57 protein-coding genes (1 of these 57 running past the window's edge) are annotated in these 55,019 nt (G+C 69.6%); 33 read left to right on the forward strand and 24 right to left on the reverse strand.

Annotation, left to right across the window (positions count from 1 at the left end; genetic code table 11):
* The 3 genes from lepB to BRX43_RS10790 form a co-directional block, all read left to right on the forward strand.
* Positions 1-412, forward strand: a 412-nt coding sequence (gene lepB, locus BRX43_RS10780) for a signal peptidase I (protein WP_125994874.1), incomplete at its 5' end; no start/stop codon positions are given.
* 2 nt (positions 413-414) lie between these two features.
* Positions 415-1,077, forward strand: coding sequence for a ribonuclease III (rnc, locus tag BRX43_RS10785; protein ID WP_206433187.1), 663 nt, complete (start codon positions 415-417; stop codon positions 1,075-1,077).
* Between the two features lie 88 nt (positions 1,078-1,165).
* Complete coding sequence (locus tag BRX43_RS10790) at positions 1,166-1,651, forward strand: hypothetical protein (RefSeq protein ID WP_125994875.1); 486 nt, start codon at positions 1,166-1,168, stop codon at positions 1,649-1,651.
* Here BRX43_RS10790 and BRX43_RS10795 read toward each other — a convergent pair.
* Entirely contained in the window at positions 1,627-2,031 is a 405-nt protein-coding gene (locus BRX43_RS10795; RefSeq protein ID WP_125994876.1) for a DUF6165 family protein, read from the reverse strand. The two genes, BRX43_RS10790 and BRX43_RS10795, sit on opposite strands and share 25 nt — an antisense overlap.
* Positions 2,019-2,906 carry a glycosyltransferase family 9 protein gene (locus BRX43_RS10800; protein ID WP_241214908.1) on the reverse strand — a complete coding sequence of 296 codons (888 nt, stop codon included), beginning with the start codon at positions 2,904-2,906 and terminating at the stop codon, positions 2,019-2,021. The genes BRX43_RS10795 and BRX43_RS10800 overlap by 13 nt, the downstream gene beginning before the upstream one ends.
* A 142-nt stretch (positions 2,907-3,048) precedes the next feature.
* Between BRX43_RS10800 and BRX43_RS10805 the strand changes: the two genes are divergently transcribed.
* From BRX43_RS10805 to BRX43_RS10830, 6 genes are all read left to right on the forward strand, one after another.
* Complete coding sequence (locus BRX43_RS10805) at positions 3,049-3,870, forward strand: TIGR04290 family methyltransferase (RefSeq protein ID WP_125994877.1); 822 nt, start codon at positions 3,049-3,051, stop codon at positions 3,868-3,870.
* The gene (locus BRX43_RS10810) at positions 3,867-4,925 is read left to right on the forward strand and encodes a polysaccharide pyruvyl transferase family protein (protein ID WP_125994878.1); all 1,059 of its coding nucleotides are present in this window, start codon (positions 3,867-3,869) and stop codon (positions 4,923-4,925) included. The genes BRX43_RS10805 and BRX43_RS10810 overlap by 4 nt, the downstream gene beginning before the upstream one ends.
* A complete protein-coding gene (locus BRX43_RS10815; protein ID WP_241214909.1) occupies positions 4,918-6,291 on the forward strand; it encodes a Coenzyme F420 hydrogenase/dehydrogenase, beta subunit C-terminal domain in 1,374 nt (457 codons plus the stop codon). The genes BRX43_RS10810 and BRX43_RS10815 overlap by 8 nt, the downstream gene beginning before the upstream one ends.
* Before the next feature lie 98 nt (positions 6,292-6,389).
* Positions 6,390-9,530: a helicase-related protein gene (locus tag BRX43_RS10820; RefSeq protein ID WP_125994879.1), complete on the forward strand. Its 3,141-nt coding sequence runs from the start codon at positions 6,390-6,392 to the stop codon at positions 9,528-9,530.
* Positions 9,527-10,192, forward strand: coding sequence for an HAD family hydrolase (locus BRX43_RS10825; protein ID WP_125994880.1), 666 nt, complete (start codon positions 9,527-9,529; stop codon positions 10,190-10,192). Before BRX43_RS10820 ends, BRX43_RS10825 begins: the two co-directional genes overlap by 4 nt.
* A gap of 59 nt (positions 10,193-10,251) precedes the next feature.
* Entirely contained in the window at positions 10,252-10,812 is a 561-nt protein-coding gene (locus BRX43_RS10830; protein ID WP_125994881.1) for an alpha/beta hydrolase, read from the forward strand.
* 18 nt (positions 10,813-10,830) lie between these two features.
* Here the strand turns inward: BRX43_RS10830 and BRX43_RS10835 are convergent, their stop codons facing one another.
* From BRX43_RS10835 to BRX43_RS10865, 7 genes are all read right to left on the reverse strand, one after another.
* A complete protein-coding gene (locus BRX43_RS10835; RefSeq protein WP_125994882.1) occupies positions 10,831-11,610 on the reverse strand; it encodes a metallophosphoesterase in 780 nt (259 codons plus the stop codon).
* 31 nt (positions 11,611-11,641) lie between these two features.
* Positions 11,642-12,736 (reverse strand): catalase family protein, encoded by a 1,095-nt coding sequence (locus tag BRX43_RS10840; protein ID WP_125994883.1) that lies wholly within the window; start codon positions 12,734-12,736, stop codon positions 11,642-11,644.
* A gap of 69 nt (positions 12,737-12,805) precedes the next feature.
* On the reverse strand, positions 12,806-14,239 hold the full coding sequence (locus BRX43_RS10845) for a hypothetical protein (RefSeq protein WP_125994884.1): 1,434 nt from the start codon (positions 14,237-14,239) through the stop codon (positions 12,806-12,808).
* Complete coding sequence (lpdA, locus tag BRX43_RS10850; protein WP_125994885.1) at positions 14,217-15,629, reverse strand: dihydrolipoyl dehydrogenase; 1,413 nt, start codon at positions 15,627-15,629, stop codon at positions 14,217-14,219. Before lpdA ends, BRX43_RS10845 begins: the two co-directional genes overlap by 23 nt.
* Before the next feature lie 130 nt (positions 15,630-15,759).
* Positions 15,760-16,152, reverse strand: a complete 393-nt coding sequence (locus tag BRX43_RS10855; protein ID WP_125994886.1) for an acyl-CoA thioesterase — start codon at positions 16,150-16,152, stop codon at positions 15,760-15,762.
* The gene (locus BRX43_RS10860; protein ID WP_241214910.1) at positions 16,149-16,373 is read right to left on the reverse strand and encodes a hypothetical protein; all 225 of its coding nucleotides are present in this window, start codon (positions 16,371-16,373) and stop codon (positions 16,149-16,151) included. Before BRX43_RS10860 ends, BRX43_RS10855 begins: the two co-directional genes overlap by 4 nt.
* A gap of 23 nt (positions 16,374-16,396) precedes the next feature.
* The gene (locus BRX43_RS10865; protein ID WP_125994888.1) at positions 16,397-17,755 is read right to left on the reverse strand and encodes a pyruvate dehydrogenase complex dihydrolipoamide acetyltransferase; all 1,359 of its coding nucleotides are present in this window, start codon (positions 17,753-17,755) and stop codon (positions 16,397-16,399) included.
* 111 nt (positions 17,756-17,866) lie between these two features.
* Between BRX43_RS10865 and BRX43_RS10870 the strand changes: the two genes are divergently transcribed.
* A complete protein-coding gene (locus BRX43_RS10870) occupies positions 17,867-18,322 on the forward strand; it encodes a universal stress protein (protein ID WP_125994889.1) in 456 nt (151 codons plus the stop codon).
* 68 nt (positions 18,323-18,390) lie between these two features.
* On the forward strand, positions 18,391-19,653 hold the full coding sequence (locus BRX43_RS10875) for a M28 family metallopeptidase (RefSeq protein ID WP_125994890.1): 1,263 nt from the start codon (positions 18,391-18,393) through the stop codon (positions 19,651-19,653).
* On the opposite strand, the gene BRX43_RS10880 is transcribed toward BRX43_RS10875, so the two are convergent.
* From BRX43_RS10880 to BRX43_RS10895, 4 genes are all read right to left on the reverse strand, one after another.
* Positions 19,634-20,002 (reverse strand): hypothetical protein, encoded by a 369-nt coding sequence (locus BRX43_RS10880; RefSeq protein WP_206433186.1) that lies wholly within the window; start codon positions 20,000-20,002, stop codon positions 19,634-19,636. The genes BRX43_RS10875 and BRX43_RS10880 overlap by 20 nt on opposite strands.
* Before the next feature lie 122 nt (positions 20,003-20,124).
* Complete coding sequence (locus BRX43_RS10885) at positions 20,125-20,604, reverse strand: GAF domain-containing protein (RefSeq protein ID WP_125994892.1); 480 nt, start codon at positions 20,602-20,604, stop codon at positions 20,125-20,127.
* Between the two features lie 39 nt (positions 20,605-20,643).
* Positions 20,644-21,066 carry an alternative ribosome rescue aminoacyl-tRNA hydrolase ArfB gene (arfB, locus tag BRX43_RS10890; protein ID WP_125994893.1) on the reverse strand — a complete coding sequence of 141 codons (423 nt, stop codon included), beginning with the start codon at positions 21,064-21,066 and terminating at the stop codon, positions 20,644-20,646.
* Between the two features lie 7 nt (positions 21,067-21,073).
* Positions 21,074-21,748: an RNA pseudouridine synthase gene (locus tag BRX43_RS10895; RefSeq protein ID WP_125994894.1), complete on the reverse strand. Its 675-nt coding sequence runs from the start codon at positions 21,746-21,748 to the stop codon at positions 21,074-21,076.
* Between the two features lie 50 nt (positions 21,749-21,798).
* Between BRX43_RS10895 and BRX43_RS10900 the strand changes: the two genes are divergently transcribed.
* Genes BRX43_RS10900 through BRX43_RS10915 form a run of 4 tightly spaced genes read left to right on the forward strand, consistent with a single transcriptional unit; the run spans position 21,799 to position 25,622 of the window.
* Entirely contained in the window at positions 21,799-22,521 is a 723-nt protein-coding gene (locus BRX43_RS10900; RefSeq protein WP_125994895.1) for a M15 family metallopeptidase, read from the forward strand.
* Between the two features lie 48 nt (positions 22,522-22,569).
* Positions 22,570-23,970 (forward strand): threonine synthase, encoded by a 1,401-nt coding sequence (thrC, locus tag BRX43_RS10905; RefSeq protein ID WP_125994896.1) that lies wholly within the window; start codon positions 22,570-22,572, stop codon positions 23,968-23,970.
* The gene (locus BRX43_RS10910; protein ID WP_125994897.1) at positions 23,967-24,836 is read left to right on the forward strand and encodes a class I SAM-dependent methyltransferase; all 870 of its coding nucleotides are present in this window, start codon (positions 23,967-23,969) and stop codon (positions 24,834-24,836) included. The genes thrC and BRX43_RS10910 overlap by 4 nt, the downstream gene beginning before the upstream one ends.
* 48 nt (positions 24,837-24,884) lie before the next feature.
* Entirely contained in the window at positions 24,885-25,622 is a 738-nt protein-coding gene (locus BRX43_RS10915) for a hypothetical protein (RefSeq protein WP_125994898.1), read from the forward strand.
* Between the two features lie 77 nt (positions 25,623-25,699).
* Here the strand turns inward: BRX43_RS10915 and BRX43_RS10920 are convergent, their stop codons facing one another.
* Positions 25,700-27,355: a class I adenylate-forming enzyme family protein gene (locus BRX43_RS10920; protein WP_164523581.1), complete on the reverse strand. Its 1,656-nt coding sequence runs from the start codon at positions 27,353-27,355 to the stop codon at positions 25,700-25,702.
* A gap of 89 nt (positions 27,356-27,444) precedes the next feature.
* Here BRX43_RS10920 and lgt point away from each other — a divergent pair, with 89 nt between their 5' ends.
* The 7 genes from lgt (at position 27,445) to BRX43_RS10955 (ending at position 33,961) form a co-directional block, all read left to right on the forward strand.
* The gene (gene lgt, locus BRX43_RS10925; RefSeq protein ID WP_125994900.1) at positions 27,445-28,323 is read left to right on the forward strand and encodes a prolipoprotein diacylglyceryl transferase; all 879 of its coding nucleotides are present in this window, start codon (positions 27,445-27,447) and stop codon (positions 28,321-28,323) included.
* A gap of 4 nt (positions 28,324-28,327) precedes the next feature.
* Positions 28,328-29,386, forward strand: a complete 1,059-nt coding sequence (locus tag BRX43_RS10930) for an SAM-dependent methyltransferase (RefSeq protein WP_125994901.1) — start codon at positions 28,328-28,330, stop codon at positions 29,384-29,386.
* Positions 29,383-29,895, forward strand: a complete 513-nt coding sequence (locus BRX43_RS10935) for a GNAT family N-acetyltransferase (RefSeq protein WP_125994902.1) — start codon at positions 29,383-29,385, stop codon at positions 29,893-29,895. The genes BRX43_RS10930 and BRX43_RS10935 overlap by 4 nt, the downstream gene beginning before the upstream one ends.
* Positions 29,892-30,662 carry a peptidoglycan editing factor PgeF gene (gene pgeF / locus BRX43_RS10940; protein WP_241214911.1) on the forward strand — a complete coding sequence of 257 codons (771 nt, stop codon included), beginning with the start codon at positions 29,892-29,894 and terminating at the stop codon, positions 30,660-30,662. The genes BRX43_RS10935 and pgeF overlap by 4 nt, the downstream gene beginning before the upstream one ends.
* 152 nt (positions 30,663-30,814) lie before the next feature.
* Positions 30,815-32,128: a cystathionine gamma-synthase family protein gene (locus tag BRX43_RS10945; RefSeq protein WP_125994904.1), complete on the forward strand. Its 1,314-nt coding sequence runs from the start codon at positions 30,815-30,817 to the stop codon at positions 32,126-32,128.
* Positions 32,129-32,432: 304 nt separating this feature from the next.
* Positions 32,433-33,446, forward strand: a complete 1,014-nt coding sequence (locus tag BRX43_RS10950; protein ID WP_125994905.1) for an adenosine deaminase — start codon at positions 32,433-32,435, stop codon at positions 33,444-33,446.
* Positions 33,446-33,961, forward strand: coding sequence for a phosphoribosyltransferase family protein (locus BRX43_RS10955; RefSeq protein ID WP_125994906.1), 516 nt, complete (start codon positions 33,446-33,448; stop codon positions 33,959-33,961). The genes BRX43_RS10950 and BRX43_RS10955 overlap by 1 nt, the downstream gene beginning before the upstream one ends.
* 15 nt (positions 33,962-33,976) lie before the next feature.
* Here the strand turns inward: BRX43_RS10955 and BRX43_RS10960 are convergent, their stop codons facing one another.
* On the reverse strand, positions 33,977-34,402 hold the full coding sequence (locus BRX43_RS10960) for a CBS domain-containing protein (RefSeq protein ID WP_125994907.1): 426 nt from the start codon (positions 34,400-34,402) through the stop codon (positions 33,977-33,979).
* Positions 34,403-34,475: 73 nt separating this feature from the next.
* Here BRX43_RS10960 and BRX43_RS10965 point away from each other — a divergent pair, with 73 nt between their 5' ends.
* Positions 34,476-34,754 carry a hypothetical protein gene (locus tag BRX43_RS10965; RefSeq protein ID WP_125994908.1) on the forward strand — a complete coding sequence of 93 codons (279 nt, stop codon included), beginning with the start codon at positions 34,476-34,478 and terminating at the stop codon, positions 34,752-34,754.
* Between the two features lie 313 nt (positions 34,755-35,067).
* On the opposite strand, the gene BRX43_RS10970 is transcribed toward BRX43_RS10965, so the two are convergent.
* From BRX43_RS10970 to hisS, 4 genes are all read right to left on the reverse strand, one after another.
* On the reverse strand, positions 35,068-36,012 hold the full coding sequence (locus tag BRX43_RS10970; protein WP_125994909.1) for a DUF4167 domain-containing protein: 945 nt from the start codon (positions 36,010-36,012) through the stop codon (positions 35,068-35,070).
* Between the two features lie 248 nt (positions 36,013-36,260).
* The gene (gene prmC / locus BRX43_RS10975) at positions 36,261-37,070 is read right to left on the reverse strand and encodes a peptide chain release factor N(5)-glutamine methyltransferase (protein WP_125994910.1); all 810 of its coding nucleotides are present in this window, start codon (positions 37,068-37,070) and stop codon (positions 36,261-36,263) included.
* Positions 37,063-38,142, reverse strand: a complete 1,080-nt coding sequence (gene prfA / locus BRX43_RS10980; RefSeq protein ID WP_125994911.1) for a peptide chain release factor 1 — start codon at positions 38,140-38,142, stop codon at positions 37,063-37,065. Before prfA ends, prmC begins: the two co-directional genes overlap by 8 nt.
* Before the next feature lie 34 nt (positions 38,143-38,176).
* The gene (gene hisS / locus BRX43_RS10985) at positions 38,177-39,418 is read right to left on the reverse strand and encodes a histidine--tRNA ligase (protein ID WP_125994912.1); all 1,242 of its coding nucleotides are present in this window, start codon (positions 39,416-39,418) and stop codon (positions 38,177-38,179) included.
* A gap of 52 nt (positions 39,419-39,470) precedes the next feature.
* Here hisS and BRX43_RS10990 point away from each other — a divergent pair, with 52 nt between their 5' ends.
* From BRX43_RS10990 to ppa, 3 genes are all read left to right on the forward strand, one after another.
* Positions 39,471-40,121 (forward strand): DUF1345 domain-containing protein, encoded by a 651-nt coding sequence (locus BRX43_RS10990; RefSeq protein ID WP_125994913.1) that lies wholly within the window; start codon positions 39,471-39,473, stop codon positions 40,119-40,121.
* Positions 40,122-40,210: 89 nt separating this feature from the next.
* Positions 40,211-42,121: a M61 family metallopeptidase gene (locus BRX43_RS10995; RefSeq protein ID WP_125994914.1), complete on the forward strand. Its 1,911-nt coding sequence runs from the start codon at positions 40,211-40,213 to the stop codon at positions 42,119-42,121.
* Between the two features lie 32 nt (positions 42,122-42,153).
* Entirely contained in the window at positions 42,154-42,732 is a 579-nt protein-coding gene (gene ppa / locus BRX43_RS11000) for an inorganic diphosphatase (RefSeq protein WP_125994915.1), read from the forward strand.
* Positions 42,733-42,783: 51 nt separating this feature from the next.
* On the opposite strand, the gene BRX43_RS11005 is transcribed toward ppa, so the two are convergent.
* The 5 genes from BRX43_RS11005 to BRX43_RS11025 form a co-directional block, all read right to left on the reverse strand.
* A complete protein-coding gene (locus tag BRX43_RS11005) occupies positions 42,784-43,266 on the reverse strand; it encodes a GNAT family N-acetyltransferase (protein WP_125994916.1) in 483 nt (160 codons plus the stop codon).
* On the reverse strand, positions 43,263-44,159 hold the full coding sequence (locus BRX43_RS11010; protein WP_125994917.1) for a DMT family transporter: 897 nt from the start codon (positions 44,157-44,159) through the stop codon (positions 43,263-43,265). The genes BRX43_RS11005 and BRX43_RS11010 overlap by 4 nt, the downstream gene beginning before the upstream one ends.
* A 300-nt stretch (positions 44,160-44,459) precedes the next feature.
* Positions 44,460-47,150, reverse strand: coding sequence for a pyruvate, phosphate dikinase (gene ppdK / locus BRX43_RS11015; RefSeq protein ID WP_125994918.1), 2,691 nt, complete (start codon positions 47,148-47,150; stop codon positions 44,460-44,462).
* Positions 47,151-47,269: 119 nt separating this feature from the next.
* On the reverse strand, positions 47,270-49,486 hold the full coding sequence (glyS, locus tag BRX43_RS11020; RefSeq protein WP_125994919.1) for a glycine--tRNA ligase subunit beta: 2,217 nt from the start codon (positions 49,484-49,486) through the stop codon (positions 47,270-47,272).
* Positions 49,487-49,526: 40 nt separating this feature from the next.
* Positions 49,527-50,366 carry a glycine--tRNA ligase subunit alpha gene (locus BRX43_RS11025; RefSeq protein WP_125994985.1) on the reverse strand — a complete coding sequence of 280 codons (840 nt, stop codon included), beginning with the start codon at positions 50,364-50,366 and terminating at the stop codon, positions 49,527-49,529.
* A 94-nt stretch (positions 50,367-50,460) separates the two neighbouring features.
* Between BRX43_RS11025 and BRX43_RS11030 the strand changes: the two genes are divergently transcribed.
* The 7 genes from BRX43_RS11030 to ychF all read left to right on the forward strand — a co-directional run.
* Complete coding sequence (locus tag BRX43_RS11030) at positions 50,461-51,366, forward strand: TraB/GumN family protein (RefSeq protein ID WP_125994920.1); 906 nt, start codon at positions 50,461-50,463, stop codon at positions 51,364-51,366.
* A 124-nt stretch (positions 51,367-51,490) separates the two neighbouring features.
* The gene (locus BRX43_RS11035; RefSeq protein WP_125994921.1) at positions 51,491-52,117 is read left to right on the forward strand and encodes a 50S ribosomal protein L25/general stress protein Ctc; all 627 of its coding nucleotides are present in this window, start codon (positions 51,491-51,493) and stop codon (positions 52,115-52,117) included.
* Between the two features lie 97 nt (positions 52,118-52,214).
* On the forward strand, positions 52,215-52,781 hold the full coding sequence (gene pth, locus BRX43_RS11040; RefSeq protein ID WP_125994922.1) for an aminoacyl-tRNA hydrolase: 567 nt from the start codon (positions 52,215-52,217) through the stop codon (positions 52,779-52,781).
* Between the two features lie 202 nt (positions 52,782-52,983).
* Positions 52,984-53,175, forward strand: a complete 192-nt coding sequence (locus BRX43_RS11045; protein WP_125994923.1) for a hypothetical protein — start codon at positions 52,984-52,986, stop codon at positions 53,173-53,175.
* 264 nt (positions 53,176-53,439) lie between these two features.
* A complete protein-coding gene (locus tag BRX43_RS11050) occupies positions 53,440-53,844 on the forward strand; it encodes a hypothetical protein (RefSeq protein ID WP_125994924.1) in 405 nt (134 codons plus the stop codon).
* A gap of 58 nt (positions 53,845-53,902) precedes the next feature.
* The gene (locus tag BRX43_RS11055; RefSeq protein ID WP_125994925.1) at positions 53,903-54,505 is read left to right on the forward strand and encodes a TIGR02466 family protein; all 603 of its coding nucleotides are present in this window, start codon (positions 53,903-53,905) and stop codon (positions 54,503-54,505) included.
* Positions 54,506-54,596: 91 nt separating this feature from the next.
* Positions 54,597-55,019, forward strand: partial view of a redox-regulated ATPase YchF gene (gene ychF, locus BRX43_RS11060; RefSeq protein WP_125994926.1) — the 5' end (the start) only. 678 nt of this gene lie beyond the right edge of the window; 423 of the gene's 1,101 nt are visible here — the first part of the coding sequence; the start codon lies at positions 54,597-54,599; its stop codon lies beyond the right edge, outside the window.

Genomic DNA, 55,019 nt, shown 5'->3' on the forward strand with positions numbered 1-55,019 from the left:
CGTCGCCGACTTCACGGTGACGCTGACCCCCAATTTCGACACGCGTCACTGCGATCCGCAATTCCAGGACACGCTGCCCGACGGCACGGCGATCTGCCGCTATCGTCGCTATCGCGAGACGCTGCCCGACGGGAAAAGCTATTTCGTGCTCGACCAGCGCGACATTCCGGAGGCGGACGACACCGGCGTCTATATCGTGCCGGCCGGCAACGTCTTCCTGATGGGCGACAATCGCGACGACAGCGCCGACAGCCGGTTCGCGCCGCCGGTCGGCATGGGCTATATTCCCGTCGAGCGGATCGAGGGCAAGGCGATGGTCACCTTCTTCTCGACCGACGGATCGGCCGAATGGATCAAGCCCTGGACCTGGGTCACGGCGACGCGCTGGAACCGGATCGGCGAGGGTTTCTGACCATGTCGAACGACTGGCTGGCGACGCTGTTCGGCGCCGCCCCCGCAGACCCCGCCCCGTTCGAACGCGCGCTGACCCATGGCAGCAGCCAGTCGGGCGCCAATTACGAGCGGCTGGAATTCCTGGGCGACCGGGTGCTGGGCCTGGTCATGGCGGAATGGCTGTCGGAACTGTTCCCCCGCGAAGCCGAGGGGCAATTGTCCAAGCGCTTCAATGCGCTGGTCACCGGCGCTGTCTGTGCGGCGGTGGCGCGCGAGCTGGGCGTGCCGGCGCATCTGCGGCTCGGCAAGCAGGCGCGCGACGATGGCGCGAGCGACAGCGACAATGTGCTGGGCGATGTGATGGAAGCGCTGATCGGCGCCTATTACCAGGCCGCCGGGCTGGACGCGGCCCGCGCCTTCATCCGCCGCGCCTGGGGCGACCGGGCACGGCGCGAGGCCAAGGTGCCGCAGCATCCCAAGTCCGCGCTCCAGGAATGGGCCGCGGCCAACAACCGCAAGCCGCCCGAATATCGCATCGTGGAACGCTCCGGCCCCGGCCATGCCCCGCGCTTCACCGTAGCGGTCGCAATCGGCGCGCTGCCCGAAGCGCAGGCGAGCGGCAGCAGCAAGCAGGAGGCCGAGACCGCTGCCGCCCGCGCGCTGCTTCAGGCGCTGGGCGGCTGATCCAACCGGATCGGCAGGCGTTGCGCTGGAATTTGGCCGCAAACGGTTCCTTAACCGATCGGCAAGGCTGATCCCGGTTGATGGCGGCATGAGAAAAGATGCCGCGCTCCGCATCCTGTGCGACTATCAGGCCCGTATCCGCGCCCAGATCGCGAGCGACCGTGCCCTGCTCGACGCGGAGGGCGAGGCCGCCCGGCCGGTGCTGGCGCAGCGCCGCTGGATATTGGCGCGGCTGCTGCGCGAATATCAGCTGTTCAAGCATGTCGAGCTGTTCGACCCCGCCCTGGCCCGCGACGACCGGCTGGGCGTCGTCGCGCGGCTCAAGACTCGCTGTACCGCAATCGGTGACCGTTTCGCGTCCTATCTCGCCTGCTGGACCAGCCCCGCGATCGATGGCCATTGGACCGACTATGCCGCCGCCACGCACCGGATGTTCGACGCGCTGGACCGGCATGTCGAGCAGGAACGCCGCGCCATCGAGGCGATGCTGGCCGGGGTGGAACGGATCGAGCGGCCTCGCGCCCGACCGCCCTGCCCGGCCCGCGCACCTCAGGCGCGGCCGGCGGTCCAGTAGCTTTTCTCCTCGACCAGCTCCGATTCCAGGGCCTGGTTGATCCGCCGCTTGATCGCCGCGCGCTCGTCATTCTTGTGATAGACGGCGCGGGCTAGCGCCACGAAGGCCGATCCGAACCGCGCCCGCGCCTCCTCGGCCCGGATATCGTCCTCGATCTCCCACAATTCGGCGTTCACGCGGCGCAGATCGGCCACCAGCGCCGCCACCTCCGTCTCGCGCAGCGCCGCCGCGCCGACCGAACGCAGCGTCTCATATTCGCGCAGCACATTGGCGCGCGCGCCCTCGGCGGCGATGCGCTCGCGCTTGATGTCGAGGATCGTCAGCTTGTCGAGCAACTCGCCCCAGGACATGGGGACGGACGGAACGGCTAGGCTGGCCATGCGACAAGGCTCCTGCGGGATGGAGAGGCGGCGAGATCGGCGCGGACGGTGGCGAGGACGGACGACCAGTCCCCGCGCGCCGCCTGAGGATAGAGGCGCATCGTCGGATACCAGGGCGTATCGCGTCGTGCCGGGTCCCAGCGCCAGTCTGGCTCGGCCTTGACCAGCAGCCAGGTCGGTCGGCCCAGCGCCCCCGCCAGATGCGCGATCATCGTGTCGACGGTGACGACCAGGTCGACGCCCGCGACCAGCGCGGCGGTCGCGCCCATGTCGAACGGGCAGCCTTGGGGATTGAGGCAGGGCAGATCGGTCGCCCCGGGCGTCAGCATCACGCAGGGCCGTTCGGCGCAAAGCGGCTCCAGCAGCGCGGGCGGGATCGATCGCTCGGCGTCCCAGTCGCCCGCCTGTGCACAAAGCCCGATGGTGCCGGCGGGCAGATCGGCGGCGGGCCAGTGCAGATAGGGCATGGCCACCGCATCCGGCGCGAGGCGCAGCGCCAGCGGCAGCTCGGTGATCTCGATATCGCAATCGCTTGGGCGATGCGGCCTGGCGACGTCGAACGGCACCACAGTCATGCCGGCCATCTGCGCCAGCAGCGGCACGAGCCGGGCCTGCGCCTCCACCGTCACCGATCGCGCGCGCGCCGCCAGCGCCGGCAGATAGCGCGCGAATTGGAGCGTATCCCCCAGCCCGTGATAACAACGCACCAGCACGTCGCGACCGTCGAAGGGCCGGCCATCCCAGGCCCAGCGCAGATGATAGGGCAGCGCCGGATCGTCACGCGTGGCGGGATCGCGCGCGGCGATGGCGGCCATCTGCATAGCCCAGGCCGCCGCATGGCGTCCCGCGCGCATCGCCTCCGTCCATCGCCGCATCGCGTCCGCCACGATAGCGTAATGACGCCGCGCGCCGCCGGTTCCGCAGCTACATAGCTAATATATATCAACGACTTACGCCGGAACGCTCCCAGACCGGAATCGTTGGCGGGAGAAGCCGAGATGAGTGGCGGGAGACGGAATGCGACGGGGGGATTGGAGCGACGATTCGGGCCTGTCGCTGCGCGCGGCGATCGATGCGCTTGCCCCCTGGTTCCACAATATCGACCTGAATGGCGTCCCGACCGCGCCCGATCATTTCCTGGGCAATTACCCCAGCGACAATTTCGCCCGCTTCGCCGATGCGATCCCGGCGGACCTGACCGGAAAGTCGGTGCTCGACATCGGCTGCAACGCCGGCTTCTACGCGATCGAGATGAAGCGGCGCGGCGCGGCGCGCGTGGTCGGCATCGACAGCGACGAACGCTATCTGGCACAGGCGCGGCTGGCCGCCGGCGCGCTGGGGTTCGGCGATATCGAGTTCCGCCGGCTCGACGTCTATCAGGTCGGGGCCCTGGGCGAGCGGTTCGACCTCGTGATCTTCATGGGCGTGCTCTATCACCTCCGCCATCCCCTGCTCGCGCTCGACCTGATCCGCGAACATGTCGCGGGCGACCTGATGCTGTTCCAGACGATGCAGCAGGGATCGGACGCGATCGCCGAGGTGCCGGAGAACCACCCCTTCTTCCTGCCCGGCACCTTCCGCAAGCCCGACTATTTCAACGATCCCGGCTATCCGAAGATGCATTTCATCGAGCGCCGCTATGCCGATGACTGGACCAACTGGTGGGCGCCCAACCGGGCGGGCAGCGCCGCGATGCTGCGCGCGGCGGGCTTCGCGATCCTGGCCAATCCGGATTCCGAGGTGTTCCTGTGCCGCGCCGCGCCCGTCCCCTATGCCGATCTCGGCCCCGCCGCCGTCTATCCGGCGAAGAGACGCACGCCCGGAGAGCCGGGGGCGTGAGCGGCACGGTCGGTGTCCTCACCTTCCACGCCAGCATCAACTACGGCTCCTATTGGCAGGCGCGCTGTCTGGTCGAGGGGCTGGCGGCACGCGGGCACAGCGTCACGCTGCTCGACCATCGCAGCGACGCCGTCCGCTCGGCCGAGTGGCGCAGCGCCTTCCAGCCCGAATTGCCGCGCCGGACGCCGCGTCGCCACTTCCCCGCGCTAGGCCGCAAGCTGCGCGCCTTCGCGCAGACCGTGGCGGACCTGCCGCGCTCCGCTCCCTTCCCGCTCGACCGACCGGATCTCGCCCCGGCCTTCGACACGGTCGTGGTCGGCAGCGACGAGGTGTGGAACTTCAGCCACCCCTGGTACAGCGCCAGCCCGCTCTTCTTCGGCGAAGGATTGCGCGGCCGGCTGGTCGCCTATGCCGCCAGCTTCGGCGGTCACGATGCCTCGCACGGCCTGGATGCCGGTTGGACGGCACGGCTCGCCCGGTTCGAGGCGATCTCGGTGCGCGACGCCAATTCTCAATCAATGGTCGCCGCCGCGCTCGGACATACGCCGCCGCTGGTGCTCGATCCCTGCCTGCAATTCCCCGACGTATTGCCGCCCGCCCCGGCCGACCGGGGCGATTATCTGCTGCTCTACGGCCATGGTCTGCCCGACTGGTTCACGGCTGGCATAGGCGCGCAGGCCGAGGCGATGGGCCTGCGCATCGTCGCGATCGGCTATCCGCACACGATCGCCGACGAGGACCGCAGCGACGCCGGCCCCATCGAGTTCGCGACGCTGATGGCCGGTGCGCGTGCCGTGGCGACCGGCTTCTTCCATGGCGCGGTCTTCGCGCTGCATTATGGCCGGCCGTTCGTCGCCGCCGCCTCGTCCTATCGCCGGCTGAAGCTGGAGGGGCTGACCCGTTCGCTGGACGCACCCCACCGATTGATCGGTCCGCACACCTCCCAAGCCACGGTCCGCGCCCTGCTGGAAACGCCCGTCGAGCCGTCGGTCAGCACCCGGATCGCGGAAGCGCGCATCCGGTCCACGGCGTTCCTGGAACGGGCGCTTGGCTGATCCGTCGACCCCGCGCGCCATCGTCCGGGCGGGCCTGTGCATCGGCTGCGGCGCATGCGCGACGCCCCGCGCGCGGCCGATGCGCTGGACGAAGCACGGCCTGCGCGAACCCATGGGCGCGCTGGACCGGGCGCCGCCGGGCTTCGACCGTATCTGCCCCTTCTCCCCCGATGCGCGCGATGAAGACGCGATCGCCGCCGAGCGCTTTCCCGATGCGCCGACCCGGGACACACGGATCGGCCGGTTCGAGACGGCCTATGTCGGCCATGTCGCGGAAGGCGGGTTCCGCGCCGGCGGCAGTTCGGGCGGGCTGGTCAGCTGGGTCGCGACCGAGTTGCTGCGCCGGGACGAAATCGACGGGGTCGCGCATGTCACGCCGACCGATGGCGAGGATGGCGTCTTCTTCCGCTACGGCATTTCGCGCACGGCGGACCAGATCGCGGCCGGTGCGCGCTCGCGCTATTTCCCGGTCGATCTGGCGGCGGTGCTGGACGAGATCCGCCGCATCCCCGGCCGCTATGCGATCGTCGGCGTCCCCTGTTTCATCAAGGCGGTGAACCTGCTGCGCGCCGCGGACCCGGTGATCGGCGAGCGGGTGACGCATCTGCTCGGCTTGTTCTGCGGTCACATGAAGAGCGCGCGCTTCGTCGACAGCTTCGCCTGGCAGCTCGACGTACCGGGAGACGCGGTGCGCGCGGTCGAATATCGCCGCAAGGACGCCGGCCGCCCCGCCAACTGGTATACCGCCCAGCTCACGCTGGCGGACGGACGGCAAGCGTCGCGGGACTGGTGGCATCTGGCGGACGGCGATTGGGGCGCGGGCTTCTTCCAGGCCTCGGCCTGTAACTGGTGCGACGATGTCGTCGCGGAGACGGCCGATATCGCGTTCGGCGATGCCTGGGTCGAACCCTATAGCGCGGACGGGCGCGGCACCAATGTCGCGATCGTCCGCTCGCCCGCGTTGCGCGACCTGATCGCGGCCGCCGTGACGGACGGTCGGCTGGCGCTGTCGCCGGTGGATGCCGACTTCATCGCCGGGACCCAGGCGGCGGGGCTGCGCCAGCGGCGCGAGGGGCTCGCCTATCGCCTCGCCTGGCGACCGCCGGTCGGCGTGGCGATCCGCAAGCGGGTCGCGCCCTCCCGCACCGGCCTGCCGTGGCGGCGGCGGCTGGTCTATCGCACCCGCTTCGCCATCGCCCGCTGGAGCCACCGGATGGCCCGCATGGCGCAGCTGACGAACCGGCCCGGCCTCTACGTCCGCTGGGCCGGGGCCGCGCTCGCCCTGTACCAGGGGCTGATCTACCATCGCGGCCGCATCGGCCGGTGGTTCGACCGGCTGGAGGGCATAAAGCCGCAGGACGGCTGATTCTTTTTCGGAACCCCCGCCCCGTCCGGGCCCTTCTGCTCCTTCCCCCGCTTCGAGAGGATCGTCGCCTGTCACAGTCGCAGCCCGCCCCCGAACCCATGCTGCCGGTCGCGGAGATCGCCGCCGCCCTGACCCAGCGGCTGGTGGAGGGAGACATCCTCTATGCGGTGGCGGACGACGTCCGCGCCATCGCGCTGACCCGCGCCCTGTCGATCGCCGCGCCGGAGGCGGAGGTCCTGTTCTGCCCCGGCAGCGACGCGCTGCCGGGCGAAGCCGCGCCCGCCTCCCCCGCCAATGTCGGCCAGCGGGTGGCGGCGCTCCACCGCCTCTATCGCCGCACCCGGGCCGGGGAGACGCGCCCCGTCGCCTGCATCACCACCGGCGAGGCGCTGGCCCAGGCCTATCCCGAACCCGCCGCCTTCTCCGCCGCGCCGCCGGTGGTCGAACGCGGCGCGACGGTGGATCTAGAGGCGCTGTTCGGGGAGCTGACCGGGATCGGCTATGTCGCGGACGAGCGGGTCGACGAGCCGGGCGAGGTCGCGCTGCGTGGGCAGGTGCTCGACATTTTTCCCGCCGATTCGCTGGAGCCGCTGCGGATCGAGGCGGTCGAGGGGCGGATCGAATCGCTGCGCTGCTTCGATCCAACCGACCAGCGCACCATCGGCACCGTCGAGCGGCGCGAGCTGGGTCGCGTGTCGGAACCAGATCTGTCGGGCAAGGGCATGACGCTGGCCGATCATCTGCCCGATGCCCGGATCGGCGTGGAGCCGGCGGCGGAGGAGCGCCGTACCCGCTTCCTGGCGCTCGCCGCCGATGCCGCCCGCCGCCGCCCCAAGCGTGCCGGCGCCGATACGGTCAGCGACGCCCGCTGGACCCGAGCGGTCGGCGACCGCACCCTGCCGCCGGTCGAACGCTTCGCCGAACCGCCGCCGCGTTTCGTCGAGCGCAAGGCGCCGTTGCGCGCCTTCGCCAAGGCCGCACGCGACGCCCTGGACGCGGGCGAGCGGCTGGTGCTGCTCGGCAGCCCGCGCGACGTGCGGTTCCTGCGCCGCCGCGTCGCCCGCACGTTGAAAATGGCGGTGACCGATGTCGATTCGTGGCGGGCGGTGCGCGATGCCGGACCGGGATCGCTGCTCGCCCTGCCGCTCGCCGCCGATCGCGGTTTCCATTGTGACGGCGTACTCGCGGTCGCCGCCGCCGATCTGCTCGGCAGCCGCGCCGAGCGCGACGACCAGGATGCCGCCACCGCCGATTCCGCCCTGTTCGACTATGGCGAGATCCGGGTCGGCGATGTCGTGGTGCATGAGGATCACGGCCTGGCGATCGTCGCCGGGCTGGAGGCGCTGGCGGAGACGGGCGGCGACGCGATCGCGCTGACCTATGCCGATGGCGGGCAGCGGCTGGTGCCGGTGGCGGAGGCGGACCGGATCTGGCGCTACGGCGCGGATGCCGAGGCGGTGACGCTCGACCGGCTCGACGGTGCGAGCTGGCACAAGCGGCGCGGCGCGATCGACGCGGCGGTGGCGGAAAGCGCCCGCGCGTTGACCGACCTGGCGGCGGAACGTGCCAGCCGCACCGCACCGGTGCTGGAGCCGGACCCGGCGGCCTATGAGCGCTTCGCCGCCGGCTTCCCCTATGGCGAGACGCCCGACCAGGCGCGCGCCATCGCGGCGGTGCGCGCCGACCTGGCGAGCGGCCGGCCGATGGACCGGCTGGTGATCGGCGATGTCGGCTATGGCAAGACCGAGGTGGCGCTCCGCGCCGCCGCGCTGGCCGCGCTGGCCGGCGGTCAGGTCGCGATCGCCGCGCCGACCACGGTGCTGGCCCGCCAGCATCTGCTGAGCTTCACCGAGCGGCTGGAGGAGAGCGGCATCGCCGTCGCCGGCCTGTCGCGCCTGACCGGCACGGCCGAGCGCAAGCGGGTCAAGGCCGGCCTTGCCGATGGATCGATCCGCGTCGTCGTCGGCACCGGCGCGGTCGGGGCCAAGGGCGTGACCTATGCCGATCTGGCCCTGGTCATCATCGACGAAGAACAGCGTTTCGGCGCGGCGGACAAGGCGCGGCTGCGCGATCTGTGCGCCGGCCATGTCCTGACGCTGAGCGCCACGCCGATCCCGCGCACGCTCCAGACGGCGCTGATCGGGCTGCAACAGCTCTCCGTCATTGCCACCCCGCCCGCGCGCCGCCAGCCGATCCGCACCAGCGTCGGCGCGTTCGACCCGGCCACCCTGCGCACCGCGCTGCTCCGCGAGCGGAGTCGCGGCGGACAGAGCTTCGTCGTGGTGCCGCGCATCGAGGATATGGGACCGATCGCCGAGAAGCTGGCGCGCGCCGTGCCGGAACTTGAGATCGTCCAGGCGCATGGCAAGATGCCCGCCGCCGATATCGACGAGGCGATGGTCCGCTTCGCCGCCGGGGACGGCGACGTGCTGCTCGCCACCAACATCATCGAGGCGGGGCTCGACGTGCCGCGCGCCAACACCATGGCGATCTGGCGCGCCGACCGGTTCGGCCTGTCGCAGCTCCACCAGTTGCGCGGCCGGGTCGGACGCGGCGCGCGGCGCGGCCAGGTGCTGCTGCTGACCGATCCCGATGCCAGCATCGCGCCGCGCACGCTGAAGCGGCTCAAGACGCTGGAGGCGTTCGACCGGCTGGGCGCGGGCTTCGCGATCAGCGCGCGCGACCTCGACATGCGCGGGGCGGGCGACCTGCTGGGCGAGACCCAGGCGGGTCACATGAAGCTGATCGGCATCGACCTCTACCAGCATCTGCTCGAAAGCGCGTTGCGGACCGCGCGCGGCGAGACGGTGGAACGCTGGAGCCCCGAACTCAACCTCGGCATCGACGGGCGGCTGGCCGAGGCGTGGATGCCCGAGCAGGAACTGCGCGTCACCAACTATGCGCGGCTGGCGCGGGTCGAGGACATGGCCGGGCTGGATGCGCTGGCGGACGAATGGGAGGACCGGTTCGGCGAACTGCCCGAGCCGGTACGCCTGTTGCTGGCGATCGCGCGCATCCGGGTCGCGGCGCACGGCGCCGATATCGCCCGGATCGATGCCGGCCCCGCCGCCATCGCCCTCACCCCCCGGCACCGGCCCGAGTCCATCCCCGCGGGGCTGGTCGAGAAGAACGGTCGCCTGCTCCTGTCCGAGCGGATCGACGATCCGCACGACCGACTCGACCGGATCGAGGCGCTCCTCGACGGCTTCGATCCTCCCCAACCGAAAGGCGCATCATGACCCCCAAGGCGATCCTGTTCGACATCGACGGCACGCTGGTCGACAGCAACGACGCGCATATCCTGGCCTGGGAACGCGCCTTTGCGGAGGCGGGGCACAGCTTCGACCGCCAGACGATCCACGACCAGATCGGCAAGGGCACCGACATGCTGGTCCCGACCCTGCTGCCCGACAGCGACGATGCCGAGCAGGAGGCCCTGGGCGAAGCGCATGGCCGCATCTTCCAGGCGGAGCATCTGGACGCGGTGCGCGCCTTTCCCGGCGCGCGCGAGCTGATCGCGCGGGTCCATGGCGATGGCCGGCGCGTGGTGCTCGCCTCCTCCGCCTCCAAGGTGGAACTCGACCATTATATCGCGCTGATCGACGTGCACGACCTGGTCGATGCCAGCACCAGCGCCGACGATGTCGAGCGGACCAAGCCTGCGCCGGACATCTTCGCCACCGCGTTGGAGTCGGTCGCGCCGCTGCCGCCCGAAGCCGCGATCGTGCTGGGCGACACGCCCTATGACATGGAGGCGGCGACCAAATGCGGCATTCCGGCCATCGGCCTGCGCTCGGGCGGCTTCTCCGACGCGGCGCTGACCGGGGCCGGGGCGGCGGCGATCTATGACGATGTCGCCGCATTGCTCGCCGATTACGACGGATCGCTGCTGGCGGCCTGAAACGGCCCTTGCGTCCGGCGCCCATCCAAGGCCTAATCCGCAGACGAGGGAGATGCCGCATGATCGCCACCGTCGCGCAGGACCGATTCTCGATCGTCACCATCTTCGATTCGGAGGGACCGCCCCCCGCTTGGCAGCGGATGTTCGGCTGGCCCTCCAGCGGCGCGGCGCATTTGCCGATCCGCTCGGCCGAGGATCGCACCATCTGGGCCGCCAAGCTCGACCGGGTGGTGCGCGACGCCGACCGCGCGGTACTGCTGGTCGCGGACGGCATCGGCTGCGCGGCCAGCGCCTGGTGGGCGCGATTGTCGCCTACCGATTATGTCGATCGGATCGCCGGCGCGCTGCTCTTTCCCTCGGGCGAGGTCGCCGACAGCGGCTTCGCCGCTCCGCGCACCCGGCTGCCCTTTCCCTCACTGGTCGTGCGGCCGGGCGACGCCGCCGCACCCGCTGCCGAAACGGCCGAATGGGGCAGTCGAATCGTCACCCGCCGTCGCCAGCCAAGTCACGCCAGCGGCACCGCACCCTGGCACAATGCGCAACGCCTGTTCCAGCGCCTGACCCGACAGATCGTCGAACAGGATATCGCCCGCGCCCAGGCGCGGTTCGGCGGGGGATGATCGGCCGGGCGGGCGTCGCTAGACCAGATCGGCCGTCCGGCTCGCCCCCAGCCGCTGCACCGGCTCCGGACTCTGTGTCCGCGCCAGCGTCTCGAACCGATTGCCCATCACGCGGATCTCGTTGAAGCCCGGCGGGCTGTTGCGCGTCCGCTTGGACAGGGTGCCGGCACCGATCATCCGGATCGTCCGTCCACCGCGCTCGACCGGGATGTCGAACGGGTCGTGGACATGGCCCGACAGCACCGCATGGGCCCCCGCCGCCGCCAGTTCCTGAAGCGCCTCCTCGCCGCGATAGGTACGCGCCGTGCCTTTGGTGCCACCCTCGATCAGCGGATGATGCGCGGCGACGAAGATCAGATTGCCCTTGGGCGCGTCGGCGATCAGCGCCAGCGCCCGGCGCAGCGAGGAGCGGCCGACATAACCCTTCGACCAGTTCATCCGCCATTGCGCGCGCGCGATCGTCTTCAGCGGCACGATCGTCACGCCGGACAAGGCCAGCGGCCGCTCGATCATCCGTTCGATCGCGGCATAACGGCTATAGGGCGCCAGGAAGCGCCGGATCGGATCCCAATAATAGGGGATGTCGTGATTGCCGATCTCGACCGTGACCGGCGCGGCCAGGCTCTTCAGCCACGCGCCGCCCGCCTCGAACTCGTGCGCGCGCGCGCGCATTGTCAGGTCGCCGGTCATGATCACGGCGTCGGGCTTCTCCGCCGCCACCCGCTCCGCAAACCAGGTGATGGCGGAAGGGTCCTCCTTGCCGAAATGGACGTCGCTGACGTGGAAGAGTTTGGTCATGGGCGACCCTTTCCGATGGCGGCCGCGCCGGTCAAGGCAGGTCGGCGAGATGACGGGGCTGATGGATCGGGCAGCCGTTGAACCGCCCGCGATACTCCGCCGAGAAACGATAGGTCTCGCGCCGCGCACGGTTGACGTTGCCGAGCGGCTGATGCGCGACGATGCCGTTCCATATATTGTAGGACAGCGCGTCGTCCACCGGCTCGGACGCCCCCTCCGTCCAGCTCGCCTGCGGCTCGACGGACAGAGTCGCGATCGTCAGGAACGGGCTGTCCGCCTCCTTCCACTCGACCGTCGCGTCCTCGATCGGCATCGTCTCCAGGTCGCGGTTGAGCTGGACGCGCAATTCCCAGCGGCCGCCCTGCCCGGCCAGCACCGCATTGACCTCTTCGCGCAGCGCATCGGGCCGGCCGCGCGTCGAGACGATCTCGCCGGTCAGCCGGGTCAGCGCCGGGCTGACCGGGAACAGCGCCAGTTTCGCGATGTAATCGCCGAACCGGTACGGCGTCGCCGAAAAATAGGTCTCGCCCAGCGGATGATTGTTCGGCGCGCCGCCCATTTGCTTGAGCGTCGTCGAGGGCAGGCCGATCGCCTCCAGCGGGGCTTCGACCGCGCGCAGGAGATGCGAGAAGACCTTCTTCGCCCCCTCCGCCTTGTCGGTCGTCGCGGCGAGCAGCTTCAGGTTCTTGGCGAAGGCCTTGGCATCCGGCGCGGCGAAGACCGGGCCGTTGACCATGATGAAGTCCTGCACCGTGTCGCCCTCGGAACCGGGCAGGCGGTCGCCCTCCACCCCCAATATCTTGAGCGCCAGCCCGCGCGGCAGGCCGATCTCGTCGTCCAATATGTCGCCGGGATTGGTGGAGATGCGGAAGATCGCCTCATATTCGCCGGGCTTGGCGAACAGCCCCTGCGCCAGTTCCGGCGGCAGGCCGGGATGCACCGTCAGCCTGCCCTTCGCGATGCCATGCGCCTTGGCATGGACCGAGCGGACGGCGTGGCCATAATCCCGGGACGTGGTGTCGAGGATCTGGCGGAAGGATTCCTTCAACCGGTCGACCACCTCCGCCTCGTCCGGCTGTACGTCCTCGACATCGGGCGTGTAGCGGGTCGGGGCGTTGAGGGTCATGGGCGGTATCTCGCTTGCGAAAAGGATGGCGCTACAAACCCTTTGCTGATCCAGGTCGTTCCATCGCCGCTATCCCATCATCCCGGCATAATCACCGGGCGGCGCGGGCAGCGTCAGGCGAGCGGCCAGCCCGACGATCAGGACCAGCATCAACACCACCACGCCGACGCGCACGGCGCGCCGGTCGACCAGGCTGCCCGGCGGAAGGGTCGCCATCGCAAGCGCGGTCGCGATCATCGGCCAGAGATGATAGCGCAGGTCCGACGCGATGCTGAACGCGGCGAAACTCGCCTCCAGCGCCAGGGCCGAGACCAGCAGCGCGCGCGGCAGGCGCAGCTCGGGATCCCGCGACCGGCGGGACGCGGCCAGCATGGTCGCCGCCACCACGATCCAGACGATCGGCCATCCCGTCGGCCAGTCGGACAGCGAGCCCGCCAGCCTTTCCCAGGCGACCGCCGCCCGGCCCGGCTGCGCCAGCCCCAGGTCGTTCGCTTCGCCCCCCAGCGGCGGCGCGGCGTTGATCCAGCCGGCGGGCACCCACCAGCGCATGGTCGAATTGAGATGCGCCAGTCGCTGCGCCAGATAGGCGAGCGGGTGGCGCACGGCCGCCTCCGCCAGCATCGGATAGAGCCGGCTGGACGGCAGGGCGAACAGCCGGCTGACGATGCCGGCGCAGCGGCTGTCGTCGTCCAGCGGGTCCCAGAAGAAGGGGCGGAGGCAGTGCCGCGCGATCAGCACCCGCGTCTCCGCCGGGGTGAAGCCGATCGCCGCCTCCGGCCCGACGCGCACCGCGATGCCGGCGAGATCGTAGAGCGGCTGGGTGGCGGTGACGCGACTCTCGGTCGCCCCCAGCAGCCGGTGGTTGATCGCGGGTGACAGCGCCAGCGTCGCCGCGACCAGTCCGACGCCGAGCAGGATGCGCGACCGTGCCGAGCAGAGCGGCACCAGCATCGCGATCAACGGTGCCACCGCGAACACGGCATTGGCCCGTACCAGCAGCGCGTAGATCAGCAGCACCGCGGCCGCGCCGATCATCACCCGACTTTGCCAGGTCGCCGGCCGGCCGGATGCCGCGACGATCAGCCCGACCGCCGCCAGCAGCGCGCCCAGCATCTGCGCATCCTTCAGCACCACCGCCTGCCAGCCCAGAAAGGGCGGCCACAGCCCGATCAGCATCACCGCCAGCGCGGCGCATGGCCGGCCGAAACGGCGCAACCGCCCGGCGATCAGCCCCAGGCCGAGCCCGTAACCGGCCATCTGCAATGCCAGCAGCGGCCCCGCCCCGGCGATCCAGTGGAGGGTCAGCGACCAGAGCCGCGCCATGACCGGGGGATGCCAGTCATCATAGCGACCCGACAGCGGCTGCGCATATTGCACCACGCTGTCATAGGTCGCGATTCCCGGCCAGAAGACCAGGACCGCCGCCAGCACCAGGCCGGCGGCGAGGAGGACCGGCCCGGCGCCGCCGGGCCGATGCGGATCAGATGTGGATGGCGCGGCCATAAGCGGCGAGCACGCTTTCGTGCATCATCTCGCTCAGCGTCGGGTGCGCGAACACCGTCTGCATCAATTCGGTCTCGGTCGTCTCCAGCTGGCGGGCGACGACATAGCCCTGGATCAGCTCGGTCACTTCCGCGCCCACCATGTGCGCGCCGAGCAGTTCGCCGGTCTTGGCGTCGAACACCGTCTTCACGAAACCCTCGGCCTCGCCGAGCGCGATCGCCTTGCCGTTGCCGATGAAGGGGAACTTGCCCACCTTCACCTCATGCCCCGCCTCCTTGGCCTTGGCCTCGGTCATGCCGACCGAGGCGACCTGCGGACGCGAATAGGTGCAGCCGGGGATGTTGCCCTTGTCCATCGCATGGGGATGGACCTCCGTGTTGCCGGCGAGCTGCGCGATCTTCTCGACCGCGATCACGCCCTCATGGCTCGCCTTGTGCGCCAGCCAGGGCGCGCCGGTGACGTCGCCGATCGCCCAGAGGCCATCGACATTGGTCTTGCCATAGCCGTCGGTGACGATGTGGCCGCGCTCGGTCTTCACGCCCAGCGACTCCAGCCCGATCGTCTCGGTATTGGGGACGATGCCGATCGCGACGATGACGTGGCTATACTCGGCCTCGGTCACCTTGCCGTCCTTGCCCTTGATCGCGGCCTTGACCGCGTTGGCGCCGCTTTCGATCTTCTCGACGCCGGCACCGGTCAGGATCTTGATGCCCTGCTTGGTCAGCGCCTTGTCCATGAAGGCCGAAACCTCCTCGTCCTCGACCGGCAGGATGCGCGGCAGCATCTCGACGATCGTCACGTCCGCACCCATGTCGTTGTAGAAGCTGGCGAACTCCACGCCGATCGCGCCCGACCCGATGACCAGCAGCTTGGTCGGCATCACCTCCGGCACCATCGCGTGGCGATAGGTCCAGACACGCTTGCCGTCCGCCTTGGCGAAGGGCAGGTCGCGCGCGCGTGCGCCGGTGGCGACGATGATGTTCCGGGCGGCCAGCTCGACCGTCGTGTCGCCCTGCTTGACCGTCAGCTTGCCCTTGCCCGCCAGCGTGCCGACGCCCTCGAACACCTGGACCTTGTTCTTCTTCATCAGGCCCTTGACGCCGGCATTGAGCTGGCCCGCCACCTTGCGGCTGCGGTCGACGATCTTGGCCAGGTCGAAACCCGGCTTCTCGCACGACAGGCCATAGGATTCGGCATGGGTCATGTAGTGATAGACCTCCGACGTGCGCAGCAGCGCCTTGGTCGGGATACAGCCCCAGTTGAGGCAGATGCCGCCCAGCCGCTCGCGCTCGACGATCGCCACCTTCATGCCGAGCTGCGAGGCGCGGATCGCCGCGACATAGCCGCCCGGGCCCGAGCCGAGAACGATGAGGTCGAAAGTGTCTGCCATGATCTGATCCCGTTTGGGCCGGTCGCCGCGCGGTGCGGCTGGGCCGGGCCGATGTTGATAGTCCGTCCGATGCGCCGCTGCCCCAGCGTCGTGGCGCAGCGGCCGCATCCACCCCGTCAGGCGGTAAGTCTCAGGCCCCGGCCACCATCGGAGGCACGCGGCGCGGCTGGCGATCCTCGCCGATCGCGACGAACACGAAGCGCGCCTGGGTCACCATATAGGCCTCGTCGCTGTGCCGGCCGCGTCGCCACGCCTCGACCTCGATCGTCATCGACGTGTTGCCGGTCGCGACCAGCGTCGCATAGACCGACATCTCGTCGCCGATCACGACCGGGCGGTGGAACTTCATCCCCTCCGCCGCGACGGTGACCGCGCGGCCGCCCGAATGATGCGACGCGACCGACCCCGCCGCCAGGTCCATATGGCCCATCAGCCAGCCGCCGAAGATATCGCCATAGGGATTGGCGTCGGCGGGCATGGCGGTGACGCGGATCGTCGGCGGGCGATCGGGCAGCATCGTCATGCGCCTTCTCCGCGTCGGTCATGCGCCGCCCGGTCCAGCCGGATCGCGCGGCGCAAAGGGGCCAGCCCCATCGCCACCGTCGCGACCATGCCGCCGATCCCGCTCCACAGGATCGGCTCGCGTCCCAGCGGATAGGCCCAGATCGCGGCATGGGTCAGCAGCCCCGCCATCACCAGGCCGGCAACGATGAAGAAGATTTCGATCAGCGTCCGCCGGCCCACCGTTCCTTGTCCTTCCATCAGCCTCAGGCGAGCATCCCCAGCGGGTTCTCGACCAGCTCCTTGAACATCTTCATCAGCTCGGCGCCATCGGCCCCGTCGATCGCGCGATGGTCGAAGCTGCCGGTCGCCGACATCACGGTCGCCACGGCGAGCTGGTCGTCGATGACATAGGGGCGCTTCTCGCCCGCGCCGATCGCCAGGATCATGCCCTGGGGCGGATTGATGACCGCCTCGAACTGCTTGATCCCGAACATGCCCATGTTCGAGATGGAGGCGGTGCCGCCCTGGAATTCCTCCGGCTTCAGCTTGTTGTCGCGCGCGCGGGCGGCCAGATCCTTCACCGCGGTCGAGATCGACGACAGCGAGCGCGTGTCCGCCCCGGTCACGATCGGCGTGATCAGGCCGGACGGCGTCGATACCGCGACCGAGATGTCGGCGCGCTGGAAGCTGATCAGCTGGTCGGGCGTGAACATCACGTTGCACTTGGGCACCGCCATCAGCGACACGCCCAGCGCCTTCACCAGCATGTCGTTGACCGACAGCTTGACGCCGCGGCTGGCCAGCGAGGCGTTCAGCTCGCCGCGCAGCTTGAGCAGCGCGTCGAGGCGCACGTCCACCGTCAGGTAGATGTGCGGCACCTGCTGCTTCGATTCGGTCAGGCGACGCGCGATCGTCTTGCGCATGTTGCTGAGCTTCGTCGCCTCGTGCGGGATGTCCGGCACGGCGGCGGGCTTGGGCGCGGGGGCCGGTGCCGCGGCGGCGGCCAGCGCCTCGGCGGCGGGCTGCGTCGCGGGGGCGGATGCGGCCTTGGCGGGGGCGGTGCCGGGCTTGGCAGCCTCGACATCCGCCTTGACGATGCGGCCGTTCGGACCCGAGCCGGTCAGGCTGGACAGGTCCAGGCCCTTCTGCGCGGCGATGCGGCGGGCGAGCGGGCTGGCGATGGCGCGGCCATTGCCGGTCCGGCTGCCCGAATCGTCGGACAGGGCGGGCTTGCCGTGATCCTCGGCCTGCTCGACCGTGCGGTCGAACGGCTTGGCCTCGCTGCCGGTCTTGTTGGGATCGGTCGGGTCGGTCGGCATCGGCTTGGCGGGGGCGGGCGTCTCCGACTTGGTCGGCGCCTGCACCGACGCGGCGTCCTCGCCCTCCTCGGCCAGGATCGCGATGACGGTGCCGACCTTCACATTGTCGCTGCCCTCGGCGATCAGGATCCTGGCGATCACGCCCTCATCCACCGCCTCGAACTCCATCGTGGCCTTGTCCGTCTCGATCTCGGCCATGATGTCGCCGGATTTAACGGTGTCCCCTTCCTTCACCAACCATTTGGCAAGCGTGCCTTCCTCCATCGTCGGCGAAAGCGCGGGCATCTTGATCTCGATCGACATGAAGGTCCTCAAGGCATTCCGTAGCGGCGACCGTCTCTTGCCGCGTCAGGCCGCCGGGTCAAGCCCGACGCCCCTTGCGTCGCATCCATCCAGGCCCCACACCCTGGCCGCATGCGCATCTATCTGGTGGTGGTCGACGACAGTCCCGAGGCGGAAATCGCCTTGCGTTTCGCCGCGCGCCGCGCCGTGAAGACGGGCGGTGGCGTCAATATCCTGTCGATCCTGCCGCCGCAGGAATTCATCGCGTTCGGCGGCGTGCAGGCGACGATGGAGGCGGAAGCGCGCCAACAGGCCGAGGCGGTGGTCGGCGTGGCGGCCGGCGCGATCGTCCGCGAATCGGGCCTGCGCCCCACCATCACGGTGCGCGAGGGCGACGCGCCCAAGGTGATCCGCGAGATCATCGACGCCGATCCGCAGATCGCCGCCCTGGTGCTGGGCGCGGCACCCACCGGCGCGCCGGGCGAGCTGATCAGCCATTTCGCCGGCACCGATGCAGGCGCGCTGCCGGTACCGGTCATGATCATCCCCGGATCGCTGACCCCGGAGCAGATCGACCGGCTGAGCTGATCCGGCGGAAGGCGGCCCTGATCGCAACGACTTGAGCGTCGGACCAGGCTGCGGCATGTCCTGGTCCCATGCCCATCCTCCTCGCCCTCGCCGCGGCCGCCGCCGCGCCCGCCCCGTCTCCCGAACGCCTCAAGGCCGATGTCGCCGCGATGGTCGGCTTCGGCACGCGCCACACCGCCTCCACCACCACCGATCCGAAGCGCGGCATCGGCGCGGCGCGCGACTGGGCTGCCGGGCGCTTCGCGGAGATCGCGCGCGGCTGCGGCGGGTGCATCACGGTCGAGCGGATCGAGCGCCGCTTCACCGGCCCGCGCGCGCCGACCGGCGTGGTGGTGCAGGACGTGCTGGGCATCCAGCGCGGCCGCGATCCCGACCGGGTGGTGATCGTCGGCGCGCATATCGACAGCCGGGTCACCGACGTGATGGACACGACCAGCGACGCGCCGGGCGCGAACGACGACGCATCGGGCGTCGCCCTGGTGCTGGAGGCGGCGCGAATCCTGTCGAAGCAGAAATTCGACGCGACCATCGTCTATGCGGTGTTCTCCGGCGAGGAACAGGGCCTGTGGGGCGCGACGCTGCTGGCGGACACGGCCAAGGCGCGCGGCTGGCAGGTGTCGGCGATGCTCAACAACGACATCGTCGGCAACACCATCGGCCAGGGCAATGTGCGCGAATCGCGCTGGGTCCGCGTCTTTTCCGAGGGCATCCGCTCATCGGAAGACGAGGCGCAACAGATGGTCCGACGCGGCAATGGCGGCGAGGATGACGGCCCCAGCCGCGCGCTCGCCAAGGCGATCGACGGCGTCGCCGCGCGTGGCCGGTTCGGACTCGACGTGTTCCTAGACCGGCGGCCCGACCGATTCGGGCGCGGCGGCGATCACGAGCCGTTTTTGAAGCTCGGCTATCCGGCGGTGCGATTCTCCGTCGCCAACGAGAATTGGGACGCGCAGCATCAGGACCTGCGCACCGAGAAGGGCGTGGTCTATGGCGATACGATCGACCGGATGGACTTTCCCTATCTGGCCAAGGTGACGGCGATCAACATCGCGACGCTCGCCCGCCTGGCCGGCGCCCCCGCCGCACCGGCGAACGTGACGATCTCGGGCGCGCTGTCGCGCGACACGCAGGTGAGTTGGCCCGCCGTGCCGGGCGCGACCGGCTACCGCGTCCATTGGCGGCGCAACGACCGGACCGACTGGACCGAGAGCCGCGACGTGGCCGACACCAAGGCGCTGCTGGCGCAGGTGCCGGTCGACGATCACGTCGTCGGCGTATCGGCGCTGGCGGCGGACGGGTCGGAGAGCCTGGTCACCTTCGGCGGCCGCTGACCGCACGACGCGGACGGCGCGGCGGCGATGGATCGGCATAGATGTCGGTCGTCATGGCCGTCGTCCCGTCCTCCGCCGCGCGCGTGCGGGAACCGGTCGCCGCGGTCGTGGTGGTGACGGTCGCGCCGGGCGTCGCGTCCCGCCGGCCGGAGCGCACCTCGGGCAGCGGTGGCGGTGCCAGGGGTGGCGGCTCGACCGGCTCGCCCCGCCAGTCGAGCAGCACGACGACCGGCGGCACGGGATAGCCGGCCTGCCCGCCCGGTGGAGGAGGCGGTGGCGGTCCGGCCTGCCGCGCCATCGCCGGGGTGGCTGCGAACAGCGCCACCAGGCTCCAGCATTTCCCCTTCATGCGCATCATCCTGCGATCCCGTTGCGACGCGGGAGTGTAGCGGACCCGCGACACGGGGGAAGCGCGACGGCGGTCCCGATCCGGGGCACGGAACCGCCAGTCGCCCCCGCAACTGGCAGCGTTCAGAGACGCGTCGAGAGCAGCGCCGCCAGCGCCTCGCACCCGGCGGCATCCTCCGCGTCGAAGCGGCCGGGTTCCGGGCTGTCGAGGTCGATCACGCCCAGCACCGCGCCGTCGCGGACGATCGGCACGACCAGTTCGGACCGGCTGGCCGCGTCGCAGGCGATATGGCCGGGAAAGGCATGGACATCGGCCACCACCTGCGTCTCGCCGCTGGCGGCGGCGGTGCCGCACACGCCCTTGCCGAGCGGAATGCGGATGCACGCCGCCTTGCCCTGGAACGGCCCGAGCACCAGCTCGCCCGCGACCATGCGATAGAATCCCGCCCAGTTCAGGTCGGGCAGATATTGCCATAGCAAGGCCGAGGCATTGGCCATGTTGGCGACCGCGTCGGCTTCGCCGGCGGTCAGCGCGTCGAGCGCGGCGTGGAGGTCATGATAGAGGTCCGCCTTGCTGCCGGACGAAATGTCGAACTGGTACATCCCGCCTATCTAAGAGCCGGTATGCAGGACCGCCAGCGGTCAGTCGCGTACCTTGCCGCGCCCCGCCTTGACCGCCGATCGCCGCGCCTTGCCCTCGACCCGCCGGGTCTGGGAAGCGCGGGTCGGCTTGGTCGGGCGACGCTTCTTGGGCACGATCGTCGCCTCGCGGATCAGCTCGACCAGCCGCTCGCGCACCTCCTGCCGGTTGAGCAGTTGCGAGCGCGCGCCCTCGCTGCGCAGCACCAGCACGCCGTCGCGGGTCAGCCGCGATCCCGCCAGCACCGCCAGCCGCGCCTTCACCGCGTCGGGCAGGCTGGGCGAGTTCGCCACGTCGAAGCGCAGCAGCACCGCGCTGTCGGTGGTGTTCACATGCTGCCCGCCCGGCCCGGAGGCGCGGGTATAGGATTCTTGCAGCTCGTCGCTGTCGATCCAGATCGCGCGGGTGACGGGAATGCCGACCATCGCCGCCTCAATCCGCCAGGACGGGCCAGGCTCCGAATCGCTCTGGCAGGGGAGCCACCGCCTTGATCGACTCCTTGCCCGGCCGCTGCACGACCAGTTCGGCGGCGTGGAGCAACATGCCCTGCCCGCCCGCCTGGTTCGCGGCGACCCGGCGCGCGCGGCCATAGACGGGGTCGCCCACCACCGGCACGTTCAGGCCGCTGGCGGCATGGACGCGGATCTGGTGCGTGCGTCCCGTCTCCGGCCGAAACTCGACCAGGGTGCGGCCATCCTGTTCCGCCAGCGCGCGCCAGTGCGTGCGCGACGGCTTGCCATCGGGAGCGCCGACCATCCGCCAGCCCGACTCGGCGCTGCTGACCTTGGCGAGCGGCAGGTCGATCAGGCCGTCGCCGGTCACCACCCCGTCCAGCACCGCCCAATAGCGTTTCTCGACCGTGCCATTCTCGAACGCCTGCTGGAATCGCGCGCCCGCCTTGGGATTGCGTGCGAGCAGCAGGCAGCCGCTGGTGTCGCGGTCCAGCCGGTGCACCGGCGTCGGCCAGCGCTGGAAGCCGAAGCGCAACGACTCGAGATGGTTCTCCAGGCTGATGGTGCCGTCGCGCGGTGGATCGACGGGCAGGCCGGCGGGCTTGTCGATGACGAGCGCCTCGCCGTCGATGAAAAGGATACGTTCGGGGTCCATGACTGTGGTCCTTGCCACCGCCGCGACGCCCATGCCAGAGGCGCGCGGCCATGCTCGCCTTTCTGCTCGCCCAGGCGGTGACGCCCGCCGCCCTGCCCGCCGTCGATCCGATCGCGACGGACGGACGGCTCTACGGCCATTTCCGCTATGGCGACGCGCCGCCGGGCGATCTGGTCGCGGCTCCGCCCGGCTTCGGCATCCACGCCTGCATGCTCCGGCGCGAGATGATCCCCGACCTGACCCGGCTGATCGCCGCCGCCGACGCCGCCTTGGGGCCGGGCGCGATCCGCGGCCTGTCCTGCCACCGGGGCGTGCTGCGCCAGGGCAGCGTGTTCGCGCGGGGCGGCGCGGGGCCGACCGCGGCGGACCGGGCGATCTCGGTCGCGCCGCCGGGGCATAGCGAGCATAGCACCGGCTTCGCGCTCGACTTCGCGGTGCGCCCCTCGCACGGCTGTCCCGATGCGGAGGCGTGCATGGCCGCCACGCCGCAGGCGCGCTGGCTGCACGATCATGCGCCGCGCTACGGTTTCGAGCTCAGCTTCCCGACGGGCAACCAGCAGAATGTGAAATGGGAACCGTGGCACTGGCGCTGGGTCGGCACCACCGCCGCCACGCCGGGCGCGGCGCGCGCGCGCTTCCTGTTCGCCAGGGCGCGCGCCAGCTACCCGGCCGATCCGGGCATCTACCCGCCGCTCGACCTGCGCCTGAGCGGCCAGCCCGCCCCGCCCGTCCGCGCGTCTCCGCCGCCGACAAGGAAAAAGCGGCGTCGCTGAACCAGCGCTTGCTTGTCGTGTCGGCGCGCAGGCGTTAGCGGCAGGGCCATGCGCTATACCAGCACTCGCGGCACCGCGCCGATCGTCGATTTCCGGGCCGCCACGCTCGCCGGGCTCGCCGCCGATGGCGGACTTTACGTGCCCGAGACCTGGCCGACGCTCGACCGCGATTCGATCGCGGCGCTCGCCGGCCTCTCCTATGCGGAGACGGCGGCACGGGTGATGGCGCCGTTCGTCGGCGATGCGCTGGGCGCGGACGACCTCCGCGCGCTGTGCGAGACCGCCTATGGCCGCTTCTCGCACGCGGCGGTGACGCCGCTCGTCCAGCTCGACCATGACCAGTGGCTGCTGGAGCTGTTCCACGGTCCGACACTGGCGTTCAAGGACGTGGCGCTGCAACTGCTCGGCCTGTTCTTCGAGCGGTTCCTGACCGGCACCGACAAGCATCTGACGATCATCGGCGCGACCAGCGGCGATACCGGGTCGGCGGCGATCGACGCGGTGGCGGGCCGCGCGGGCGTGGACATCTTCATGCTCCACCCGATGGGCCGCGTGTCGGAGGTGCAGCGGCGCCAGATGACGACGGTGCTGGCCCCCAATGTCTTCAACATCGCGATCGACGGCGATTTCGACCAGGCCCAGGCGCTGGTGAAGGCGGCCTTCGCCGACCGGGCGATGGCGGATCGCTACGCGCTGTCGGCGGTCAACTCGATCAACTGGGCACGGCTGATGGCGCAGGTGGTCTATTATTTCTACGCCGCCGTCCGCCTCGGCGCGCCGGAACGGGCGGTCGCCTTCTCGGTGCCGACGGGCAATTTCGGCGACGTCTTCGCCGGCTATGTCGCGGCGAAGATGGGCCTGCCGGTCGCCAAGCTGGTGGTGGCGACCAACGTCAACGACATCCTCCACCGCGCCCTGTCGGCCGGCGACTATTCCAAGGCGGGCGTGCAGCAGACCGCGACGCCGTCGATGGACATCCAGGTGTCGTCCAATTTCGAGCGACTGTTGTTCGACCTGGGCGGCCGCGACGGCGCCGCGCTGGCGGCGCAGATGCAGGGCTTCGAGCGGGACGGCGCGCTCCGCCTGACCAATGCGCAGCGCGAGGGCGCGGCGGCGCTGTTCACCAGCGAGCGGGTCGATGCCGACGAGATGACGATGGCGATGCGCTGGTCGTCGGAGGCGGCCGGCCAGGTGATCGATCCGCACACCGCAATCGGCCTGGCCGCCGCGCGCCGCGTCGCGACGGCGGTCGATGCGCCGATGGTGACGCTCGCCACCGCGCATCCGGCGAAGTTCGGCGATGCGGTGGAGCGCGCGGTCGGCAGCCGGCCGACGCTGCCGGCGCGGGTCGGCGACCTGTTCGACCGCGAGGAACGCTATACCAGCCTGCCCGCCGATCTGTCGGTCATCGCCGGCTTCATCGCCGAACACGCAACGCCGTCCGCATGATGCTCGGCACGCTGATCGGGGAGCCCTGGGCCGATTACGGACTGGTCGACAGCGGCCATGGCCGCAAGCTGGAACGCTATGGCCGCTTCCGCTTCGTCCGCCCCGAGCCGCAGGCGATGTGGGCGCCGGCCAAGCCCGACTGGACGTTCGACGGCGAGTTCGTGCCCGGCTCGGACGAGGAGGGCGGCGGCCGCTGGCAGTTCGACCAGCCGGTGCCGCGCGACGGCTGGGGGATGCGCTGGGACGATGTGCGCTTCACCGCGCAGACCACCCCCTTCCGCCATCTGGGCTTCTTCCCGGACATGGCGCCGGTATGGAGTTGGATGCGCGAGCGGCTGGACGGCTTGGAGACGGCCGACTGCATGAACCTGTTCGGCTATACAGGCGTCGGCACGCTGTCGCTGGCGAGCAAGGGCGCGCGGATGGTGCATGTCGATGCCTCCAAGAAATCGGTGGAGGCGGCGCGCGCCAATGCCGCGCTGTCCGGGCTGGACGCCGCGCCGGTGCGCTGGATCATCGACGACGCCGCCAAGTTCACCGCGCGCGAGGTGCGGCGCGGCCGCCGCTATGACGGCATCCTGCTCGACCCGCCCAAATATGGCCGCGGGCCGGAGGGCGAGATCTGGCGGCTGGAGGAGGATCTGCCCCGCCTGATCGCCGATTGCCGCCAGCTGCTGGACGAGAATTCGCGCTTCCTGTTCCTCACCGTCTATGCGGTGCGGATGTCGGCGCTGGCGATCGGCGAGATGCTGCGCCAGCTCTTCGCCGACCTGCCCGGCACGGTCGAGGCGGGCGAACTGGGCGTGCGCGAGGAAGCGCGCGGGCTGACGCTGCCGCCCGCGATCTGGGCGCGCTGGTCCCGCTGAGCGCGTGGCGGCTGGCCCTGGCGGATGGCAGCGGCTAGGGTCGCGCGTATGAGCCAGTCGACCACCGCCACCGCTTCGCAACCCGGAACCAGCCTGCTGCCCGATGGCGGCGTCGGCGTCATCACCACCATGCACCTGGTGCTGATCGCCCTGGTCGCGGTGGCGGCGATCGCGATCATCCTGGTCGGGATACGCCGCAAGCGTCAGCGGACCCTGGCCGAGCGCCAGGTCGCGCATAATGCGCGCGAAGCGGGGGTGAGCGAAGGATCGGTAGAGCCGGTCGCGGAAACCCCGCTTGCGCCGTCGCCGTCGCCGGCCGTGCCTGCCGTGTCACCCCCGGCCGCCCCGGTGCCGGCCCCTCAGCCCGTCGCCCGACCCATTCCGGTCGAACCCGAACAGCCGGCCGCGACCGATCCGCTCGCCGACGAACCCATCGCCGCCGCCGCGCCGCTGGCGGCCAGCCCGGCGACCATCGCGCCGGCACCGGTGCCCGCCACGCCAGAGCCGGCCACGCCCGAGCCGACCGCCGACCCCGCCCCCAATCCCACCGACGCCCCGGTCTCGCTGCTCAAGGGCCTGGGTCCCAAGCTGGTCGCGCGGCTGGGCGAACTGGGCATCGCCACGGTCGGCCAGATGGCGGCCCTGGACGAGGATGGCGCCACCCGGCTCGACGCGCAGCTCGGCCCCTTTTCCGGCCGCATGACCCGCGACCGCTGGATCGAGCAGGCACGCTTCCTGGCGGCGGGCGACATCGCCGGGTTCGAGGCGGTGTTCGGAAAGCTGTAGGTCCGAAACCCACCCGGTCTTCGCCGGGCTGGATCAAGGGCGCGGCAATATCGCGCCAAAGGAAGAGCCCTCGCCGCTTATCCACCCGCCGCCAGCGCCTGGTACGTCGCCCGCAACGCCACCTTGTCGATCTTTTCCGTCCCCAGCCGGGGCAGCGGTGCATCGACCAGCCAGAGCCGCGCCGGCACCTTGAAGGCGGCGATATGCTCGCCCAGAAAGGCCTGCAAGGCGGCGGCCTCGACCCCCGCCTCCGCATGGACGACCGCCGCCGGCACCTCGCCCAGCCGTTCGTCGGCCAGGCCGAACACCGCCGCCTCGCGCACCGCCGGATGGGCGTAGAGCGCCGCCTCCACCTCCAGGCAGCTGATGTTCTCGCCGCCGCGGATGATGATGTCCTTCTTGCGGTCGACGATGAACAGGTAATCGTCCGCGTCCAGATAGCCGATATCGCCGGTGCGGAAGAAGCCGTCGGCGGTGATCGCCGCCGCCGTCGCCGCCGGGTTGTTCCAATATTCGCGGAAATTGGCGATCGAGCGGATCGCCACTTCGCCGCGTTCACCCTGCGGCACCGGTCGCCCCGCATCGTCCAGGATCGCGAGTTCGATCAGCGGCGCGGAGGCCCGGCCGGCCGAGTCGGGCTTGGCGAGATAGTTGCTGCGCCAATTGGCGGTGCCGGCGGCATTGGTCTCGGTCAGGCCATAGCCGATCAGCGGCGCGGAGCCGCCCAGTTCGGCGTCCATGCGGCGGACATGCTCGGCCGGGCGCGGCGCGCCCCCCGCCGCGAAGTCGGTGACGGTCGACAGGTCGAACGCCGTCCGGTCGGGATGGTTGAGGATCTCGTAGCTCATCAGCGGCACGCCGACGAAATAGGTCACCTGCTCCCGCTCGATCAGCCGCATCGCCTCGCGCGCGTCCCATTTGGGCAGCAGCACCAGCTTGCGCCCCATGGCGAAGCTTTGCAGCAGCACCGGCACCATCGCGGTGATATGGAACAGGGGCAGCGTCAGCATCGTCGCGGGCGGCAGCGTCGGCGCCGTGCTGTCCTCGGTCGAAAGCCCCAGCACCATCAGCGCCTGCGCCAGGAAGTTGAGCGTCGCCTGCAACACTGATCCGTGATCGGCCAGCGCCCCCTTGGACCGGCCGGTCGAGCCGGAGGTGAACAGGATCGTCGCCGCATCGTCCGGCCCCAGCTCGGGCAGCACGCCCTCCCCGCCCATTAGCGGCCCGGCGGCCTGTGGGAGCGGCAGGCGGTCGTCGACCCTTACCACCGGCACGGCCAGCCCCTCGATCGCCGCCAGCCGGTCGGCGCGCGGCCCGTCCGCCACCACCAGCGCGCAGCCGACATCGTCCAGCGCCGAGGCCAGCTCCTCCGCCTGCCACCAGCCATTGAGCAACGTCGCGACCCCGCCGGCCATCAGCACGCCCATATAGGTCGCGATCCAGACGGGCGAATTGCGCGCGGCGATGCCCACCCGATCGCCCCGGCCGATCCCGCGCGCGACCAGCGACCGGGCGATGCCCGCCGCCACGCCGTACACCTCGCCGAAGGTCAGCCGCTCCTCGCCCGCGACCAGGAAACAGGTGTCGCGATGCGCCTGGCCGTAATGCGCGAAATAATGAGCGAGCGAGGGCGGCGCGATGGCGAAGGCCGGCAGGGTGACGCCATGTCGCGCCACCTGCGTCAGCGGCAAGGGACCGTCCGGCCCCGTCACCCGCGCCATAGTCGCGTCCATCCGACGATCCAGCTCGCTCCGCATCCGTCTCTCCGCTTGGTCTTGTTGCCTGCCGTCACTATGGAGGCGACAAGTCAGAGGGAAAAGCCTTGATAGAGTTCCTTGCGGCCGCCGCCGGCCATATCCGCTTCGAAGATCTCGGGCTGCACCCGGACGTGTTCAGCATCGGCTTCTTCACGCTGCGCTGGTACAGCCTGGCCTATATCGCCGGCATCCTGATCGGCTGGTGGGCGATGCTCAGGATGCTCGACCAGCCGGGCGCGCCGATGGCGCGGCGTCATGCCGACGACCTGGTCTTCTATGCGACCCTGGGCATCATCCTGGGCGGGCGGCTGGGGTACGTGACCTTCTACGCGCCGGAGATGTTCCTGCATCCGCTGCGCATCCTGCGGCTGTGGGACGGCGGCATGTCCTTCCATGGCGGCGCGATCGGCACCATGGTCGGGATCATCCTGTTCGCGCGCAAGAACAAGCTCAACTGGCTGCGCATCCACGACTATGTCGCCTGCGTGGTGCCGTTCGGACTGTTCTTCGGCCGGCTGGCCAATTTCGTGAACGGCGAGCTCTGGGGCAAGCCGGCGGACGTGCCCTGGGCGATCGTCTTCCCGCACACCGTCCCCTATGGCATGATCGATCCCGCCCGCCATCCCAGCCAGCTCTACGAGGCGGCGCTGGAGGGCCTGCTGCTGCTGGCGGTCATGAGCTTCGCCTTCTGGCGGACCAAGGCGCGCTATGAGCCGGGCAAACTGGTTGGCCTGTTCCTGGTCGGCTATGGCTGCGCCCGCTTCGTCGTCGAGTTCTTCCGCGAGCCCGACAGCCAGCTGCGCGCCTTTGCCGAGCATACCGGCCTGCACATGGGCCAGTGGCTGTGCGTGCCGATGATCGTCGGGGGGACCTATCTGATGGCGACGGCGGCGAAGCGGCGGGTGCGGGTCGAGCCGACCTGGGGCACCGAGAGCGTCGCCTGAACCGATGACCGACACGCTGCCCGATCCCGCCGAGCCGGCCCTGCCCGAGCGGCTGGCGCGCGCCATCGCGCTCGCTGGCCCGATCTCGCTCGCCCAGTTCATGGGCGCGGCCAACGCCCATTATTATGCGACGCGGGACCCGCTAGGCGCGGCGGGCGACTTCGTCACCGCGCCCGAGATCAGCCAGATGTTCGGCGAGCTGGTCGGCCTGTGGTGCGCGGACCTGTGGGACCGCGCCGGCCGGCCGGACTGCCACTGGGTCGAGCTGGGGCCGGGGCGCGGGACGCTGGCCGCCGATGCGCGGCGGGCGATGGCGCGGGCCGGCTTCGCCCCGGCCGTGCATTTCGTCGAGACCAGCCCGGTGCTGCGCGCCGCGCAAGCCGAGCGCGTGGCGGAGGCGAGCTTCCACGATTCGGTCGAGACGCTGCCGGGCGAGGGCGCGCTGATCGTCGTCGCCAACGAGTTCTTCGATGCGCTGCCGATCCGCCAGCTGATCAAGCGCGACCAGTGGCACGAGCGGCTGATCGCCTGCCAGGACACGCTGTTCCTGCCGATCGCGGGCAAGCCGGTGCCCGAGACGGTGATCCCGGAATCGCTGCGTGACGCGCCCGTGGGCGCGATCCTGGAGGTCGCCCCCGCCGCGATCGGGGTGATGCGGACGCTCGGCCGGCGGATCGCCGCGCAGGGCGGCGCGCTGCTCGCGATCGACTACGGCTATGAGGGGCCGGCGCTGGGCGAGACGTTGCAGGCGGTGAAGCGCCACGGCTTCGCCAACCCCTATGACGCGCCGGGCGAGCACGACCTGACCGCGCATGTCGATTTCACCACGCTGGCGGCAGCGGGCCAGACGGTGGGCCTTGCCGCCTGGGGACCGGTCGAGCAGGCCGAATGGCTGGTGAAGCTGGGCATCGACTCGCGCGCCGCCACACTCGCCCGCCATGCCCCCGACCGGGCGGAGGCGATCGCCGCCGACCGGATGCGGCTGGTCAACGGCATGGGCGCGCTGTTCAAGGTGCTGGCGCTGACCGCTCGCGACTGGCCCGAACCGGCCGCCTTCGGATGACCGCCATGTCGTATCGCGATGCCATCCCGGCCGACGCGCCGGCGATCCGGACGCTGTTCGCCGACAGCTTCACCAGGACGTTCGGGCATCTCTACGCCCCCGCCGACCTGGCGGCGTTCCTGGCCCCGATGACGGTCGAGGCCTGGCAGGCGGAGATCGCCGATCCCGCCTATGCCTTCCGCCTGGCGGAGGCGGACGGGGTGCTGGCCGGCTTCGTCAAGCTCGGCCCCGCGACCTTTCCGGTCGAGCGTAGCGGCCCCGCGATCGAGCTTCGTCAATTCTATGTCGACGCCGCCTATCATGGCAGCGGCATCGCGCCGGTGCTGATGGACTGGGCGCTGGCCACCGCACGGGCGCGCGGCGCGGTCGAGATGTTCCTGTCGGTCTATGTCGACAACGCACGCGCCCGGCGCTTCTACACGCGCTACGGATTCGAGCGGATCGGGCGCTACACCTTCATGGTCGGCGATCATGCCGACGAGGACGATATCATGCGGCTGACGCTGTGACGGAGCCAATGGACACGATCCGCAGCGGCGTGCTCGACGGCGTGCCCCATGCGTTTCTCGGCCGGCGCGGCGGCGTGTCGACCGGGTTGACGGCGGGCTTGGACCTGGGCCGGCGCGGACAGGCCGGGATTTCGCCCGAACTGGCCGAGAACCGCGCGCGGGCGGTGGCGGCGGTGCTGCCGGGGGCGACGCTCCAGACGCTGTATCAGGTCCATTCGGCCGATGTGGTGACGATCCATTCGCCCTTCGCCGATGACGACCGCCCCCATGCCGACGGCATGGCGACGCGGCGGCCGGGGCTGCTGCTCGGCATCCTGACCGCCGATTGCGCGCCGGTGCTGCTCGCCGATGTGCAGGCTGGCGTGGTCGGCGCCGCCCATGCCGGGTGGAAGGGCGCGCTGGCCGGCGTGACCGATGCGACGATCAAGGCTATGGAGTCGCTGGGCGCGGACCGCCAGCGCATCACCGCCGCGATCGGCCCGTGCATCGCGCGGCGCAGCTATGAGGTGGACGACGCCTTCCTCGCCCGCTTCGCCGAGGCCGATCCGGCGAACGAACGCTTCTTCGCGTCGAGCCGGGCGGGGCATCATCGCTTCGACCTGGAGGCCTATGTCGCGCACCGCCTGATCGCGGCGGGCCTGCGGCGGATCGATGCGCTGGGGCTCGACACCTATGCGGACGAAGCGCGGTTCTACTCCTATCGTCGCGCGACGCATCGGGGAGAGGCGGATTATGGACGGCAGATCGCCTTGATCGGGGTCGGCTGACCGTTTCGCCTCCCGTTTCTCCACGCCTTCACAGGGACCTACCGTCCGCCTTACCTCGTCGCGGCTTGGCGTGAGCCCGTCTCTTCCCGCCCGAGATCGTTTCCAATGAGACTTTCTCCGGCGTACAAGGACCGACGGAAGAGGAGAATCACATGCCGATGGACGAGACCGAAGCCGACATGACCGGCGTCGACGCGAACCGCTCGCCGATCACCGAACCCGCCCGGATCGGCGACCGCAAGCTGAAGCCGTCGACGCTGATGATGGGCCATGGCTATGACCCGTCGCTGTCGGAAGGATCGCTGAAGCCGCCGATCTTCCTGACCTCGACCTTCGTCTTCCCCAATGCCGCGGCCGGCAAGCGCCATTTCGAGGGCGTGACCGGCAAGCGGCCGGGCGGTGCGGAGGGGCTGGTCTATTCGCGCTTCAACGGCCCGAACCAGGAGATTCTGGAGGACCGGCTGGCGATCTGGGAAGAGGCGGAGGATGCGCTCGCCTTCTCCTCCGGCATGGCGGCGATCGCGACGCTGTTCCTGTCGATGGTCAAGCCCGGCGACACGATCGTCCATAGCGGCCCGCTCTACGCCGCGACCGAGACGCTGATCGGCCGCATCCTGGGCAAGTTCGGGGTCAAGTGGCTCGACTTCCCCGCAGGCGCGACGCGGGCGGAGATCGACCGTGTCCTGGCGGAGGCCGCGACCGGCCATGTCGCGCTCATCTATCTGGAAAGCCCGGCGAACCCGACCAACGCGCTGGTCGATGTCGAGGCGGTGGTCGCCAGCCGCGACGCGATCTTCGCGGACGCCGCGGACAAGCCGCCGATCGCGATCGACAATACGTTCCTGGGGCCGCTCTGGCATCAGCCGCTGCGCCACGGCGCGGACATCGTCGTCTATTCGCTGACCAAATATGCCGGCGGGCATAGCGACCTGGTCGCGGGCGGCGTGCTGGGCAAGAAGGCGCAGATCGACGTAATCCGGTCGATGCGCAACACGATCGGCACGATCTGCGACCCCAATACCGCCTGGATGCTGCTCCGCTCGCTGGAGACGCTGGAGCTGCGCATGAGCCGGGCGGGCGAGAATGCCGCCAAGGTCTGCGCCTTCCTGCGCCAGCATCCCAAGGTCGAGCGGATGGGTTATCTGGGGTTCATCGAGGATGCGCGCCAGAAGGACATCTACGACCGCCACTGCACCGGCGCCGGCTCGACCTTCTCGCTGCTGGTCAAGGGCGGCGAGGCGGAGGCGTTCCGCTTCCTCGACGCGCTGCGCATCGCCAAGCTGGCGGTGTCGCTGGGCGGCACCGAGACGCTGGCCAGCCATCCGGCGGCGATGACGCATCTGTCGGTGCCCGACGCGCGCAAGCAGGCGCTGGGGATCACCGACAATCTGGTCCGCATCTCGATCGGGGTCGAGGATGCGGATGATCTGATCGCGGATTTCGACCAGGCCCTGGCGGCGATCTGATCGCGCTCCAAGCCGGGAAGATACGGGGGAGGTCGGCCTGCGACGCAGCCGGCCTCCCCTATCTGGATTGGCTTCCGTGCTCCTGCGAAGGCAGGAGCCTGGAGCCAAGCCAAACAACGCCTGATGGCGCATGTGGCCCTGGGCTCCTGCCTTCGCAGGAGCACGGCGGATGACATCGAAGCGTGTCCTTCCGAAAGAACGCCGCGCCTCCGCATGTTCCCCATCGTCCTTCGCGGCATCGCGCGTCCATGCGGACCCATTCTGCCCCTTGCCCCGCCCGGCGATGGTCGCGATGTAGGGGCGCATGACCATGCATGCCTTCATCGCCGGCCTGCCCAAGGCGGAGCTTCACCTACATATCGAGGGGAGCCTGGAGCCCGAACTGATGTTCGCGCTGGCCCGGCGCAACAATATCGCCATCCCCTTCGACTCGGTGGAGGCGGTGCGGGCCGCCTATAGCTTCACCCGGCTTCAGGATTTCCTCGACATCTATTACCAGGGTGCGAACGTCCTGATCCACCAGCAGGATTTCCACGACCTCGCCGCCGCCTATTTCGACCGGGTGGCGCAGGACGGCGTCGTCCATGCCGAGATCATGTTCGATCCGCAGACCCATACCGCGCGCGGCATCGCCTTCGACACGGTCATCGGCGGCCTGCTCTCGGCGATGGAGGAAGCGGAGGCGAAGCATGGCATCACCTCGCGCCTCATCATGAGCTTCCTGCGCCATCTGGACGAGGACGACGCCTTCGCCACGCTGGAGATGGCGCGTCCCTGGCTCGACCGGATCGAGGCGGTGGGACTCGATTCCTCGGAACTCGGCCATCCGCCGGAGAAGTTCGCGCGCGTCTTCGCCGCCGCCCGCGCCCTGGGCCTGAAGAGCGTCGCCCATGCCGGGGAGGAAGGGCCGCCCGACTATGTCGTCCAGGCGCTCGACCTGCTCGGCATCGACCGGCTCGACCATGGCAATCGCAGCCTGGAGGATGCCGCGCTGACCGCCCGCCTCGCCCGCACCGCGATGACGCTGACGGTCTGCCCGCTGTCCAACCTCAAGCTGTGCGTGGTCGATACGATGGACGACCATCCGATCGACCGGATGCTGCGCGAGGGGCTGCGCGCGACGATCAACTCGGACGATCCGGCCTATTTCGGAGGCTATGTCGCCGATAACTACATCGCCGCCGCCGAGGCGCGTTCGCTGTCCCGCGACGATCTGGTGCGGCTGGCACGCAACAGCTTCCTCGGCAGCTTCCTGCCCGACGATGCGGTCGCCGGCCATCTCGCCCGGCTCGACGCCTATGCGGCGGAGGTGCGCTGATGCCGGTGTTCACGCCCATCTCGCAGGACCAGTTCGTCACGGATATCCGCACGCTGGCGGCGGCGCTGACCGGGGACGACTGGCGGCCGACCTATCTGATCGGCATCGGTCGCGGCGGGTTGGTGCCGGCGGTCTATCTGAGCCATGCGACCGGCCTGCCGACCCTGTCCTGCGACCTGTCGGCGCAGGTGCCCGACTTCGCCGACGAAGTGCTGGTGAAGCTGGCCGCGCGGACCCGGAACGGCGAGCGGTTGCTGTTCATCGACGACATCAACGATTCGGGCCGCACCATCGGCCGGCTTCGCCGCGCGATGGTGCAGGAGGCGGCGGCCGAAGGCGCGACCCGTTTCGCCACGCTGATCGACAATCGCGTCTCCGCCGAGCGGGTCGATTATCGCGCCCGTACCATCGACCGCACCGTCACCAAGGACTGGTACGTCTTCCCCTGGGAAGCCATGGCGCCGGACAGCGCGCATGAAGAGGACGCCGCCGCCGTGCCCGACCGGATCGCCTGACCGCGTCCGTCCGGTTCAGGCGGACTGGATATAGTCGCGCATCGCGGCCGCCTCCGCCTCGATCCGGTCGATGCGGTATTTGACCAGGTCGCCGATCGAGACCAGGCCGACCAGTCGCCCATCCTCGAGCACCGGCAGGTGGCGGATGCGGCGGCGGGTCATCAGCGACAGCGCGCCGATCACCGGCTCGGCCCGGCCGACGGTGATCGCGGGCGCGGTCATCACCGCATCGACCGGTCCGTCCAGCGCGGTGCGGTCCTGCGCGAGCAGCCGCACCACGTCGCGTTCGGACAGGATGCCGACCACCATCTCGCCCTCCATCACCGGCACCGCGCCGATCCGGTGGGTGGCCAGCAGCTCGACCGCCTGCGCCACGGTCGCGCCGCGCCGGATCGTCACCACCGGGACCGGATCATTGCCCAGGATCGCCGCGATCGTCATCCTCGCCTCCTCTTATATCTGCCAGGCAGCAGATCATGTTTCGCGGGCTTAGGAAAGCATGGCATGGTGTTGCATGGACGATTCCCCCAAGGGACTGGACGATCCGGATCAGGCCGCCCATGCCTGGAGCCGCTATCGCAACCTGCTCGCCTGGATGATCCTGGCCGCCGCGATCTGCGCCGCCGCCGCGATCTCCGGCATGGCGCACCTCCAGGGGCCGCTGCATCTGGTGACCATGTTCGCGATCCTGGGCGGGGTCGGCGGATCGGTGGTGCTGGCCGGCGCGCTGATGGGGCTGGTGTTCCTCAGTTCCGGATCGGGCCATGACGAGGATGTGGACCGGCGGAATTGAGCCGGTGGGGAGTGCGATTCGCGTCCCTGCCGATGATCCGCCTCTCTATTGCTTCAAGCCGTCGTTGCGAGCGGAGCGAAGCACTCCACGACCGCGCGCGTGACGCCCTGGATTGCTTCGCTCCGCTCGCAATGACGATACCGATCCAAGGTCATCTCATCCGGCTCTGACACACCGCCCCGGCGGTGCTGAGACCTTCGCGAAACCCTATGGTGATTCCGATGCGCGTCCGGCCACGCCGGTGGGCCCGTCGCGAAAAAGGCCGGTCCGCGGGTGGCGGGCCGGCCTTTTCGACACATCGCCGCGTCGCGGCTTATTCGGCGGCGGCTTCCGGCGTCGCGGCGCGGATACGACGACGACGGGGCTTGGGCGCGTCCTCCGAATCATTCGCCGGCGCGATGCCGAGCGACGGGGGCAGGCGGTCCGCATCGACGCCGTTCGCCTCGGCGACCGGAGCCGGCGCGTCGGTGGCAGGCGTCGTCGTCGCCTCGACCGCCGCCGCATCGCGACGCGGACGGCCACGACGGCGCGGCGCGGGCGCCTCGACGGCGAGCGGTGCATCCGCCTCGATCACCGTCTCGGCGCGCTGCTCCAGATTCTCTCCGGCGACCGGCGGATCGGAACGGCGCTGGCCCGCGACCTCGACCGGGGCGGCGGTCACGGCCTGCTCGGTCTCACGCTCGGCGCGCTCCTCGCGATCCCAGCGGCGCGGGCGCTCGCCCTCGGCGCGACGCGGCCGATCCTGGCGGTCGTTGCGCTCGACGCGCTCCTGGCGCTCGGGTCGGTCCTGCCGGTCCGAACGCTCGGCGCGCTCCGGACGATCGCTGCGATCCTGGCGCTCTTCCCGGCGCGGATGCTCGCGGCCCTGATAGTCGCGCTGCGCCCCGCGCCCGTCCTGCTCGCCGGTGCGGATCGGCTCGCCCTCGTCGCCGAACTCGTCCTGATCGTCACCGTCGAAATCCTGCACCGAACGGCGCGGCTGCTGATCCTCGAACCGGCCGCGCTGGTCGCTCAGCACGCGGAAATAATGGTCCGCGAACTGCAGATAATATTCGGTGTTGACGCGGTCGCCCTGGCGCTGCGCATCGGAGGCCAGATTCTTGTACTTCTCGTACAGCTGGTTGGCATTGCCCCGCGCACGGCTGTCGATGCGGTTGCCATTGTCGGGGCGACCACCGCCGCCACCCTGGCGCGGGTTGTTGTTATTGTTATTACCGCCCCGGCCGCGACGACGACCGGCCTGCCGATTATTGATCAAGCTTGTTGTCCTTTGCCAAACGCAAAAACGGGCTCCTAGGCCTGTGAATGCACCCCGCCCTGCCGCGCGCCGCTCGGGCTACGCCGGGTTCGTCACCGCCACATGCGTGGCATCATGACTGGTGATGCGGGTCGCTGCCTGACAAGCCGTCGCTTGACAATCCGTCAATGGTCGCGTTCCCCATGGCCATCCATAGCGGGGGATGGCTCCACCCCACAAGCAAAATATGGGGACCGCGCCGTTCCGGTTCAAGTCGCCAGCAGGGCGCGCGGCCGACCGCCCAGATCGCGATGCACCGCCACGGCAAAGCCTTGCGCCCGCAACAGGTCGCCGACGCTGTCCGCCTGGGTCCAGCCGATCTCGATCACCGCCGCCCCGCCGGGCGCCAGCAGCCGCCGGATCGCAGGCGCCAGACGCCGGTAATCGTCCAGCCCGTCCGGTCCGGCGAACAGCGCCTCGGCCGGTTCATGCCCCGCCACTTCCTGCGCCAATTCCTCGCCGGTGCCGATATAGGGCGGGTTGGTGACGATCAGGTCGAACGGCCCCACCAGGGCCGAATCCCAGTCGCCCCGCACGAAACGCACCCGGTCCGCGAAGGGCACGGCATTGATCCGCGCATAGGCCAGCGCATCCGCCGAACGGTCGACCCCCAGCCCCATCGCCTGCGGCCATTCGGACAGCAGCGCCAGGAGCAGCGTGCCCGGCCCCGTCCCCAGGTCCAGGATCGTCGCGGGCGGCCGGCCGGCATGATGCGCCAGCGCCGCCTCGATCAGCGTCTCGCTGTCGGCGCGCGGCACCAGCGCCCCCGGTCCCACCGCCAGATCGAGCGTCCAGAAGCCGCGCATACCCAGGATATAGGCGATCGGCTCGTGCCGTTCCCGCCGCGCGACCAGGCCCGCGAAGCCCGGCGGCTCGGCATGGTCATCCAGCGTCAGCAGCAACCGGTCGCGCGACAGTCCCAGCGCATGCGCCATCAGCAGTTCGGCATCCAGCCGCGCCGTCGCCGAAAAGCCGAACCGCGCCGCCGCCGCCGCGATCGCGGGGCGCGCCTCAGCCATCCAGGCTCGCCAGCCGCTCCGCCTCGTCCTCGGCGATCAGCGCGCCGAGCAGCTCGTCCATCTCGCCCTGGAGGATTTCGGGCAGGCGATGCAGCGTCAGGTTGATCCGGTGGTCGGTCACCCGCCCCTGCGGGAAATTATAGGTGCGGATCCGCTCCGACCGGTCGCCCGAGCCGACCATCGCCTTGCGCGTGCCCGACCGCTCCGCCGCCAGCCGCTCGCGCTCGGCCTCGTAGAGCCGGGTGCGCAGGACCTTCAGCGCCTTGGCCTTGTTCTTGTGCTGCGACTTCTCGTCCTGCTGGATCACCACCATGCCGGTGGGCAGATGGGTGATGCGCACCGCCGAGTCGGTGGTGTTGACCGACTGGCCGCCCGGCCCCGACGATCGATAGACGTCGATGCGCAGATCCTTGGCCTCGTCGATGCGGACATCGACCTCTTCAGCCTCGGGCAGCACCGCGACGGTCGCGGCGGAGGTATGGATTCGCCCGCCCGCCTCGGTTGCGGGGACGCGCTGGACACGGTGGACGCCGCTTTCGAACTTCAACCGCGCGAACACGCCCTGCCCCGTCACCGACGCCACGACTTCCTTGTACCCGCCCGCATCGGACACGCTGCCCGAGATCAGCTCGACCCGCCAGCCGCGCGAATCGGCATAGCGCTGGTACATGCGGAACAGGTCGCCCGCGAACAGCGCCGCCTCGTCGCCGCCGGTGCCGGCGCGGATTTCCAGCATCGCCGCGCGCTCGTCGGCGGCGTCGCGCGGCAGCAAGGCCAAGGCCAGCCGACGGTCCGCCGCCTCCAGCGCCTGGCGATTCTCGCGCAGTTCCTCCGCCGCCATCTGGCGCAGTTCGTCGTCGCTCGTGTCCTCGGCCATATAGGCCAGGCTCTCGGCCTCCTGGCGCAACCGGCGCACCTCGCTGGCCGCCTGGGCGACGGGTTCCAGCTCGGCATATTCCTTCGACACCGCGACGAAACGATCGCCCGGCAGGTCGCCGGTCGCCATCTGCGCCGCCAGCTCGTCGCGCTTGGCCTCGATCTGGCGGATGCGGTCGGGGGAGATGGGAGTCATGCCCCGCCCCCAACGCCCGAGCGACGCATCCGACTCACCGCAAGGTCTCGGCCAGCGCGTCGAACGCGACCGCGCGCTGCGTACCGTCGGCCAGCGACTTCACCGCCGCCGCCCCGGCCGCGATCTCGTCGTCGCCGATGATGATCGCGGCGCGCGCGCCCTGCGCATCGGCCTTGGCCATGCGCTGCTTCATCTTGCCCTTATAGGCCATGTCGACCGCGAGGCCGGTGCGGCGCAGCTCGGCGAGCAGCCCCAGCGCGCGCGTCTCCGCCGCCGCGCCCATCGGCACGATCACCGCATCGATCACCGGCCGCGCCGGCTCCGCCAGCAGCATCGCCAGTCGCTCGACGCCCGCCGCCCAGCCGACGCCCGGCGTCTCCGGGCCGCCCAGCGAGCCGATCAGCCCGTCATAGCGGCCGCCGGCCAGCACGGTCCCCTGCGCGCCCAGCCGGTCGGTGACGAACTCGAAGGCGGTGTGGCGGTAATAGTCCAGCCCGCGCACCAGCCGTGGATTGCGCGTCCAGGCCACGCCCGCCGCGTCCAGCCCCGCCGTCACCGCATCGAAGAAACCGCGCGCCGCCTCGGTCAGATAGGCGTCGATATCGGGCGCGGAGTCCGCCGCCGGCCGGTCGCGCGGGTCCTTGCTGTCGAGGATGCGCAGCGGGTTCTTCTCCAGCCGGGTCAGGCTGTCCTCGGACAGCTCGGCGCGGTGACCCTCGAAATGCGCGACCAGCGCGGCGCGCCAGGCGTCGCGAGTCTCGGCATCGCCCAGCGTGTTGAGCTGGAGCGTCACGCCCTCGATCCCCAGTTCGCGCAGGAGCTGGTCGGCCATGACCAGCAGCTCGACATCGGCCATCGGCTCGGCCGCGCCGATCACCTCGGCGTCGATCTGGTGGAACTGGCGATAGCGCCCCTTTTGCGGCCGCTCGTAGCGGAACACCGGGCCGGAGGTGGCCAGCTTCAGCGGCGCATATTGCTGCCACCCCTCGGTCAGGAAGGCGCGGGCGAGGCCGGCGGTGAATTCGGGCCGCAGCGTCAGCAGGTCGCCGCCGCGATCGGGGAAGGTGTACATCTCCTTCGACACCACGTCGGTGGTCTCGCCGATCGAACGCGAGAAGACCTCGGTCGCCTCGAAGATCGGGATATCGACGCGCTGGAAGCCATAGAGCGTCCTCACCCGGTCGAAGGTGCCGAGCACCTGGGCGAAGCGGCGCTGGTCGTCGCCGAAGATGTCCTGCGTGCCGCGCACGCGATGGGGGGTCTGGATACGGGCCATAAGAGCGCGGCTATCTAGTCGAGCGGGCGGCTTCGCGCTAGCACCGCACGCGATGACGCAAAGCAGATGGTGGGGCCTGGGACAACGCGTGGCGCCGCCACGCTTCGTCCTGTTCGTGCTGGTATTCGCGGGCGCCTTCGCGCTCGGTTGGTCGCGGCTCGAACTGGGGCGGGCGGTGATGGGCGCGTTCGACCTCGCCGCTTTCGTCTTCCTCCTCTCCGTCGCAACCCTGCTGGGGCATGGCGAGGCGGATCGGATGCGCGCCGCCACGCGTGAGAACGACGCCAATCGCGCGGTGCTGCTGGCCATGACCGGCGTCACGATGCTGGTCATCCTGGCGGCGGTGGCGGGCGAGTTGAAGGGCAAGAACGACGCCCTCGCCATCCTGCTGGTGATCGCGACGCTGACTTTGTGCTGGCTCTTCTCCAACACCATCTATGCGCTGCATTATGCGCATCTCTTCTACATGGAGGCGGACGATGGCGCGGGCGATGCGGGCGGGCTCAGCTTCCCGGACACGAAAACGCCCGATTACTGGGACTTCCTCTATTTCGCCTGCACGCTCGGCATGACCTTCCAGACCTCGGACGTGGCGATCGGGTCGCGGCGCATCCGGCGCGTGGTGCTGGGCCACTGCCTGGCCGCCTTCGTCTTCAATCTCGGCATCATCGCCTTTTCGATCAACGTGCTGGGTGGCGGGTGAGTCGGCCGGCGGCCAAGGCCATGACAGGGGTGGACGACTGACCTTTTCGGCCGCTAGACCCTGACCCATTCTCCATGTCGGGACCGTCCATGATCCGCAAAGCCGTCGTCGCGTCGTTGTTCCTCTCCACCTCCGCCCTCGCCCAGGTTCCCGCCGGCAATTCCGCGCCGCAGCCGGTGCCGATCGTCGATACGATCCCGGCGGCGCAGGACGTGCCCTATCCCGGCACGATCACGCTGAACGTCGACGCCACCGATACCGAGCGCGGCATCTTCACCGTGCACGAGACGATCCCCGTGTCCAAGACCGGCGACGTGGCGCTGCTCTATCCGAAGTGGCTGCCCGGCAACCACGCCCCGCGCGGCGAGATCGAGAAGGTCGCCAGCCTGGTGGTCCGCGCCAATGGCAAGGTCCTGCCCTGGACGCGCGACACGGTCGACGTCTACGCCTTCCACGTCAACGTGCCGCAGGGCGCGAAGACGCTGGACGTGGATTTCCAGTTCCTGTCCGCGACCAAGGGCGACCAGGGCCGCATCGTCGCCACGCCGACGATGATCTCGCTCCAGCCCAATTCGGTCAGCCTGTATCCGGCCGGCTATTTCACCCGCCAGATCCCGATCCAGATGACGGTCAAGTTTCCGACCGGCTGGACCGCCGCCGGCGCGGTGCCGGCCAAGGCGAGCGGCTCGACCTACAGCTACGACTCCACCAACTACGAGATCCTGGTCGATTCGCCGGTGCTGGCCGGCAAATATGGCAAGGTCTTCCCGCTGTCGCCGCGCGTCGACCTGAGCGTCTTCGCCGACGATCCCAAGGAACTGAACGCCACCCCGGCGCAGATCGACGCGCACAAGCGCCTGGTCGAACAGGCCGCCAAGACCTTCGGCGCGCAGCATTACGACAAGTATAATTTCCTGCTGTCGATCACCGACCAGCTCGGCGGCATCGGCCTGGAGCATCATCGCTCCTCCGAGAATGGCGTGCGCCCCGGCTATTTCATCGACTGGGAGAACAGCACGGCGACGCGCAACCTGCTGCCGCATGAATTCACCCATAGCTGGGACGGCAAGTTCCGGCGCGGCGCGGACTTGTGGACGCCCGACTTCCGCATGCCGATGCGCGACTCGCTGCTCTGGGTCTATGAAGGGCAGACGCAATTTTGGGGCTATGTGCTCCAGGCGCGCTCGGGCATCGTCTCGAAACAGGACACGCTGGACGCCTATGCGTCGATCCTCGCCAGCTACGACAACAGCCGCGGGCGGGATTGGCGGCCGATGATCGACACCACCAACGATCCGATCATCTCCTCGCGCCGGCCCAAGGGCTGGACGAGCTGGCAGCGGTCGGAGGATTATTACAATGAAGGCCTGATGGTCTGGATGGAGGTCGATGCGATGCTCCGCCAGCAATCGGGCGGAACCAAGTCGATCGACGATTTCGCCAAGGCGTTCTTCGGCATCCGCGATGGCGACTGGGGCGAGGTGACTTACACGTTCGACGATGTCGCCGCGACGCTCAACCGCATCCAACCCTATGATTGGGCGGGCTTCCTTCAGAAGCGCCTGACCGAGACGGGCCAGCCCGCGCCGATCCAGGGCTTTGCGATGAACGGCTACAAGCTGGTCTTCACGCCCGAGCCGACCAGCTATTTCAGCAAGGTCGAGAAGCTGCGCGGCACCGACACCAGCTATTCGCTGGGCCTGGTCGTCGGCAAGGACGGCAATGTCACCTCGACCATCTGGGGCTCGCCCGCCTTCAAGGCGGCGATCGATGTCGGCACCAGCATCGAGGCGGTGAACGGCCGCGCCTATAGCGGCGACGTGCTCAAGGCGGCGATCGTCGAGGCCAAGACCTCCAAGGAGCCCATCCACCTGCTGGTCAAGAATGGTGAGCGCTACCGTGATCTCGCCATCGACTATCATGGCGGCCCGCGCTACCCGCGACTCGAGAAGATCGGCAGCGGAGAGACGGGCCTCGACCGCCTGTTGACGCCGCGCTGATCCTCCAACGACCGTATTCACAGGGAAAATCCATGCGTATCGACCTGATTCCGGTGGGCAAGAATCCGCCCGACGACCTGAACGTCATCATCGAAGTGCCGACCGGTGGCGAGCCGGTGAAGTATGAGTTCGACAAGGCGTCGGGGGCGCTGTTCGTCGATCGCATCCTGCACACGCCGATGCGCTATCCGGCGAATTACGGCTTCGTGCCGCACACGCTGTCGCCGGACGGCGATCCGCTGGACGCGCTGGTCATCGCCCGCTCGCCCTTCATACCGGGCTGCGTCGTCCGCGTCCGACCGATCGCGGTGCTGAACCTGGAAGACGAAGCCGGCGGCGACGAGAAGCTGGTCTGCGTGCCCGTCGACCAGGTCTTCCCCTATTATTCGAACGTCGGCGGTCGCGACGACGTGCCGGAGATCGTCTTCCAGCAGATCGAGCACTTCTTCACCCACTATAAGGACCTGGAGAAGAAGAAGTGGGTGCGCATCGGCACCTGGGGCGACGCCGAGGAAGCGCGCCGCATCGTCCGCGAGGCGATCGAGCGCTATGACGACGCCAAGGCCGCCGGCGAGGAGCCGCACGACCACGACGTTCCGGGTCGCGAGTAACGCCGTCCCGTCCGTTCCCCGGCGGCCGTGCCGGGGAACGGCTTTTGCGGGTCAGCCCGCCGCCAACCGCCGCAGCGGCTCGCCCGACAGGCGCTGCACCGTCCAATCCTCCATTCCGACCGCGCCGATCCGCCGATAGACGGCGATCGCCTCCGCATTCCAGTCGAGCACCGACCATTCGAACCGCGCGCATCCCCGCGCCACCGCGATCCCCGCCAGATGGCGGAGCAGCGCGCCGCCGATCCCCCGCCCCCGCGCGTCCGGCGTGACGTAGAGATCCTCCAGATACAGGCCGCGCCGTCCGGTCCAGGTCGAGAAATTGTGGAAGAACAGTGCGAAGCCCAGCGGCCGCCCATCCTGTTCCGCGATCACCGCCTCCGCCGCCGGACGGTCCCCGAACAGCGCCTCGCCCAGCGTCGCCTCGGTCGCCTCCACCGCATCGGGTTCCCGCTCGAACGCGGCGAGATCGCGGATGAAGCGCAGGATGGTCGCGGCATCGGCGGGCCGGGCGGGGCGGATCAGGGGATGGGTCATGTCTGGCTCTGTAACGTCGCGGTCGCCGCCACGTCACGCCGTCGCGCCGCGAACAGGCAGGCGGCGACGATCACCCCGGCCCCGGCCAGCGTCCAGACCGACACGCGCTCGCCGAACACGAGCCAGCCGAGCGCCGCGGCCCAGACGAAGGAGGTATATTCGCTGCTCGCCAGATAGCTCGCCGATCCGCGCGCATAGGCCCAGGCGAGCAGCAGCATCGAGATCGACCCCAACCCCGCCGCCAGCGCGATCATCGGCCAGAGCGAAGCGGGCGGCGGCACCGCCAGCCATGGCGCGGCGCAACCCAGCGCCACCAGCACCACCACCGACTGGACCAGCGCCACCTCGACCGGCCCCGCCGCCAGTGCCTGCAACCGCGCCAGGATCAGGTTGACCGCATAGAGGATCGCCGAGGCGAAGATCGCCGCCGCGCCCCACCAGGCGTCCGGCGGCGCCGCGCCCCGCGCCTGCCCGGCCAGGATCACGCCCACGCCCGCCAGCGCCGCCAGGCTGGCGATCGGCGCGCGCCAGTCGATCCGCTCCTTCAGCACCAGGGCCGCGAGCAGCAGCGCCATCACCGGCGCGGTATAGCCGATCGACACCGCCAGCGTCAGCGGCACCCGGGCGATGCCCCAGAAGAACAGCAGCGCCATCCCGGTCGTGACCAGCCCGCGCGCGCCGTGCAGCCGCAGCGCCCGGCCGCTCGGCCGCCGCCGGCCCCCCAGGCTCCACAGGCCGAGGCCGATCGCGACATTGCCGAAGGAACGCCACAGCATGGTGTTGTAGACGCCGATGGCGATGACCAGCATCTTCATCGCCGCGTCCATCACCGAGAACACGCCGATGCCGAGCGCCGCGACGGCGAAGACGAACGCGGGAGCGGCCTGGGTCATGGCTGTGGCTGTAGGGTGCGGCGGTCGTGGCGGGAAGCGATTGGTTCGCGCGGAGATGCGAGGGTGCGAAAGGCGTGCGCTTACCGACCGCCTAGGGCACTTCCCACCACCTCCCCTTTCCCCTTCCTGTTCCCCGGCGAAGGCCGGGGCCGAGGTGGAGAGGTGGTCCTAATGGAGCGCCGCGCGTCGTCACCATCGTCCCCCAACCGGGCCGCGGCCTTCGCCGGGGAACAGCTGAGCGTTTGGGAAGGGCGGGCCAGCGCCGCAAGACGCCCCCTCGTCTTCGCGCGGAACGGTCCCTTACCGCGCCTTCAAGGCCGCCTGCGCCGCCGCCAGCCGCGCGATCGGCACGCGGTAGGGCGAGGCGGAGACGTAATCCAGGCCGACCTGCTCGCAGAAGCCGATCGAGGCCGGGTCGCCGCCATGTTCGCCGCAAATGCCCAGCTTGATGTCGGGCCGGGTCGCCCGGCCCCGCTCGGCGGCGAGGCGGACGAGTTCGCCGACCCCCTCCACGTCCAGGCTGACGAACGGGTCCTTGGGATAGATGCCCTGCTCGACATAGGCGCCCAGGAAGCGCGCCGCATCGTCGCGGCTGACGCCCAAAGTGGTCTGGGTCAGGTCGTTGGTGCCGAAGGAGAAGAACTCGCCCGTCTCCGCGATCTCGCCCGCCATCAGCGCGGCGCGCGGCAGTTCGATCATCGTGCCGACCAGATATTCGACCTCCGTCCCGCGCTCGGCGAACACGGCCTGCGCGGCGCGGTCGACCACCGCCTTCATCAGGTCCAGCTCGCGCTTGGTGGCGACCAGCGGGATCATCACCTCCGGGATCGGGGCCGCGCCGCTCTCCGCCGCGACGTCGAGCGCCGCCTCGAAGATCGCGCGCGCCTGCATCTCGTAGATTTCGGGATAGGTCACGCCCAGCCGGCAGCCGCGATGGCCGAGCATCGGGTTGAACTCGTGGAGCTCGTTGGCGCGACGCTTGAGCGTGTCGACATCGATGCCGGCCGCCTGCGCCACCTCGGCGAACTCCGCCTCCTCATGCGGCAGGAACTCGTGCAGCGGCGGGTCGAGCAGCCGGATCGTCACCGGCAGGCCGGCCATCACCGTGAAGATCTCCGCGAAGTCGCTGCGCTGTTCGGGCAGCAGCCGGTCGAGCGCGGCGCGGCGGCCCTTCTCGTCCGAGGCCAGGATCATCTGGCGCACCGCCGTGATCCGGCCGGCGTCGAAGAACATATGCTCGGTCCGGCACAGGCCGACGCCCTCCGCGCCAAACTCGCGCGCGGTCTGGCAGTCGAGTGGCGTCTCCGCATTGGCGCGGACCTTCAGCCGGCGCACCTTGTCCGCCCAGACCATCAGCGTCGCGAAGTCCCCGGCCAGTTCGGGCTGCACGGTCGCCACCTCGCCGGCCATCACCTCGCCGGTCGCGCCGTCGATGGTCAGCACGTCGCCCTCGCGAATCTCACGCCCGCCGACGCGCATCACCTTGTCCTTGGCGGAGATGGCGATGCTGCCCGCGCCCGACACGCAGGGGCGGCCCATGCCGCGCGCCACCACGGCGGCGTGGCTGGTCATGCCACCGCGCGCGGTCAGGATGCCGCGCGCCGCGTGCATCCCGTGGATATCCTCCGGGCTGGTCTCGGTGCGGATCAGGATCACCGCCTCGCCGGCCGCATTGCGCTTCTCGGCGGTGTCGGCGTCGAACACCGCCTTGCCCGAAGCGGCACCCGGCGACGCCGGCAGGCCCTTGGCGATCACGTCGCGCTTCGCCTGCGGGTCGAGCGTCGGATGAAGCAGCTGGTCGAGCGCGGCGGGATCGACGCGCGCCACCGCTTCCTCTTCGGTGATCAGGCCTTCGTTCGCCATGTCGACCGCGATCTTCAGCGCCGCCTTGGCGGTGCGCTTGCCCGAGCGGGTCTGGAGCATCCAGAGCTTGGCCTTCTCGACCGTGAACTCGATGTCCTGCATGTCGCGATAATGCGTCTCCAGCGTGTCGAAGACGCGGGCGAGCTCGCCATAGACCTCCGGCATCGCCTCTTCCATCGACAGCGGCTTGGCCCCCGCCTCCTCGCGCGCCGCGCGGGTCAGGTACTGTGGCGTGCGGATGCCGGCGACGACATCCTCGCCCTGCGCGTTGATCAGGAATTCGCCATAATAGGCGCGGTCGCCCTTGGACGGATCGCGCGTGAAGGCGACGCCGGTGGCCGAGGTGTCGCCCATATTGCCGAACACCATCGCCTGCACGTTGACGGCGGTGCCCCAGCTGGCAGGAATGTCGTTCAGCCGCCGATAGACCTTGGCGCGCTCCGACTGCCACGAGCCGAACACCGCGCCGACCGCGCCCCAGAGCTGGTCGTGCACGTCCTGGGGGAAATCCTTGCCCCATTGCGCGCGGACCAGCTTCTTATATTCGACGACCAGCGCCTTGAGATCGCCGGCGCTCAGCTCGGTATCGAGCGTGAAGCCCTGATCCTCCTTGGCGATCTCCAGCGCTTCCTCGAACGCGCCGTGATCCAGCTCCAGCACGACATCGGCATACATCTGGATGAAGCGGCGATAGCTGTCCCAGGCGAAACGCTCGTCCCCGGCGGCGCGGGCCAGCCCCTCGACCGTCTGGTCGTTGAGGCCGAGGTTCAGCACCGTGTCCATCATGCCGGGCATCGACACGCGCGCGCCCGAGCGGACCGAGACGAGCAGCGGATTGTCATGATCGCCGAAGACCTTGCCCGTGATCCCCTCGATATGCGCGATACCCTCGGCCACCTCGTCGCGCAGCGACTGGGGGAATTGCTGCCCCTCGTCATAGTAACGCGTGCACATGGCGGTGGAGATGGTGAAGCCCGGCGGCACCGGCAGGCCGATCGAGGCCATCTCCGCCAGGTTGGCGCCCTTGCCGCCCAGCAGGTTCTTGTCCCCCGACCCGCCATCGGACACGCCGCCGCCGAAGCGATATACGTAACGGTCTTCAACAGTCGGCTTCAATGCGGTGGCCATCGTCACATCCCTCTTTGCATACGTATGCATTGCAGAGGGGGGTAACGGTGACAAGAGCGATTTGCTCCCCTTTCGAGGGCAATGGACGATGGTAACGGTCCCATCGTCCCTTGTCGGGATCAGCCCTCGATCTTGCCGAAATCGGCAACGCTATGGACCGCGGCCCGCACCCGCGCGAGCAGGTCGAGCCGGGCGGCGCGCTTCGTCGCATCCTGGTCGTTGACCGTCACCGAGTCGAAGAAGCCGTCGATCGGCGCGCGAAGGCTGGCGAGCGCAGCCATCGCCGCCTCGAAATCCTCCGCCGCCACCGCGCGCGCGGCGGCGGGCTCGGCCGCGTCGAGCGCGGCGAGCAGCGCCGCCTCGGCCGGCTCGGGCGCGTAGGTCATCGCCGCGCCGGTCGGTGCCTCATGTCCTTCCTTCTTCAGGATATTGGCGGCGCGCTTGTACCCGGCGAGCAGGTTCGCGCCGTCCTCGGTCCGGATGAACGCCTGCAGCGCATGGACGCGGGCGAGCAGGCGGACGAGATCGTCCTCGCCGCCCAGCGCGAACACCGCGTCGATCAGGTCGTGACGGATGCCGGCTTCACGCTGTTGCACCTTGAGCCGGTCGGCGAAGAAATCGAGCACGGCAAGGCCGACATCGCGGCTGGTCTCGAACCGACCGTCCAGCGCGCGCGCATAGGCGGCATCGGCCTGGCCGATGACCTGACGGAAGGCGTCGGTGGCGATGGCGGGCTCCATCGCCATGGTCCGCATCAGCTGCTGCATGAACTGGGTGGCCTGCACCTCCGGCCGCAACGGCTGCCCGACCGGCGAACGCCAGGCCGCCTGCGCCGCGAGCGGCATCAACGCGACGCGCAGGCCGTTCCGCTGGATCAGGCGGATGATGCCGAGCGCCGCGCGGCGCAGCGCGAACGGGTCCTTCGATCCGGTCGGCTTCTCGTCGATCGCGAAGAAGGTCGCGATCGTGTCCAGCTTGTCGGCCAGCGCCACCGCCACCGTCACCGGCGCGGTCGGCACGTCGTCGCCCTGCCCGACCGGCTTGTAGTGATCGCGCACCGCCTCGGCGACCGCCACGTCCTCGCCCTGCGCGGCGGCATAATAGCCGCCCATCAGGCCCTGGAGCTCGGGGAACTCGCCGACCATGCCGGTCACCAGATCGGCCTTGGCGAGCCGCGCCGCGCGCTCCGCCCGGTCGGCCAGGTCGGGGGTGCCGACCACGCCTTGCTCGACCAGCCAGCGCGCCAGCTTCGCCACGCGGTCGACCTTGTCGGCGACGCTGCCCAGCTTCTCGTGGAAGACGATCCGCTCCAGCTTCGCGCTCTGGTCGGCCAGCGGCACCTTCAGGTCGGTGTCGTAGAAGAAGCGCGCGTCGGACAGCCGCGCCGCCAGCACCTTGCGATTGCCCTCGACGATCTTCGCGCCGCCATCGCTCGCCTCGATATTGGCGGTGCAGACGAAGGCGTTGGCGAGCGCGCCGGTCGCCGCGTCGCGGCAGACGAAATATTTCTGGTTCACCCGCGCGGTGAGCTGGATCACCTCGGGCGGGACCGACAGGTAATCGGCGTCGAACCGGCCGAGCAGCGGCACCGGCCATTCGGTCAGCCCGGCATTCTCGGCGACCAGCCCTTCATCCTCGACCAGCTCCAGCCCCGCCTCGGCGGCGAGCGACGCGGCATGGGTGCGGATGATCGCGGCGCGCTCGTCCTGATCGACCAGCACATGGCAGGCGCGCAGCTTCTCGACATAATCGCCCGCCGAGCCGATCGTGATCGGCCCCGGATGGTGGAAGCGGTGGCCATAGGTGGCCGCGCCCGAGACGATGCCGGCGATCTCGGTGGCGATGATCTCTTCGCCGAACAGCGCGACGATGCCGTGCAGCGGCCGCACCCAGCGCAGGCTCTCGGTCGACAGCGAGGCGTCGCCCCAGCGCATCGACTTGGGCCACGGGAAGGCGCGGATGATCGCCGGGATGGCCTCGGCCAGCACGTCCGCCGTGGCGCGGCCGGGGCGTTCGGTGATCGCGAAGAGCACGCCGTCGCGCTCGACCAGCTGCTCGCGGGAGAGGCCGGTCTTGCGCAGGAAGCCTTCCAGCGCCTGGGGCGGGGCGGAGGCGCGGGGGCCCTTCACCTCTTCGGACACCGCCTCGGTCGCGTGCGGCAGGTCGCGCGCGATCAGGGCGAGCCGGCGCGGCGTCGCATAGGCGGTGAGCGCTCCGGCGGACAGGCCGGCCTTGGCAAGCTCGGCCGCGAACAGCCGCGCCAGATCCTCGCGCGCCTTGGCCTGCATCCGCGCGGGAATTTCCTCGGAGCGGAGTTCGAGAAGGAAGTCGGTCATGCTGTCCGGATCACTATCTTGAGGTCGCGCGGAAGGGCCATCACGCCGCCCACCCGTTCTTCTCCATCCACGCCGCGCAGCTCGCCTTGGCGAGATCGCGGACGCGGCCGATATAGGCCTGGCGCTCCGCGACCGAGATCACGCCGCGGGCCTGGAGCAGGTTGAAGGTGTGGCTGGCCTTGATCGCCTGTTCATAGGCGGCCAGCGGCAGCTTGGCAGCGAGGCTGCGCTCGCACTCCGCCGCCGATTTCCGGAACGAATCGAACAGCGTGTCGGTATCGGCGACCTCGAAGTTCCAGGTCGACATCTGGCGCTCATTCTCCAGGAACACGTCGCCATAGCTCACGCCGGCGTCGTTGAACCGCAGGTCGTACACATTGTCGACATCCTGGATGTACATCGCCAGGCGTTCGAGGCCATAGGTCAGCTCGCCCGCGACCGGCTTCATGTCGAAACCGCCCATCTGCTGGAAATAGGTGAACTGCGTCACCTCCATCCCGTCGCACCAGACCTCCCAGCCCAGGCCCCAGGCACCGAGAGTCGGCGACTCCCAGTCGTCCTCGACGAAACGGATGTCGTGCTTGGTCATGTCGACGCCGATCGCGGCGAGGCTGCCGAGATACAGGTCCTGCAGGTCGGGCGGGCTGGGCTTCAGGATCACCTGATACTGGTAATAATGCTGGAGCCGGTTGGGATTCTCGCCATAGCGGCCGTCGGTCGGCCGGCGACAGGGCTGGACGAAGGCGGCGTTCCACCGGTCCGGCCCCAGCGCGCGCAGCGTGGTGGCAGGGTGGAAGGTGCCGGCCCCCATTTCCATGTCATAGGGCTGGAGGATCACGCATCCCCGCTCGCTCCAGTAATCATGGAGCGCGAGGATCATCCGCTGGAAGGAAAGAGGCTGGGTCACGCCCGCGTCTCTGGCGAATGGGGCGTGGTCTGGCAAGCAGCAGCATGGGCGACTACATCGGCCCGCGATGCTACGCTCCTTCGCCTCCACGCTCACCGCGATCGCCCTCACCCTGTCGCTGCCCGCCTGCGCGCAGACGCCCAAGGCCGCCGCCGCCACGCAGGATGCCGATCCCGCGCTGTGGGTGGTGAAGGACAAGGACACCACCATCTATCTGTTCGGCACCATCCATGTGCTGAAGCCCGGCCTCACCTGGTTCGACGAGGCGGTGAAGACCGCGTTCGACCGGTCGCAGGAGCTGAAGCTGGAACTGGTGATGCCCGATCCGGCGGCGATGGCCTCGCTGGTCCAGGCGACCGGCACCGCCGCGCCCGGCACGCCGCCGCTCGGCGAACGGCTGCCCGCCGGCAAGCAGGCCGCCTTCCGCCGCGCCGTCACCGATCTCGGCCTGCCCGCCGACGCGCTCGACCGCTACAAGCCGTGGCTGGCGGCGACGCAGCTGTCGATCGCGCCGCTTTCCAAGCTCGGCTACGACTCGGCGAACGGGCCGGAGACGGTGCTGACCGAGGCGGCCAAGGCGGCGCACAAGCCGGTCACCGGGCTGGAGACGGCGGAGCAGCAGCTCGGCTATTTCAGCGGCCTGTCGGACAAGGCGCAGATCCAGTTCCTGGAAAGCACCGTCGACGAATTGCCGACCGTCGCCGACCAGATGACGCGGATGGTCGACGACTGGGCCGGCGGCAAGCCCGAGGCGCTGGCCACCGAGATGAACGACAGCCTGAAGGACTCGCCCGAAGTGGCCAAGGTGCTGCTGGTCGACCGCAACAAGCGCTGGGCGCAGTGGATCAAGGATCGCATGGCGAAACCCGGCACCGTGTTCGTGGCGGTCGGCGCGGGCCACCTCGCCGGGCCCGATTCGGTGCAGGCGCAGCTCGCCCGGCTGGGGGTGAAGGCGCGGCGCGTCCGCTACTGAGCCCAAGGGCGACTAACGCCCACAACCTTGCCTTTTCGGGCGGGCCCCGCTATGCGCGCCCGCTTCCGGCCATGGTCATCCCTGGAGGCGTGGCGCGGAAGACACCTGTTCTTGGAGATTATCAATGAGCGACACCATTACGCTCGCCGCCGAGACGCGTGACCGGGTTGGCAAGGGAGCCTCTCGTGCGCTGCGTCGTGACGGCCGCGTCCCCGCCGTCGTCTATGGCCTGAACAAGGAGCCGACCTCGATCCATCTCGAGGAAAAGGCCCTGACCAAGGCGCTGATGACCGGCCACTTCTTCACCTCGGTCATCATGGTCGACGGTCAGCGCGCGCTGGCCAAGGACGTGGCGTTCCACCCCGTCACCGACCGTCCGACGCATGTCGACTTCCTGCGCATCGGCGAGCATTCGACCGTCACGGTCGCCGTGCCCGTCGTGTTCGCGGACGAGGATGACTGCCGTGGCCTGAAGCAGGGCGGCGTGCTCAACATCACCCGTCACGAGGTCGAGCTGGTGGTCGATGCCGCCAGCATCCCGACCGAGCTGACCGTGTCGCTCAAGGGCCGCGAGATCGGCGACTCGATCCACATCTCCGACGTGACGCTGCCCAAGGGCGCGCAGCCGGCGATCGAGGATCGCGACTTCGCGATCGCCACGATCGTGCCGCCGACCGTCCCGACCGCCGCCGACGAGGCTGCGGATGCCGAGGCGGGCGTTGGCGTCAGCGAGGGTGGCGCGGAGGGCTGAGCCCCTTCCCCACTCCCACGCTTTCGGGGGCAGGGTGGCGGCGACGCTCCCCTGCCCCTTTTCGTTTCGAGCGCTCATTCATCTGGGGAGACGGGCGATGCAGATCTGGGCGGGGCTGGGCAATCCCGGCGCGCAATATGCGCTGCACCGGCACAATATCGGCTTCATGGCGATGGACGCGATCGCCGCGCTGCATGATTTCGGCCCGGTGAAGAAACAGTTCCAGGGCTGGACGCAGGAAGGCCGCATCGGGACCAGGAAGATCCTGCTGCTGAAACCCGCGACCTTCATGAACGACAGCGGCCGGTCGATCGGCGAGGCCTTGCGCTTCTACAAGCTCGACCTGTCGGCGCTGACCGTCTTCCATGACGAGCTCGACCTCGCCCCCTTCAAGGTCAAGGTGAAGACCGGCGGCGGCGCGGCCGGGCATAACGGCCTGCGCTCGACCGACCAGCATCTGGGCCAGGACTATCGCCGCGTGCGGCTGGGCATCGGCCATCCGGGACACAAGGATCGCGTCACCGGCCATGTGCTGGGCAATTTCGCCAAGGCGGAGATGGATGCGCTGTCCGACCTGCTCGGCGCGGTGGCGGCGGAAGCGGGTCGGCTGGCCGAGAGCGACGACGTGCGTTTCATGAACGATGTCGCGCTGCGCCTGGGATGATGCCGCGCAAATGATAGTCGCTCGCAGAACAGCATAGTCGTACATGCGAGCGAATTGCATCTTGCCGATAGAGTTGAGAGTTACTTGCAGCTTGGGTGAGAGTGTTTCGCAACTGTTGATTTAGGTTGATCCGGGAACTTTGCAGGCGTAACTACCGTTTCAGCAAGCAACGACTGTTCAACATCTAACGAGGAGACTCATCATGGCTCTCACCACTGCCGGCGCCGCCGCCTGCGCCAAGTGCAAGTTCTTCGACACCGAGGCTTCGAGCGAGCAGCTCGGCCTGTGCCGTTACAACCCGCCGATCAGCCAGCCGAGCGGCGACGCCGCCGGCGTCTGGCCGAAGGTCGAGGCGAATGACTGGTGCGGCCATTTCGAGGCGGCCGCGGCCTGATCCGCGCCCCTTCTGGCTGAATGCAAAGGCCGGTCGCGACTCCCGTCGCGGCCGGCCTTTTGCTGTGCGCCGGTGATGGCGTACGGCGACGTGAACCCGCCCCCTTCGCCCCCCGACCTTTGCCGGAATGGCCCGGTGGCTGTTGAAAACAGGGCGTGAAATCCAGGTCGAACCGCCTTCCCCCTGCGCCCGGTCGTCACATCCCCATTTGACACCCGCACCGGTTTCTCTTACTAAGAGGCATTCTCATTAGCGAGTGCGTGCATGTACGATCTGATCGACCGCCCCGTCGCCGACCTGCCCCGTTTCGAACATGTCGTCCTCGATGAAACCCGGCGCTGGGTGCATGCCCTGACGCTGGCAGGAGCCGCACCGACGGTGCCGACGGGCTTCACGGATCATGGCGGCCCGGTCGTCGCCCGCACCTTCGACTCGCTGATGCGCGACCTCGACCAGGGATCGACCGAGACCTTGGTGTTCGAGCGCCCATGCCACTCCACGGTGTCGGAGACCGAGGCCGTGATGCTCGGCCTGTGGCGACTCGTCCGGGCCGACCGCATCGCCGCCGCGCGCGCCGCCGCCGCCGGGCTGGTCGACGATGCCAGCGCGCGCCGCATCGTCGCGGCGATGGTCCGCATCGTCGGCACGGGCTTCGTCGCGCTCGACTGATCCGCCCATGGGGAAGGGTGATTGACGAAAGGCGGCGCTTCGCGTCAAGCGGGCGGACATGACGATCCGCACGCTCTTCCCCACCCTGCTCTACCAGGACGATCTCGGCGATGCCGGGCTGATCGAGGAACTGGAGCATAGCGTCCGCGCGCTGGCGGAGGACGATCGCGCCGGCCGTCGCTGGTGCAAGGACCATGGCTATCGCGGCTATACCAGCTACGCCTCGCTCGACGACCTACCGATGCGCGATCCCGTCTTCGCGGATCTCAAGCGCAAGCTCGACAAGCATGTCGGCCGCTTCGCCGAGGCCTGTGCCTTCGACCTCGCCGGCCGCAAGCTCAAGCTCGACAGCCTGTGGGTCAATGTGCTCAAGCCCGGCGGCCATCATGCCGCGCATATCCATCCGCACAGCGTCGTGTCGGGCACGCTCTATGTCGCGATGCCGGCGGGCGCGGGCGGGCTGAAGCTGGAGGACCCGCGCCTGCCGATGCTGATGGCCGCCCCGCCCCGCCGCGCCGACGCGGCCGAGGGCATGCGCACCTTCGAGACGGTCACGCCCGCCCCCGGCACCGTGCTGCTCTGGGAAAGCTGGCTGCGTCACGCGGTGGTCGACAATGCCGCCAAGGGCGACCGGATCAGCGTCAGCTTCAATTACCGCTGACCGCCGCCGCCGATAGGATTCGCGGCGCTGGCCTTTTGGCCACGGCGCGCGTATCGGCGCAGCATATTCCCCTTATCACAGGACGCGACGCATGGGTTTCCGCTGCGGCATCGTGGGCCTGCCCAATGTCGGCAAGTCCACCCTCTTCAACGCGCTGACCGAGACGGCGGCGGCGCAGGCCGCCAACTATCCCTTCTGCACGATCGAGCCGAATGTCGGCAACGTCGCCGTGCCCGACGACCGCTTGCAGAAGCTGGCCGCGACCGCCGGCTCCGCCAAGATCATCGAGACGCAGCTCGCCTTTGTCGACATCGCCGGGCTGGTCCGCGGCGCGTCCAAGGGCGAGGGGCTGGGCAACCAGTTCCTGGGCAATATCCGCGAGGTCGACGCGATCGTCCATGTCCTGCGCTGCTTCGAGGATGGCGACGTCACCCATGTCGAGGGCAAGGTCGACCCGATCGCCGATGCCGAGACGGTCGAGACCGAGCTGATGCTCGCCGACCTGGAAAGCCTG

The sequence above is a fragment of the Sphingomonas sp. S-NIH.Pt15_0812 genome (assembly GCF_003951315.1).
Taxonomy (GTDB): Bacteria; Pseudomonadota; Alphaproteobacteria; order Sphingomonadales; family Sphingomonadaceae; genus Sphingomonas.

What these genes read in the sequence shown, in the direction of transcription:
- rnc (WP_206433187.1), top strand. Translation starts at nt 415, where the DNA reads ATGTCGAACGACTGGCTGGCGACGCTGTTCGGCGCCGCCCCCGCAGAC.
- BRX43_RS10790 (WP_125994875.1), top strand. Translation starts at nt 1,166, where the DNA reads ATGAGAAAAGATGCCGCGCTCCGCATCCTGTGCGACTATCAGGCCCGT.
- BRX43_RS10795 (WP_125994876.1), bottom strand. Translation starts at nt 2,031, where the DNA reads ATGGCCAGCCTAGCCGTTCCGTCCGTCCCCATGTCCTGGGGCGAGTTG.
- BRX43_RS10800 (WP_241214908.1), bottom strand. Translation starts at nt 2,906, where the DNA reads ATGCGGCGATGGACGGAGGCGATGCGCGCGGGACGCCATGCGGCGGCC.
- BRX43_RS10805 (WP_125994877.1), top strand. Translation starts at nt 3,049, where the DNA reads ATGCGACGGGGGGATTGGAGCGACGATTCGGGCCTGTCGCTGCGCGCG.
- BRX43_RS10820 (WP_125994879.1), top strand. Translation starts at nt 6,390, where the DNA reads ATGCTGCCGGTCGCGGAGATCGCCGCCGCCCTGACCCAGCGGCTGGTG.
- BRX43_RS10825 (WP_125994880.1), top strand. Translation starts at nt 9,527, where the DNA reads ATGACCCCCAAGGCGATCCTGTTCGACATCGACGGCACGCTGGTCGAC.
- BRX43_RS10830 (WP_125994881.1), top strand. Translation starts at nt 10,252, where the DNA reads ATGATCGCCACCGTCGCGCAGGACCGATTCTCGATCGTCACCATCTTC.
- BRX43_RS10835 (WP_125994882.1), bottom strand. Translation starts at nt 11,610, where the DNA reads ATGACCAAACTCTTCCACGTCAGCGACGTCCATTTCGGCAAGGAGGAC.
- BRX43_RS10840 (WP_125994883.1), bottom strand. Translation starts at nt 12,736, where the DNA reads ATGACCCTCAACGCCCCGACCCGCTACACGCCCGATGTCGAGGACGTA.
- BRX43_RS10845 (WP_125994884.1), bottom strand. Translation starts at nt 14,239, where the DNA reads ATGGCCGCGCCATCCACATCTGATCCGCATCGGCCCGGCGGCGCCGGG.
- lpdA (WP_125994885.1), bottom strand. Translation starts at nt 15,629, where the DNA reads ATGGCAGACACTTTCGACCTCATCGTTCTCGGCTCGGGCCCGGGCGGC.
- BRX43_RS10855 (WP_125994886.1), bottom strand. Translation starts at nt 16,152, where the DNA reads ATGACGATGCTGCCCGATCGCCCGCCGACGATCCGCGTCACCGCCATG.
- BRX43_RS10865 (WP_125994888.1), bottom strand. Translation starts at nt 17,755, where the DNA reads ATGTCGATCGAGATCAAGATGCCCGCGCTTTCGCCGACGATGGAGGAA.
- BRX43_RS10870 (WP_125994889.1), top strand. Translation starts at nt 17,867, where the DNA reads ATGCGCATCTATCTGGTGGTGGTCGACGACAGTCCCGAGGCGGAAATC.
- BRX43_RS10875 (WP_125994890.1), top strand. Translation starts at nt 18,391, where the DNA reads ATGCCCATCCTCCTCGCCCTCGCCGCGGCCGCCGCCGCGCCCGCCCCG.
- BRX43_RS10880 (WP_206433186.1), bottom strand. Translation starts at nt 20,002, where the DNA reads ATGAAGGGGAAATGCTGGAGCCTGGTGGCGCTGTTCGCAGCCACCCCG.
- BRX43_RS10885 (WP_125994892.1), bottom strand. Translation starts at nt 20,604, where the DNA reads ATGTACCAGTTCGACATTTCGTCCGGCAGCAAGGCGGACCTCTATCAT.
- arfB (WP_125994893.1), bottom strand. Translation starts at nt 21,066, where the DNA reads ATGGTCGGCATTCCCGTCACCCGCGCGATCTGGATCGACAGCGACGAG.
- BRX43_RS10895 (WP_125994894.1), bottom strand. Translation starts at nt 21,748, where the DNA reads ATGGACCCCGAACGTATCCTTTTCATCGACGGCGAGGCGCTCGTCATC.
- BRX43_RS10900 (WP_125994895.1), top strand. Translation starts at nt 21,799, where the DNA reads ATGCTCGCCTTTCTGCTCGCCCAGGCGGTGACGCCCGCCGCCCTGCCC.
- thrC (WP_125994896.1), top strand. Translation starts at nt 22,570, where the DNA reads ATGCGCTATACCAGCACTCGCGGCACCGCGCCGATCGTCGATTTCCGG.
- BRX43_RS10910 (WP_125994897.1), top strand. Translation starts at nt 23,967, where the DNA reads ATGATGCTCGGCACGCTGATCGGGGAGCCCTGGGCCGATTACGGACTG.
- BRX43_RS10915 (WP_125994898.1), top strand. Translation starts at nt 24,885, where the DNA reads ATGAGCCAGTCGACCACCGCCACCGCTTCGCAACCCGGAACCAGCCTG.
- BRX43_RS10920 (WP_164523581.1), bottom strand. Translation starts at nt 27,355, where the DNA reads ATGGACGCGACTATGGCGCGGGTGACGGGGCCGGACGGTCCCTTGCCG.
- BRX43_RS10930 (WP_125994901.1), top strand. Translation starts at nt 28,328, where the DNA reads ATGACCGACACGCTGCCCGATCCCGCCGAGCCGGCCCTGCCCGAGCGG.
- BRX43_RS10935 (WP_125994902.1), top strand. Translation starts at nt 29,383, where the DNA reads ATGACCGCCATGTCGTATCGCGATGCCATCCCGGCCGACGCGCCGGCG.
- BRX43_RS10945 (WP_125994904.1), top strand. Translation starts at nt 30,815, where the DNA reads ATGCCGATGGACGAGACCGAAGCCGACATGACCGGCGTCGACGCGAAC.
- BRX43_RS10950 (WP_125994905.1), top strand. Translation starts at nt 32,433, where the DNA reads ATGACCATGCATGCCTTCATCGCCGGCCTGCCCAAGGCGGAGCTTCAC.
- BRX43_RS10955 (WP_125994906.1), top strand. Translation starts at nt 33,446, where the DNA reads ATGCCGGTGTTCACGCCCATCTCGCAGGACCAGTTCGTCACGGATATC.
- BRX43_RS10960 (WP_125994907.1), bottom strand. Translation starts at nt 34,402, where the DNA reads ATGACGATCGCGGCGATCCTGGGCAATGATCCGGTCCCGGTGGTGACG.
- BRX43_RS10965 (WP_125994908.1), top strand. Translation starts at nt 34,476, where the DNA reads ATGGACGATTCCCCCAAGGGACTGGACGATCCGGATCAGGCCGCCCAT.
- prmC (WP_125994910.1), bottom strand. Translation starts at nt 37,070, where the DNA reads ATGGCTGAGGCGCGCCCCGCGATCGCGGCGGCGGCGGCGCGGTTCGGC.
- prfA (WP_125994911.1), bottom strand. Translation starts at nt 38,142, where the DNA reads ATGACTCCCATCTCCCCCGACCGCATCCGCCAGATCGAGGCCAAGCGC.
- hisS (WP_125994912.1), bottom strand. Translation starts at nt 39,418, where the DNA reads ATGGCCCGTATCCAGACCCCCCATCGCGTGCGCGGCACGCAGGACATC.
- BRX43_RS10990 (WP_125994913.1), top strand. Translation starts at nt 39,471, where the DNA reads ATGACGCAAAGCAGATGGTGGGGCCTGGGACAACGCGTGGCGCCGCCA.
- BRX43_RS10995 (WP_125994914.1), top strand. Translation starts at nt 40,211, where the DNA reads ATGATCCGCAAAGCCGTCGTCGCGTCGTTGTTCCTCTCCACCTCCGCC.
- ppa (WP_125994915.1), top strand. Translation starts at nt 42,154, where the DNA reads ATGCGTATCGACCTGATTCCGGTGGGCAAGAATCCGCCCGACGACCTG.
- BRX43_RS11005 (WP_125994916.1), bottom strand. Translation starts at nt 43,266, where the DNA reads ATGACCCATCCCCTGATCCGCCCCGCCCGGCCCGCCGATGCCGCGACC.
- BRX43_RS11010 (WP_125994917.1), bottom strand. Translation starts at nt 44,159, where the DNA reads ATGACCCAGGCCGCTCCCGCGTTCGTCTTCGCCGTCGCGGCGCTCGGC.
- ppdK (WP_125994918.1), bottom strand. Translation starts at nt 47,150, where the DNA reads ATGGCCACCGCATTGAAGCCGACTGTTGAAGACCGTTACGTATATCGC.
- glyS (WP_125994919.1), bottom strand. Translation starts at nt 49,486, where the DNA reads ATGACCGACTTCCTTCTCGAACTCCGCTCCGAGGAAATTCCCGCGCGG.
- BRX43_RS11025 (WP_125994985.1), bottom strand. Translation starts at nt 50,366, where the DNA reads ATGATCCTCGCGCTCCATGATTACTGGAGCGAGCGGGGATGCGTGATC.
- BRX43_RS11030 (WP_125994920.1), top strand. Translation starts at nt 50,461, where the DNA reads ATGCTACGCTCCTTCGCCTCCACGCTCACCGCGATCGCCCTCACCCTG.
- BRX43_RS11035 (WP_125994921.1), top strand. Translation starts at nt 51,491, where the DNA reads ATGAGCGACACCATTACGCTCGCCGCCGAGACGCGTGACCGGGTTGGC.
- pth (WP_125994922.1), top strand. Translation starts at nt 52,215, where the DNA reads ATGCAGATCTGGGCGGGGCTGGGCAATCCCGGCGCGCAATATGCGCTG.
- BRX43_RS11045 (WP_125994923.1), top strand. Translation starts at nt 52,984, where the DNA reads ATGGCTCTCACCACTGCCGGCGCCGCCGCCTGCGCCAAGTGCAAGTTC.
- BRX43_RS11050 (WP_125994924.1), top strand. Translation starts at nt 53,440, where the DNA reads ATGTACGATCTGATCGACCGCCCCGTCGCCGACCTGCCCCGTTTCGAA.
- BRX43_RS11055 (WP_125994925.1), top strand. Translation starts at nt 53,903, where the DNA reads ATGACGATCCGCACGCTCTTCCCCACCCTGCTCTACCAGGACGATCTC.